Origin of the sequence: Bacteroides sp. D1 (assembly GCF_000157095.2) — a bacterium.
GTDB lineage: Bacteria > Bacteroidota > Bacteroidia > Bacteroidales > Bacteroidaceae > Bacteroides > Bacteroides xylanisolvens.
In genome coordinates this window covers 179,444-237,114 of record NZ_JH114339.1, presented here as the reverse complement: position 1 = coordinate 237,114, position 57,671 = coordinate 179,444, and the positions used below count along the sequence as shown (strand labels likewise).

Annotated in this window: 41 protein-coding genes and 2 tRNA genes (1 of these 43 cut by a window edge); 11 read left to right on the top strand and 32 right to left on the bottom strand. The window is 41.8% G+C overall.

All coding sequences use genetic code 11. The features are described 5' to 3' along the window. Both BSAG_RS13485 and BSAG_RS13490 read left to right on the top strand, forming a co-directional pair. A protein-coding gene (locus BSAG_RS13485; RefSeq protein ID WP_004312923.1) for a CapA family protein crosses the window boundary here: on the top strand, window positions 1–758 show its 3' portion. Its footprint begins 397 nt before the window's first position; 758 of the gene's 1,155 nt are visible here — the last part of the coding sequence; its start codon lies beyond the left edge, outside the window; it ends in the stop codon at window positions 756–758. A 64-nt stretch (window positions 759–822) separates the two neighbouring features. Continuing rightward, window positions 823–901: transfer RNA gene (locus BSAG_RS13490), tRNA-His, on the top strand. A gap of 824 nt (window positions 902–1,725) precedes the next feature. Here the strand turns inward: BSAG_RS13490 and BSAG_RS13495 are convergent. Next, on the bottom strand, window positions 1,726–2,907 hold the full coding sequence (locus BSAG_RS13495; protein ID WP_008771475.1) for an acyltransferase: 1,182 nt from the start codon (window positions 2,905–2,907) through the stop codon (window positions 1,726–1,728). Between the two features lie 65 nt (window positions 2,908–2,972). Then, the gene (locus BSAG_RS13500) at window positions 2,973–3,506 is read right to left on the bottom strand and encodes a Crp/Fnr family transcriptional regulator (protein WP_008645828.1); all 534 of its coding nucleotides are present in this window, start codon (window positions 3,504–3,506) and stop codon (window positions 2,973–2,975) included. Window positions 3,507–3,811: 305 nt separating this feature from the next. Between BSAG_RS13500 and BSAG_RS13505 the strand changes: the two genes are divergently transcribed. Next, on the top strand, window positions 3,812–4,045 hold the full coding sequence (locus BSAG_RS13505; RefSeq protein WP_004316218.1) for a PspC domain-containing protein: 234 nt from the start codon (window positions 3,812–3,814) through the stop codon (window positions 4,043–4,045). 92 nt (window positions 4,046–4,137) lie between these two features. Here BSAG_RS13505 and BSAG_RS13510 read toward each other — a convergent pair whose 3' ends face one another. Beyond that, window positions 4,138–6,003: a DNA polymerase III subunit gamma/tau gene (locus BSAG_RS13510; RefSeq protein WP_004316219.1), complete on the bottom strand. Its 1,866-nt coding sequence runs from the start codon at window positions 6,001–6,003 to the stop codon at window positions 4,138–4,140. Between the two features lie 234 nt (window positions 6,004–6,237). Between BSAG_RS13510 and BSAG_RS13515 the strand changes: the two genes are divergently transcribed. Next, the gene (locus BSAG_RS13515; RefSeq protein ID WP_004316220.1) at window positions 6,238–6,534 is read left to right on the top strand and encodes an FtsB family cell division protein; all 297 of its coding nucleotides are present in this window, start codon (window positions 6,238–6,240) and stop codon (window positions 6,532–6,534) included. Window positions 6,535–6,537: 3 nt separating this feature from the next. Then, on the top strand, window positions 6,538–6,879 hold the full coding sequence (locus tag BSAG_RS13520; RefSeq protein ID WP_004316221.1) for a hypothetical protein: 342 nt from the start codon (window positions 6,538–6,540) through the stop codon (window positions 6,877–6,879). A 109-nt stretch (window positions 6,880–6,988) separates the two neighbouring features. Here the strand turns inward: BSAG_RS13520 and BSAG_RS13525 are convergent, their stop codons facing one another. Next, the gene (locus BSAG_RS13525) at window positions 6,989–7,591 is read right to left on the bottom strand and encodes an OmpH family outer membrane protein (protein ID WP_008771479.1); all 603 of its coding nucleotides are present in this window, start codon (window positions 7,589–7,591) and stop codon (window positions 6,989–6,991) included. Window positions 7,592–7,618: 27 nt separating this feature from the next. After that, window positions 7,619–7,852 (bottom strand): hypothetical protein, encoded by a 234-nt coding sequence (locus BSAG_RS13530; protein ID WP_008026083.1) that lies wholly within the window; start codon window positions 7,850–7,852, stop codon window positions 7,619–7,621. Between the two features lie 133 nt (window positions 7,853–7,985). Here BSAG_RS13530 and BSAG_RS13535 point away from each other — a divergent pair, with 133 nt between their 5' ends. Together BSAG_RS13535 and BSAG_RS13540 are read left to right on the top strand one after the other, a co-directional pair. After that, the gene (locus BSAG_RS13535) at window positions 7,986–9,446 is read left to right on the top strand and encodes an aminoacyl-histidine dipeptidase (RefSeq protein ID WP_004316224.1); all 1,461 of its coding nucleotides are present in this window, start codon (window positions 7,986–7,988) and stop codon (window positions 9,444–9,446) included. After that, window positions 9,427–10,644 (top strand): endonuclease, encoded by a 1,218-nt coding sequence (locus BSAG_RS13540; RefSeq protein WP_008997465.1) that lies wholly within the window; start codon window positions 9,427–9,429, stop codon window positions 10,642–10,644. The genes BSAG_RS13535 and BSAG_RS13540 overlap by 20 nt, the downstream gene beginning before the upstream one ends. A 78-nt stretch (window positions 10,645–10,722) precedes the next feature. On the opposite strand, the gene BSAG_RS13545 is transcribed toward BSAG_RS13540, so the two are convergent. The 13 genes from BSAG_RS13545 to BSAG_RS13595 form a co-directional block, all read right to left on the bottom strand. Then, entirely contained in the window at window positions 10,723–12,333 is a 1,611-nt protein-coding gene (locus tag BSAG_RS13545) for an ATP-binding protein (protein WP_004316226.1), read from the bottom strand. Window positions 12,334–12,429: 96 nt separating this feature from the next. Continuing rightward, window positions 12,430–13,605, bottom strand: a complete 1,176-nt coding sequence (locus BSAG_RS13550) for a mechanosensitive ion channel family protein (protein WP_008017581.1) — start codon at window positions 13,603–13,605, stop codon at window positions 12,430–12,432. A gap of 140 nt (window positions 13,606–13,745) precedes the next feature. Further along, window positions 13,746–15,563 carry an alpha-L-fucosidase gene (locus BSAG_RS13555; RefSeq protein ID WP_004316228.1) on the bottom strand — a complete coding sequence of 606 codons (1,818 nt, stop codon included), beginning with the start codon at window positions 15,561–15,563 and terminating at the stop codon, window positions 13,746–13,748. Between the two features lie 144 nt (window positions 15,564–15,707). Beyond that, on the bottom strand, window positions 15,708–18,797 hold the full coding sequence (locus tag BSAG_RS13560) for a glycoside hydrolase family 2 TIM barrel-domain containing protein (protein WP_004316229.1): 3,090 nt from the start codon (window positions 18,795–18,797) through the stop codon (window positions 15,708–15,710). Between the two features lie 70 nt (window positions 18,798–18,867). After that, complete coding sequence (locus tag BSAG_RS13565) at window positions 18,868–21,192, bottom strand: glycoside hydrolase family 20 protein (protein WP_004316230.1); 2,325 nt, start codon at window positions 21,190–21,192, stop codon at window positions 18,868–18,870. Between the two features lie 18 nt (window positions 21,193–21,210). Continuing rightward, window positions 21,211–22,794 (bottom strand): sulfatase, encoded by a 1,584-nt coding sequence (locus BSAG_RS13570; protein ID WP_004316231.1) that lies wholly within the window; start codon window positions 22,792–22,794, stop codon window positions 21,211–21,213. A gap of 271 nt (window positions 22,795–23,065) precedes the next feature. Continuing rightward, complete coding sequence (locus tag BSAG_RS13575) at window positions 23,066–24,880, bottom strand: RagB/SusD family nutrient uptake outer membrane protein (protein ID WP_008026069.1); 1,815 nt, start codon at window positions 24,878–24,880, stop codon at window positions 23,066–23,068. A gap of 22 nt (window positions 24,881–24,902) precedes the next feature. Next, entirely contained in the window at window positions 24,903–28,109 is a 3,207-nt protein-coding gene (locus BSAG_RS13580; protein WP_008017577.1) for a SusC/RagA family TonB-linked outer membrane protein, read from the bottom strand. Between the two features lie 295 nt (window positions 28,110–28,404). Further along, complete coding sequence (locus tag BSAG_RS13585) at window positions 28,405–29,454, bottom strand: PD-(D/E)XK nuclease family transposase (protein WP_004316235.1); 1,050 nt, start codon at window positions 29,452–29,454, stop codon at window positions 28,405–28,407. 659 nt (window positions 29,455–30,113) lie between these two features. Then, window positions 30,114–31,865 carry a response regulator gene (locus BSAG_RS0223115; protein ID WP_004316236.1) on the bottom strand — a complete coding sequence of 584 codons (1,752 nt, stop codon included), beginning with the start codon at window positions 31,863–31,865 and terminating at the stop codon, window positions 30,114–30,116. 18 nt (window positions 31,866–31,883) lie between these two features. Then, a complete protein-coding gene (locus BSAG_RS26050) occupies window positions 31,884–32,096 on the bottom strand; it encodes a hypothetical protein (protein WP_004316237.1) in 213 nt (70 codons plus the stop codon). 108 nt (window positions 32,097–32,204) lie between these two features. Further along, window positions 32,205–32,954, bottom strand: a complete 750-nt coding sequence (locus tag BSAG_RS13590; RefSeq protein ID WP_004316238.1) for a nucleotidyltransferase family protein — start codon at window positions 32,952–32,954, stop codon at window positions 32,205–32,207. Between the two features lie 35 nt (window positions 32,955–32,989). After that, on the bottom strand, window positions 32,990–34,420 hold the full coding sequence (locus BSAG_RS13595; protein ID WP_008017572.1) for a phosphotransferase: 1,431 nt from the start codon (window positions 34,418–34,420) through the stop codon (window positions 32,990–32,992). A gap of 113 nt (window positions 34,421–34,533) precedes the next feature. Between BSAG_RS13595 and BSAG_RS13600 the strand changes: the two genes are divergently transcribed. After that, window positions 34,534–38,484 carry a two-component regulator propeller domain-containing protein gene (locus BSAG_RS13600; protein ID WP_008771483.1) on the top strand — a complete coding sequence of 1,317 codons (3,951 nt, stop codon included), beginning with the start codon at window positions 34,534–34,536 and terminating at the stop codon, window positions 38,482–38,484. A 153-nt stretch (window positions 38,485–38,637) separates the two neighbouring features. Here BSAG_RS13600 and fsa read toward each other — a convergent pair whose 3' ends face one another. The 3 genes from fsa to gpmA all read right to left on the bottom strand — a co-directional run bounded on the left by fsa (window position 38,638) and on the right by gpmA (window position 41,188). Continuing rightward, complete coding sequence (gene fsa / locus BSAG_RS13605) at window positions 38,638–39,294, bottom strand: fructose-6-phosphate aldolase (protein WP_004312675.1); 657 nt, start codon at window positions 39,292–39,294, stop codon at window positions 38,638–38,640. A 67-nt stretch (window positions 39,295–39,361) separates the two neighbouring features. Further along, a complete protein-coding gene (locus BSAG_RS13610) occupies window positions 39,362–40,414 on the bottom strand; it encodes a class I fructose-bisphosphate aldolase (protein WP_004312676.1) in 1,053 nt (350 codons plus the stop codon). Window positions 40,415–40,441: 27 nt separating this feature from the next. Beyond that, complete coding sequence (gpmA, locus tag BSAG_RS13615; RefSeq protein ID WP_004312677.1) at window positions 40,442–41,188, bottom strand: 2,3-diphosphoglycerate-dependent phosphoglycerate mutase; 747 nt, start codon at window positions 41,186–41,188, stop codon at window positions 40,442–40,444. 346 nt (window positions 41,189–41,534) lie between these two features. Here gpmA and BSAG_RS13620 point away from each other — a divergent pair, with 346 nt between their 5' ends. Beyond that, window positions 41,535–43,355, top strand: a complete 1,821-nt coding sequence (locus BSAG_RS13620) for a PAS domain-containing protein (protein ID WP_080552636.1) — start codon at window positions 41,535–41,537, stop codon at window positions 43,353–43,355. 48 nt (window positions 43,356–43,403) lie between these two features. On the opposite strand, the gene BSAG_RS13625 is transcribed toward BSAG_RS13620, so the two are convergent. The 9 genes from BSAG_RS13625 to BSAG_RS13660 form a co-directional block, all read right to left on the bottom strand. Beyond that, window positions 43,404–44,858, bottom strand: a complete 1,455-nt coding sequence (locus tag BSAG_RS13625) for an ATP-binding cassette domain-containing protein (protein WP_004312679.1) — start codon at window positions 44,856–44,858, stop codon at window positions 43,404–43,406. Between the two features lie 130 nt (window positions 44,859–44,988). Continuing rightward, complete coding sequence (locus BSAG_RS13630) at window positions 44,989–47,130, bottom strand: alpha-glucuronidase family glycosyl hydrolase (RefSeq protein ID WP_008016904.1); 2,142 nt, start codon at window positions 47,128–47,130, stop codon at window positions 44,989–44,991. A 203-nt stretch (window positions 47,131–47,333) separates the two neighbouring features. After that, entirely contained in the window at window positions 47,334–48,311 is a 978-nt protein-coding gene (locus BSAG_RS13635; protein WP_004312681.1) for a glycoside hydrolase family 43 protein, read from the bottom strand. Window positions 48,312–48,524: 213 nt separating this feature from the next. Further along, entirely contained in the window at window positions 48,525–49,661 is a 1,137-nt protein-coding gene (locus BSAG_RS13640; RefSeq protein ID WP_004312682.1) for an endo-1,4-beta-xylanase, read from the bottom strand. A gap of 29 nt (window positions 49,662–49,690) precedes the next feature. Beyond that, window positions 49,691–51,175: an MFS transporter gene (locus tag BSAG_RS13645; protein WP_004312683.1), complete on the bottom strand. Its 1,485-nt coding sequence runs from the start codon at window positions 51,173–51,175 to the stop codon at window positions 49,691–49,693. A 21-nt stretch (window positions 51,176–51,196) separates the two neighbouring features. Continuing rightward, entirely contained in the window at window positions 51,197–52,843 is a 1,647-nt protein-coding gene (locus tag BSAG_RS0223105) for a sialate O-acetylesterase (protein WP_004312684.1), read from the bottom strand. A gap of 446 nt (window positions 52,844–53,289) precedes the next feature. Then, complete coding sequence (gene pulA / locus BSAG_RS13650; RefSeq protein ID WP_004312685.1) at window positions 53,290–55,296, bottom strand: type I pullulanase; 2,007 nt, start codon at window positions 55,294–55,296, stop codon at window positions 53,290–53,292. Between the two features lie 56 nt (window positions 55,297–55,352). Further along, window positions 55,353–55,919 carry a crossover junction endodeoxyribonuclease RuvC gene (ruvC, locus tag BSAG_RS13655; protein WP_004312686.1) on the bottom strand — a complete coding sequence of 189 codons (567 nt, stop codon included), beginning with the start codon at window positions 55,917–55,919 and terminating at the stop codon, window positions 55,353–55,355. Beyond that, complete coding sequence (locus BSAG_RS13660; protein WP_004312687.1) at window positions 55,916–56,218, bottom strand: DUF4286 family protein; 303 nt, start codon at window positions 56,216–56,218, stop codon at window positions 55,916–55,918. Before BSAG_RS13660 ends, ruvC begins: the two co-directional genes overlap by 4 nt. 117 nt (window positions 56,219–56,335) lie before the next feature. On the opposite strand from BSAG_RS13660, the gene BSAG_RS13665 reads away from it, so the two are divergent. Both BSAG_RS13665 and BSAG_RS13670 read left to right on the top strand, forming a co-directional pair. Beyond that, window positions 56,336–56,409: transfer RNA gene (locus tag BSAG_RS13665), tRNA-Ala, on the top strand. A gap of 42 nt (window positions 56,410–56,451) precedes the next feature. After that, window positions 56,452–57,078: a hypothetical protein gene (locus BSAG_RS13670; RefSeq protein WP_008997464.1), complete on the top strand. Its 627-nt coding sequence runs from the start codon at window positions 56,452–56,454 to the stop codon at window positions 57,076–57,078. A gap of 20 nt (window positions 57,079–57,098) precedes the next feature. Here BSAG_RS13670 and BSAG_RS13675 read toward each other — a convergent pair whose 3' ends face one another. Together BSAG_RS13675 and BSAG_RS24195 are read right to left on the bottom strand one after the other, a co-directional pair. Beyond that, on the bottom strand, window positions 57,099–57,311 hold the full coding sequence (locus BSAG_RS13675; protein WP_004312688.1) for a hypothetical protein: 213 nt from the start codon (window positions 57,309–57,311) through the stop codon (window positions 57,099–57,101). Window positions 57,312–57,475: 164 nt separating this feature from the next. Then, on the bottom strand, window positions 57,476–57,671 hold a 196-nt coding region (locus BSAG_RS24195), incomplete at its 5' end, for a transposase domain-containing protein (protein ID WP_008997463.1).

Here is a 57,671-nt window from a genome sequence, read left to right as displayed (position 1 = left end):
ATAGTCTCGACCGTGGCAAATCCGGACTGGAGCGTACCATTCAACTTATCGACTCGTTGAAAATTCCACATGCAGGCACGTATATCAACACCGAAGAACGCGACAAGAAATACCCTCTTTTATTGGAAAAGAACGGGTTCCGCATCGCCCTGCTCAACTATACGTATGGCACAAACGGTATCCCCGTTACTCCTCCCAATATCGTGAACTATATTGATACAACAGTTATCGCCAAAGATATTGAAGAGAGCAAAGCAATGAAACCGGACGCAATCATAGCTTGTATGCATTGGGGAATCGAATACCAGTCGCTCCCGGACAAAGAGCAGAAATTCCTTGCTGACTGGCTGATTCAAAAAGGAGTAAATCATGTCATCGGCTCCCACCCTCACGTAGTTCAACCCATCGAAGTTCGCACAGACAGCGTGACAAACGACAAACATCTCGTAGTCTATTCACTGGGAAATTATATTTCCAATATGTCCGCCCGCCGCACCGATGGTGGACTGATGGTAAGAATGGAATTAGTAAAAGACAGCACAGTCCGTCTCAATAATTGCGAGTATAGTTTAGTCTGGACAGCCCGCCCCATTCAGTCCGGAAAAAAAAATCATCAATTACTCCCCGTCAACCTACCTGCTGATTCAATTCCTTTACAAGCACGTAACTCTCTGAAGATCTTCACAAATGATGCTCGAACCCTTTTCAACAAGCACAATCAGGGAATAAAAGAATATACTTTTTACAAAAAAAAGTAGTGAAATCTTTTGGAGATTAAAAGATAATATCTATCTTTGCACCGCGTTAGAGAAACGCAGACATGGTGGCTGTAGTTCAGTTGGTTAGAGCGTCAGATTGTGGTTCTGAATGTCGTGGGTTCGAGTCCCATCTGCCACCCCCAAAGAAACCCTTGTAAGTTAAGTACTTATGAGGGTTTTCTTTTTGTTGGTAGAATATCATTCAAGTGCTAAAGTTTTTCCTACTATAAAGTTGAAAAACATAAAAGCATCTGCCACCTGCAACGAAAAGCGTGTAATACACTAGTTAATAAATAGTTGGAACGTTGCAGATACCTGTGGCAGATAGGTTGCAGATAAAGTATCTGCAACACGTTATATAATCAAAGAAAAAGCCTTGATTCCTTGATGCAAAGCTATGGGATAATTGGGATCACTCTATGGAGAATTTGTGGTGTCTCTACGGGGAAACGACAGTATCCTTACGTAGAAACTGTAGTGTCCCGCCTTAGAAACTCTCGTTTCCTGCCGTGGAAACTGTAATTTCTAATGCAGGAAACGACAGTTCCCCGCCTGGAAACGGGAAGTCAATGTATACAATAAACTTTTGCACTCATGGAGAATTAGCTTATGTAAGGTTTATACTGTGTTGCAGATACTTTATCTGCAACCTATCTGCCGCAGGTATCTGCAACGCTCCAACTATTTATCAACTAGTACATTACACGCTTTTCGTTGCAGGTGGCAGATGTTTTCATGTTTTTTCAACTTTATGGTAGGAGGATTACGCATCAAAATTAGGGTCACAACCATAAGTCATAAAACAAATTCACCTCTGTGCCCTCCGTGTCCTCTGTGGTGAAAAGAATCAAAAACGTGCAAGAATGAATCTATTTTAAGAATGTGATTGCCCCAAATCACTCCCCTTAATTTTCGGACTGCTCCCTTTTTTCTTTTATCTGTTTTACATTTATGTAGCAAAACTAAACTATCCCATTATCCATTTCGCAGCCTTAGGCAGCACTTTGTAAAATAATGCAACTATACACCACGATACGATAAACACAAATAAAGCTGTCGCTGGAATACGCATGAATATAGGTAAATCAATTCTGTCAATCGCTAAATAACCTATTCCTACAGCAAAATAATGTACCATATAGATGCCCAGTCCACATTTTGTTATATTCTTTAAGGCTGATATAATTAAGGGAGACGTTACCTTTACTTTTTGAATTAATAAATACCAGGCAACCGTCATTAAAAAGACATTGGGCGAACAGTATAAAAAGAATAATTCCATTTGGCGCTCTGTAATATCAGGTTGTGAAGTCATATTCCTGAATCCATAATACGTTATGGCATAACCGACACTAAAAAGAATGAGAGATAAAACAACAGTCTTTTTCACTGACAACTTGTTTCTGTCTTTCAAATAATAGCCTAAAAGCAGATAACCGCTAAAACCTAAAAAATAATATAAAGTGCCATAGTCATTCCAAGCACAAGTACCTCCTATATAGCTGGATATATATTCTTGGCAATAAGGCAGAAATAATGTGATAAACCAAACGAATAAGAATATTTTCATTTGTTTCTCTGTTGCTTGTTTCAGCCATGCAGAAAAAAAAGGCATATACAAATATAATCCTATCAACATATATATGTACCATAAAGGAACTGTATATGTATTGAAGTTAAAAGGAATCATAAGAATATTATGCAAGCAACTATCCCAAGTTTGGCTTGGAGACTCTCCTGCATACGCAAACATTTCAGACAAAACAGAATTATTCAGCCCTAAAATACCCGTAAACCACGGAAACAAGTTATATAATAAAGACCATACAATAAAAGGGACTATTACACGAAGCATCCTTTTTTTATAAAATTGTCCGATTCCCTGTTCTACCGGTAATAATAACATTCCTGTCAGCATCACAAACAACGGTACGCACGGACGCAAGAAAGCTCCATAAATACTCCCCCATAAGTTATACTCCGGATTTAAACGAGCTTCAGGAGAAACATTGAAAGGGTCTGAACAATGGATACAGATGACCATTAAAATGGCTATCACACGAATTAAATCAGCCCATACTATATGATTCACATTTTTCATTTGGTATTCAATTTTTTCAATTGCAAAGTTAGGACAATGGTATGACATTTTTTTTAAACTACTTAAAAAAGCAGAATAAAGCAATGCGAAGGAAGGGAAACGAAACAACCCTATTATTTAATCTTGTTCCTCAAATGGCACAACGTAACTTGAGAGATGCCTAAAAAAGATGCAATATAACCCAAATTTACTCTTTGGAAGAGATCCGGACGTGTTTGCAACAATTCTATATATCGTTCTTCCGCTGACTTATACAGTCTTGAAATTAAACGCTTTTCATTCATTATAAAAGCCTCTTGATGCAAAATCCTTGACCAGTTCGCTATTTCTATATTAGTCTGATACAGCTTTTCCAAATCTTTTATCGGCACGGCATATAATACCGTATTTTCCAATAACTGAACAACTTCATATTCGTACCCTTGTTGGTTCCCATAAAAATTGTTCGTCGAAAAAACGATATCTCCTTCTGTACTAAACCATGAGGTGAGTTCTTTGTCGTTAATTACACAATATGAGCGTGCTATACCTTTTTCAATGAAATAAAAGTTTTTATCATTCTGGAAAGAGGACGTTAGGATATGTTTTTTGGGCAGTTCCAATAAAGAGCTATGAGCAAACAGTTCATTTATGGAACTATTGCTCATGTTTGACTTGGCTTTAAGTGAGTTTATCGTATTACGCATCATTTGACTTTCACAACGCTTATTTACTCTTTCCTGTTTTTTTATTAAGCGGCTACAAAAATACAAAAATGCTCCTATAATAAATAAACAAGCTGCATTTTTATATATCGCCCAGATTAACATTTATGGATTGCTCCCCTTGCCTTTCCGTTGTTGTTTCATGACTGGGTATCCATACTTTTCTGCCATAATCTGCCGATTTTATTCGATTATCCCAATGATATTCTTTATATTTGTATAGTATTCGCACTAAAACAAAGTACATCATGGAAAATGAAAAGAAATTAACCCGTTCTTCCAACCGAATGATCGCAGGCGTATGCGCCGGAATAGCCGAATATTTCGGATGGGATCCTACCTTATTAAGAATAGTGTATATACTGGCTACATTCTTCACTGCTTTCGCCGGAGTAATCATATATATAATCCTGTGGATTGTCATGCCGGGAAAAAGACCTTCAGACGGATACGAAGACCGTATGAATCAACGTTTACATTAAATTAAAAGTATAGACCATATTTTCATACCAGTATCCGATATAGATAAAAGCCTTCGTTCCTGGAAGATGGTAATCCGATAGAAATAAGTACATTAGTATAGCTCCAGTCCGAACTCATCTTTCAGCTGCATCAACGCTTGATTCTTTTGAGCCATCATCTGGAATTTCTCGACACGTCCCACAGGACGTATTGTTTCCGTTGCCTCACTTACCCGCACTGTCATCACCACTTTGCTGTTTTTCAGCCTACCACGAAGATAACTCTGCAATTCAGGAATCAAAGCTGTAAAATCCTTTGCAGCAAACTCATTATCAACCACCACTTCAAAAGTCGTTGAGTTATTAAGCAATACCGGACGGAGCATCTGCATACGTTTAGTAAGAGCATCCTGTTCTTTCGGCAACTGACCGGCATATTCCTGCCAGTAATAATTCAAATCCCGATCATTGAAAATAAAATCTTCTTCCGGTTGCTGTACTCTGGGAACATGAGTGGTAACTGTATTCTGCGTTGTCTGATCGCGCTGCGGATTCTTGATAGACACGCCCAAACTAGACATCTTCATCACCGGAATTTTCCGTTCTTCCTTGACAGTCGGGGCAACTCCCGCTCCTTGCGACGGAGCAGACGAAGCCGCACCAGAAGAAGCTGATGCTCCCGGTTGCACTGCTGCAGATGCTTGCGGATGCCGGGCAGTAGTGCCATTAACAGCCTGTGTTGTTACTGAAGACGGAGACGTATGAAGGGAAGCCTGCTGAACCTGGGTTGCAGAAGTGACCTGCGGCTGCTGAGCTGCGGCAGGCTGTGTGAATATGGGTTTTATGGTCTTCGTAGGGCCACGCCCACCACTCACGTCATCCCCCTCGGTGGTAAGCTGTGCAACCTGTATCAAGGTCAGTTCTACCAGCAAACGCTTATTTTTGCTGATGCGGTAATTCAAATCACACTCATTACAAAGCTTCATAGCCCGGTACAAGAAAGGTAACGGACATTTCTGCGCCTGTTCCTGATAGCGTTGACGTATGCTCGCTCCCACTTCCAGTAGAGGCAATGTCACCGGGTCTTTTCCAACCAACAGGTCACGGAAATGAGACGATAATCCGGTAATAAAATGACTTCCGTCAAAGCCTTTATTCAATATATCATTGAAAAGCAACAAAGCATCACTTACCTTGTTTTCGAGGAAACAATCCGTCAGGCGGAAATAATATTCATAATCAAGAACGTTCAGATTATCAATCACACTCTTATAGGTGATATTTCCTCCGGTGAAACTTACAACCTGATCGAAGATAGACAAAGCATCACGCATACCACCGTCTGCCTTCATAGCTATCACGTTCAGTGCTTCCGGCTCCGCCGTGATTCCTTCTTTCGAAGCAACATACGACAGATGATTCACCGTATCTTCCACGCTTATCCGGTTAAAGTCATAAATCTGACAACGGGAAAGAATGGTAGGGAGAATCTTATGCTTCTCCGTCGTAGCCAGGATAAAGATAGCATGACGGGGAGGTTCTTCCAGCGTTTTCAGGAACGCATTGAAAGCAGATGCCGAAAGCATGTGCACCTCGTCGATGATATATACCTTATATTTACCAATCTGCGGCGGGATGCGTACTTGCTCCACCAACTGGCGAATGTCATCTACCGAGTTGTTGGAAGCAGCATCGAGTTCGTGAATATTGTATGATCGCTGTTCGTTGAAAGCTACACATGACTCACACTGATTACAAGCCTCTCCGTCGGCAGTAGGCGTCATACAATTGATGGTTTTGGCAAAGATACGCGCACAAGTGGTCTTTCCTACCCCACGTGGTCCGCAAAACAAATAAGCATGAGCCAGCTTTTGGGTAGCAATTGCATTTTTCAGCGTAGTAGTCAACGCCCGCTGTCCTACCACCGATTCGAACGTGGACGGACGGTACTTACGGGCTGAAACAATATAGTTTTCCATATCCGGGATTCTCTCTGTTTTTTTTGAATTTTCGCTTACTCTGCAAAAACAGTGCAAATGAGAGCAGAGTCAAGCTAGCTTGAACTATGCCGAGTGAAGCCTGTTTTCGCTTACTCTGCAAATGTACACAAAAAAAGTGAGATGTAATAAGGGATAAAGAGAGAAGTTTTGAAGCTAAAGCGATAAGTTTTTAAGTTATTAGTTTTATCTTTGCGGATATTAAAAGGAGAAATTATGGGTAAACTAATCAGTATCTGGAGTTTCATACGCAGACGAAAGTATCTCATTACGGTCGTTGCGTTTGCTGTTATCATTGGCTTTCTGGACGAGAACAGCCTGGTTCGTCGTTTCGGATATGAACGGGAGATTAGCCAGTTGAAAGAAGAGATAGAAAAGTACCGGGCAGATTACGAAGAGAATACCAAGCGTCTCAACGAAATAACGACCAATCCGGACGCCATCGAGCAAATCGCCCGTGAAAAGTATCTGATGAAGAAACCCAACGAAGATATTTACGTTTTTGAAGATTAAAGAATGAAACAATTAGTACCCGCCCTTTTCGTCGTAGGCGCTATCATGGCTCTCACCGGAGCTGCTGTATTTATCACCGGATGGATCTATGCTCCTTACATATATACTATCGGAGCCGGACTTTTCGCTTTGGCACAAGTGAACACGCCTGTCAAAGGAAAAGGAAAAACACTGAAACGCCTACGCGTTCAGCAGATATTCGGAGCATTGGCGCTGATCCTGACTGGAGCCTTTATGTTTACCACCCGAGGCAATGAATGGATTGCCTGCCTCACGATTGCTGCTATCCTCGAACTTTACACTGCTTTCCGTATTCCGCAGGAAGAAGAAAAAGAAAGGGCATAAAAAAACCTGCCCATAGCTTCGCAGTCTTGAACAGGTGGAAAATTAAACAAAAAATATATTATGGCGTTCCGTCCTTTTTATTAAAAAACGAAACGCTTTCTATTCATTATTATTTCTTCACTGGTGAATATCTTGCATTCAACCCATCAACAATTTCTTTTGTGATATTAAAAGCGCTGTCAGCATAAAGCAGGTTATCAAACCCAGTGTTGCTGAAAATCAGGCTATATCCGTGAGTCTTATTATATTCTTTCAGGAAAGCGTTGATAGAATCGCGGAACTGCAAGCTGTTCTTGTTGTTCTCTTCCATCAAACCATTCTGAAGTTTGTTGCTCAACTCTTGCAAATCTTGTTCCAACTTCACCAGACGGTTGTATTCTTGCTGCGCTCTATCTTGTGACAGGAAAGCATTGTTTTCTACTTTCTTCTGGAAATCTTGTTTTTCCTTGTTCAAAGAGGTAGCCTTCTGATTCAATGTCATGCGAACGTTCTCGCTCTTCTTTACCATCGCCTCATTCAAGTCAATACAGAAATTGTATTTGGCAAGCAGCGTATCTATTTCAACATAGGCAATTTTCATTCCTGACAGTTCGGCATTAGCCTGTGCCGGAGTACTTGTAGTTTGATTGTCAGTTTTGCCAGCACATTGTGAAAATAAAACGATAAACGCAAGAGCAGCCAAACCGTTCATGAGGTAGTTCATTCTATTCATAATTAATAAGTATTGTTTTTAATAAATTTAATTCATACTATCGTTCAAGGCTTTTTCCAACTCATCAATAGAAAAACGTGGTTTCTTTTGTGCTTCGCGATCCTGCGACTGTGCGCATCCGATTCCTTTCTGACGCAACGTTTTATTCCCGCTCACATGACCATTTGGGAATTTTCCACCCTTCGTAAAGAATACTTTCACCCCTAATAATACCAGGGAAATAGCAACTATTAACAAAGTTATCAGTATAGTCTCAACCATTTCTATTAATTTTGTGAGTGCAAAGATAGGCTTTAATGAGATATGAGTTCAGATAAGTCAATCAAATTAACCATATTTAGCAATAGAAGAAGCGAAAACAGCCCTTCTATTCCTATTATAAAATAAAAACAGCATGGAAAAAAAAGACTTAAAGCCGGCTGGCGTATTCAAGTATTTCGAAGAAATCTGCCAAGTGCCACGCCCTTCAAAGAAGGAAGAGAAAATGATTGTCTACCTAAAGGCATTCGGAGCAAAACATAACCTGGAAACCAAGGTGGACGAAGCTGGCAACGTATTGATTAAAAAACCCGCTACTCCGGGAAAGGAAAATCTTCAAACCGTCGTATTGCAATCACATATCGACATGGTGTGCGAAAAGAACAATGACGTTCAACATGACTTCCTCACCGATCCCATCGAAACGGAAATTGACGGTGAATGGCTGAAAGCCAAAGGCACTACCCTCGGAGCCGACAACGGTATCGGTGTAGCTACCGAACTGGCTATTCTGGCTGACGACAGCATTGAACATGGTCCGTTGGAATGTCTGTTTACCGTAGACGAAGAAACGGGGCTTACCGGAGCTTTCGCCCTGCAGGAAGGTTTTATGAGCGGTGATATTCTTCTGAACCTCGATTCGGAAGATGAAGGGGAAATCTTTATCGGCTGTGCCGGAGGCATTGACTCCGTTGCAGAATTTACTTATAAGGAGGTAGAAATTCCTGCCGGATATTTTTTCTTCAAAGTGGAAGTGAAAGGTTTGAAAGGCGGTCACTCCGGTGGTGATATTCATTTGGGACGAGGAAATGCCAACAAAATACTGAACCGTTTCCTTTCCCGCATGGCTGCCAGACACGATCTGTACCTCTGTGAAATCAACGGTGGTAATCTGCGCAACGCTATTCCCCGCGAGGCATACACTATCTGTGCTGTTCCCGAAGATGCCAAACATGATGTCCGCACCGAACTGAATATCTTCACCAGCGAAATGGAAGACGAATTATCCGTTGTAGAGCCCGACTTAAAGTTGGTTCTCGAATCGGAAACTCCCCGCAAGACGGCTATCGACCAGGATACCACTACCCGTTTATTAAAAGCTCTGTATGCAGCTCCTCACGGTGTATACGCCATGAGCCAGGATATTCCCGGACTGGTGGAAACTTCTACCAACCTGGCATCTGTCAAGATGAAGCCGAATCATGTCATCCGCATTGAAACTAGTCAGCGGAGCTCGATACTATCCGCACGCAACGATATGGCGAACACGGTTCGTGCTGTATTCCAACTGGCGGGAGCCAATGTTACGTTTGGCGAGGGTTATCCGGGATGGAAACCGAATCCCCACTCGGCTATCCTCGAAGTGGCTGTTGAATCTTACAAGCGTCTGTTTGGTGTAGACGCGAAAGTTAAAGCCATCCATGCAGGATTGGAATGTGGTCTGTTCCTTGATAAATATCCAACGCTGGATATGATTTCTTTCGGACCGACACTGACAGGTGTTCACTCTCCTGACGAACGAATGCTTATTCCTACCGTTGAGAAATTCTGGAAACATCTATTGGATATCTTGGCACATGTTCCTGCCAAGAAATAACAGACAGATAAGTCAACATAAAGAAGAGTATGGTAACAGTGAAAAGAGAGTAGCTGTTGCCATGCTCTTTTTTGCAATGAATTTAATAGCTGTAAGTTTCTTTGCTCCTTCTTATGCTATCGCACAAGATTCTCACGAAGGACAAGGCTATCACGACACACAAGTCCCCTCTCAACAAGAAAGAATCCCTTTCCGCGTTGTAAGTTGGAACATAGAAAACCTGTTCGACACTCGTCATGATAGTTTAAAAAACGATCACGAATTTCTTCCCAACGCGATGCGTCATTGGAATTATAGCAGATATAAGAAAAAGCTGGTTGACGTTGCCCGTGTAATTACGGCGATTGGTGAATGGAGTCCGCCTGCATTAGTCGGATTATGTGAAGTAGAAAATGATACAGTGCTTCGTGACCTGACCCGCCGTTCTCCTTTAAAAGAGCTTAGTTATCGTTATGTAATGACCAACTCCCCTGATTTAAGAGGAATTGACGTAGCCTTGCTTTATCAACGGGATTTATTCAAACTATTATCTTCCCGTTCCATTTCCATCCCTCCGTTGAAGCAATACCGCCCGACAAGAGATTTGCTACACGTCAGCGGACTTCTACTGACGGGAGATACGCTCGACGTATTTGTCTGCCACCTCCCCAGCCGTTCGGGTGGAGCCAAAGAATCGGAACCCTATCGCTTATATGCAGCTCACATTCTACGTATGGAAGTTGATAGCATTATGAACATTCGTTCTCTTCCGCAAGTCATTATTATGGGAGATTTCAACGATTACCCGACCAATCAATCTATTCAGAAAATATTGGAAGCTGAAGCACCTCCTGTTACTACCAATAATCTAGCCTCAACAACCGGCTCCACCAACTTCTCAACAGTTGCCCCCTCCTCATTAAAACTATATCACCTACTCGCCCGGAAAGCTAAATCAAAAGACTTCGGTTCTTACAAATATCGTGGTGAATGGGGATTACTCGATCACTTGATTGTATCAGGCACTCTATTAAATCAATCAAATCACTTTTTCACCAGCGAAGAAAAAGCAAATGTATGCCTTCTCCCCTTTTTACTGAAAGATGACGAAAAATATGGTGATAAAGAACCTTTCCGCACTTATAAGGGGATGAAGTATCAAGGCGGTGTCAGCGACCATTTACCTATTTATGCAGACTTCGAGCTGATTTTATATTAATAAAGTACCGTCTCGTTAGTTCTTTCTATAATAATGAATGAACAACAAATATATCTTGGAAAATAATTATGATATTTCTCATACGATAGAAACTTCTTCCCAGTCTTCTACTGTCCGTGTGACAGATGAGAAGTTCACTCCGATGCAAATCACTTTTCGTTTGTCTGCCAAATAAGGCTTGGCGTAGCCAGTCTTCTCTATTTGTTCCAGAGCTTCCTGTGCTGTTCCATCCATTTTGAATTCAAAGATATAGACGTAATCCTCCATCTCCAGCGTACAATCCACCCGTCCGTAGCTTTGGCGGTCCTCGCAATGGATGGCGGTGCAATATACGCCTATCAGTCGAAGCAATAGATAAAAAGTGTATTGAAAATGCTTTTCTGTTATATCTATATCTTTCAACGAGCCGTGGGAGTCATAGGGAATACTTGCCAAAAAAGAGGTGAGGGAACGGCGGAACGCATCTGTATCACCGCGTTCAAGGTCCATCACGGCATCTGTTATCCAACTCGTCACTTCTTTACTCTTCGGCTTCATATAATTGGCTGCTAATACAGACAAGAATCCCTTCCGTACTTCGTTGTTTGGGAAATCGAGCAGATAGGTTCCCATTTTTTTATTATATTCCTTGATTGTGAGGTATCCGCTTTGAAAAATCATTGGTAGGGGCTGTTCCACATCCGCTTTGTAGTCTATAAACATAGTTGGGTCGTAGAATTTTCCTGTTAGTTCATTCATCTGTTCGCGACTGTGTTGTAGCAGACGTATCAAATAAGTCGGGGTACCGGTGGCGAACCAGTAGTCACGGATTTCATTCATATCAAAGGCATTAAGTATGCTAAACGGATTATAGATGGCGGCCATGTTCGTACTAAAATGATAGCCATCGTACTGCCGTTTCAACCAGTCCTTCATTTCCTCCACCGTACATTCGTATTTAGTTGCCAATCGCGAGATGGGTTCTGCGAAGTATTTCTCCAATTCTTCCTGAGTGATTCCGCATAGTGATTCGTAGCGTTCATCCATACTAATGTCTTTTGGTTGGTTGAAGCCACTGAACACACTTACTTGCGAAAATTTCGTAACTCCCGTCAACAGTACGAATTTCAAGTATTCGTCAGCTCCTTTGAAGGTGGAATAAAAAGATTTCAGAATTTCCCTGTGATGGTCTTCAAGCAAAAGTTTCTCTCCTACATGGTTGCAGGTGTAAGTTCCGGTATCCAACACATCGAGAATTGGTTTGTCATATTCATCAATCAGTACTACCGCACGCTGCCCTGTCCGTTCATAAGCACGGCGGAGCAGTTCCTTGAAGCGGTCACCTGTGGTAGTATAGTTCAGATTTTTGCCATAGATGTCTTCCCAATTGCCTAAATACCCTTCGATAGTTGCTTCGAGCACTCCCGGTTGGGTGTATGGCCCACCGTTAAAGTCAATGCGGAAAATAGGATATTGCAACCAGTCTTTTTCAAGGTCAGCAATTGCCAGTCCGTCGAAAAGTTCTTTCCGCCCCTGAAAATAACAGGCAAGTGTACTCACCAACAGACTCTTCCCAAAACGACGGGGACGACTCAAGAAATAGATTGAACCCGTTTGCACAAGGTTGTAAACTAAGGCAGTCTTGTCTACATAAACAAAACCGTCTTCACGAAGGCGGTCAAAGCTCTGTATTCCAATAGGATATTTCATCTTTTTATCGGCTTTTTATGAATCACTAGACGAAGATACGTGAAAACAGGCATAAATACAAACGATTCCGGACATTATAAAACGAATTTTGTTATATTAATCCGAATACTGATAAACCTTCAAGTCAAACTTGGGAACCATTGCCAGCAAATGGTCGAAGATGTCCGACTGGATACGTTCGTATTCTTTCCAAACTTTGTTTCGGGAGAAGAAGTAAACTTGAATAGGTACTCCATACATCGTGGCTTCTTTCTGGCTGATAATCAAGTCCAAATCTTGATTCACCACAGGCAAGCTGCACAAATAACGCTCGATATATACACGATAAACCTGGGAATTGGTAGGTACTACACCTTCTTCAGGCTGATAATCCGCCATCAAAGGGATTTCCTTCCGATAACGGTCGAGCATTTCGGGCGTACAGAATTGGAGCGTAGTCAAATCCAGGGTTATATTCTTCATTACCCTTCGTCCTCCTGATTGCACCATTCCCCGCCAGTTCTGGAAAGGGCTGCTGACCAAGGTATAAGGGGGAACGGTAGAAATCGTATTATCGAAATTCTGAATCTTGACTGTATTCAGAGTAATCTCCTGCACTGTGCCATTGGCAGCACCGGAAGGAAGCGTTATCCAGTCGCCCGGACGAACCATATCATTGGCGGAAAGCTGGATCCCCGCCACAAATCCTAGTATGGAATCCTTGAATACCAGCATCAGTATGGCGGCCGAAGCCCCTAATCCCGCAAACAAACTGGCTGGGGACTTATTCACAATAATGGCAATGATAATGATTCCACCGACAAAGAACAGAAGCACCTGCAACACCTGAATGAATCCTTTCATCGGACGGTTCTTCATTGACTCCTTCCCGTCGTAGATATCCATTATCATCAATAGAATCCCATTAATGGCCAACAGCAAAGAAAAGATTATGTAAACGGCACAAGCTTTCTGGGAAATAAGCAATAAGTCCTTGCCACGAATAAAAGCCATTGGCAGTAAAGAATAAACCAGAAAAGCCGGAACCGTATGAATCAGGTTGTGAAACACTTTGCGCTTCATCAGCAACGTATTCCAAAGGTGCGGTTTCCGACGGGTGTACCGCTTCATTCCTCCTATAAGAATCGCCTGGCAGAGATAATTCAGACCGATAGCAATTGCTATCATCAGCACAGCAATAATAGTCTCATCAAAACGGTCGGCAACTGTCGGGTCTATTCCCCAATCTATCAGGATTTTGTTCATCCATTTTCCTAAATCTAGTACAAGCATAACTTCTGTCCTTTTTTATTAATAACAGCAAAAGATTCATTTGGTTTAGAAAAAAAGACTGGCGTCCGATTCACAAGAAATCGGGACTGCCAGTCTTCACTGCTATTCTCTAAGCATATCTTTCAGCGATAACAATCCCATCAGGGAGTTGTTATCACTCCTATTTCATCCATTCCTACTTTCGCGGTTGTTGCGGTAGGTGTAGTAGCCTCCAACTTAATATAACGCGCCTGTACTTTCTGGCCGAAAGTGACCGTTTGCGGCAGCGGGTTGTGCATGATATTACTGAACTCACCATTGGCAGGAACTTCCTTCCAGTGCTTTCCGTCCATGCTCACAAAGAATTTATAACGGAAAGCCATCGTCGGTTTCGCTTCCGCTTTCGAAGGGGCATAAGTAAAGCTGGCTAATGTCACCGATTTGCCCAAGTCAATCGTCAACGGAGAATCAGCGACTTGTTTCCAGCCGGCACGAGGCAGATTATTCCAATCTTCACCCTGAACCACTTCCTGCAAAGGAGCTGCATAATAAGCGGCCACTTGGTTAATATGAGCAGTCAGACGACATTCGTCAATCTTCACCCGTAACTGACTGGCTTTCACGACCGGGAAACGCAGCATACGTTTATATCCGATTGTCGTACCCTTGCCTACTTCTTTCCAACCGTTATCAGTCAAAGCCTCTACAACGAAAGACTCCACTCTCTGTCCTTTTGTGATATCTTCCTGAAGCATCACTAAGTTAATTTCCGAACCCGGTTCCAAAGAATAAACGGCTTCACTGCCCGAAATGGCATTCCAGTAGTTTCTCCCTTTCTTCACCCGGTTATCGGCAAATATCTGTTCACGGTAAGCTGCAAATTCCTCCAGACGATTCACGTCCGCTTCATTAATCAAGCCTTTGCGGTCGGGCGGTATATTCAATAAAAGCACGGAGTTATATCCTACCGACTGGAAATAAATATCCGACAGATGTTTCAAGGATTTCACTTTCGCGTCTTCTTCCGCATGATAGAACCATCCCGGACGGATGGACACATCCACTTCCGAAGGATACCAGAATAATTCCGTAGCTTTCTCCAGCATTTTGCGGCTTCCTAAATCTTCCGCTTTGCTAAAGACACCCAGACGTTTGTTGTTTTCTGTCGAGCGGGCATAAATTCCCGGAGTCAGTACGGTGGCATTCCATTCCGTCTCGCGTCCCAGCCCTCTTTCATTTCCTACCCAACGGACATCGTCTCCCATAATCGCCATCACAGCTTTCGGTTGCAGGCGTTGAATGGTTTTATAGAAAGCGTCCCAGTCATATATTTGTTTCTTTCCGTTCGGGCCTTCCCCATTCGCTCCGTCGAACCATACTTCGTGCACTTCACCGTAATTGGTAAGCAATTCCGTCAATTGGCGGATAAAGAATTCATTGTAACGGGGAGAGTCTCCATAACATTCCGCATTGCGATCCCACGGAGAAAGATAGACGCCGAACTTCATATCATATTTATCGCAGGCTTTCCGAAGTTCTTTTACGACATCCCCCTGTCCGTTCTTCCAAGGAGAAGAGGCTACGGAATGTTTAGTGGTGGCTGTTGGCCAAAGGCAGAAACCGTCGTGATGCTTTGCGGTCAGAATAACCATTTTGAAACCTGCATTTTTCAAACTCTTCACCCATTGTCCAGCATCGAGTTCTGAAGGATTAAAGAGTGCGGGATCTTCTTTTCCGTCTCCCCATTCACGTCCGGTAAAAGTGTTGATGCCAAAATGAAGGAAAGCGGTCAGTTCCATTTGTTGCCAGGCATATTGTTGCGGAGTGGGTACCAACCGCGCTGCCATATCGACTTTCTGTTCGAGCGTTGCATCTTGAGGAAATTCAACATGCTTCACGTAGTAGTTTTCTTTTTTCTGTGCCTGCACTCCACCGATGAGGGTAGAAGACAATAAGAGAGAGATTAGTAGTTTATTCATAGCCTATAAATTATTGCAGTTTTACAAAAATAAAATAAAGGCACGGATTTCACGATTCTCATGGAATACTTTCTTACGATATTCCATTCAATCAGTGTAACCCCCACCTTTATATATAATCTAAATAACCTATTGATTTAGTATCTATTTTACCGGATAAAGGGTAAATTCAAAACTCTGTTTCTTTAATGGAACCAAGTATTGCGGTAACACTCCGGGACCACAAGTAGCCGTCCCCACGCCTGCCTGTTCGGCATCCAGATGCACTGTCAGCAATCCATCACGTTCCAGTTCATTGATATGGCGGACCTTCTCTAATAATACATCCGAGAAAGGAATCATACTAAACTGGAAAGCACGATTTGATTCTACAAAGAGGCCTTCGCCGGAAGTATTTGCCAACTTCGCCCAACGTACATCGGTGCGGTTGCCCGTAGATTGCGGAGCAACATAATAATGAAACATCCGTTCCGGTGTGGTCTGATATACACCGATTTTGCCGGACTGATTGCGGTCAATGTATGTTTCATTCTCTCCACGTCCGAGGTAAGAAACCTGATCGTAGGTGTTCGATACACGGAATGTCAGTCCCAGGCGTGCCATTGATTTCACGATGGTCGTGTCGGGCTGGAAAGTAGTAAGAACTTTCAGCGCACCGTTTTTATCCAATGAATAAACAAAGTCGGCAGTTCCTATCTTTTGCGCTTTCGCATTTAGAATTTCCACCCGGGCAGTGGTCGAAGTCTTGCCCTCTTTCAGTGAAACGACCTTTTGGGTCAGATTATCCAATCCTGCATTACGCCACAGACGTGCACCGTTCTTATCCCGGTTGTCATTATCCGTTGCCGGGCGGAAAAGGCTCAATGTCAGCGGAGCAGCTAATAATTCTTTGCCATTCAGGTTCAATGAAGTCAGCGCCCCTGTTTGCTTGTCAACAGTGAAAGTCGTTTCACCTGCTTTTTGCGGACGGTAACCTGTATAATTCTTATTACCGGCAAGCACGAACTGATCGTATGCCACTTCCCAGTCCTTATCGATCATTGAAGATGCTTCACGACGCGTCCAGCTGATATTCAGATAAGCCTCACGAATTGTATTCGGAAGTTTGACAGCGCCTAAAGCTACATCTACGGTAGCGTGCGGTGCACAATCAATCGTTTTCGTACCTTCTGCCAAGATCTTGCCATTGTCTGCCGTCACATTCCAGTTCAGTACATACTCATTCAGATTAGAGAAGTCATACCAGTTCTTGACACGGATAGTCAGATTCTTTTGATCCGCCAAAGTCGCTTTTATATTCTGATATACTTTCTTTACTTCAAGCAAATGCGGATGCGGTTCACGATTGGCGCCTACCAAACCGTTACAGCAGAAGTTACCGAAACTCGGGATTCCTTCCGGCCCGTAATCACCGCCATACGTCCAATACCATTTACCATTTTTATCTATTTCGCGGAATGACTGGTCTACCCAGTCCCAAACGCAGCCACCTTGTGCCATCGGATTGTTTTCAAATACATCCCAGTATTCTTTCAATCCGCCGCAACTGTTACCCATCGCATGAAGATATTCGCAAAGAATGAAAGGACGATAGATGTCTTTCTTCGCAAGATATGCTTTGATGTCGTCCACACTGCGGTACATACGGCAGTAAATATCCGTATTATAGTTCAATTCGGCACGTTCGTATTGCACGGGACGAGTGTTTTCTACCGATTTCAGCCAGTCGTAGGTACGCTCGAAGTTGATTCCGTTGCCGGCTTCATTTCCCAACGACCAGATAACGATAGCGGGATGATTCTTGGAACGTTCGTACATCCGGTGGGTGCGGTCCATGTGCGCGGTCAGCCAGGTAGTGTCTTTGGCAAGAGAAGCAGACCCATATCCCATGCCGTGAGATTCGATATTTGCCTCATCAATCATGTACAATCCGTAGCGGTCGCAAAGCTGATACCAGTAAGGGTGAGTCGGATAATGCGAGTTACGCACCATGTTGATATTGTGCTGTTTCATCAGTTTGATGTCCAGTTCCATCAGTTCCTTGCTCACGGTACGTCCCAGCTGGGAGTGTTCGTGACGGTTAGTTCCTTTCACCAATACCGGAACACCGTTGATGCAGAAACGTCCGTCTTTGATTTCCGATGTACGGAAGCCGACTTCGCAACCCGTCAGTTCGGTGACCTTGCCTTGTTCATCTTTCAGTTCGAGTATCAATGTGTAAAGATGAGGATGCTCTGCACTCCAAGCCTTTACATCAGGTAGATTCTTTTCATCAAACGTGATAAGATTGCTCAATCCACGGGATTTTATCCGGATGGCATCCTGCAAGACAGCTTTGCCTTCGGCGTCTTTCAGGGTGTAAGCAATAGAAGTGGCTCCAAGTGTAATAGAAGGTCCCTCTACGGTCACTTCAAGTCCGAAAATTCCATCTTTGTATTTCTCTTTGTCCAAAGATGCATTCAGTTTGTAGTCGGCAATGTACTGTTTAGGAGTGCTGTAAAGATACACATCACGTTCGATACCACTCAAACGCCACATATCCTGACATTCCAGATAAGCACCCGCACTCCATCGGTACACTTCCAAAGCAACCACATTTTCGCCTTCATTGAGGACGTCAGTAATATCCCATTCGGCAGCTGTCTTTGATCCCTGATTGTATCCAAGCAATTTTCCATTCACCCATACATAATAGAAAGAGATGACCCCTTCACAACAAAGTACTATCCGGCGTCCTTTCCAGTCGGCAGGCACTTTGAAGGTACGGCGGTATGAGCCGACTTCATTTTCCGCATGCGGTACCAGCGGCGGATTCTTCTTGAAGTTGAACATTTTATCGTCAAATTCATACGTTTCGTTGACATAGATAGCTGTGCCATAACCCTGACATTCCCAGTTGCCGGGCACATTGATGTCCGCCCATCCTCCTGTGTAATAAGAAGGTTGGTAAAAGTCCTTCGGACGGTTATCGGGATTCTTCACCCAATGGAATTTCCACTTTCCGTTCAGGCTCATATAAAAAGGAGACTGTTCATACCCTCCCGGCTTTTCAATGTCGGAAGCGTTGGCATAAGGCCATACGTATGTGTGAGGAGCGAGTTTGTTCAGTCCCACCGCATACTGGCTTTGCCATTCGGGCAACGGTTGTTGCTGCGCTAGCGTGAAAGTAGTGGCAGCCAGTACTGCTGATAAGATTAAAGAAGTTCGTTTCTTAAAGCTAATGTTCATAAGCATGTCATCATTATTAGTTTATACAAGATTGTTTTACAAAGCACCTAATTGCTATTTTTTAACTACTTGATTACTATTCTATAATCACTTCATCAAAATAGACTCTCGCTTCCTGACCGGGGCGGACATGCTCGTCGGGACATATCCCCGCACCTTCTGCCGTCACCCGGACATAACGAGCAGATACTCCGCCCATGTCTATCGAATAGTCATTTCTGAAAGTTCCTTCCTGATAGATTTCTTCCGGAGAAAAGTTCAATTCTCCTATGGCATGGTAGGTACGATTATCATCAGAAACTTCTACGCGAATCATTTTCGGTTTGTGCGCTCCCATTCCATAATTCGTAATGCAACCAATAGCTAATTTATTCAGTTTTTCCTGACTCTGTAAATCTATTGTGAAAGAGATAGAATCATTCCGGCTCCAGTTACACCATTCAGAATCCGTATATTTCAGGCTTCCCCGCAATCCATTGACTAATAACATTTCGTTCTTCTTATTGTCAAGCAAAGGTTTTGCCGTAGCTTTGTTCCATGTGAGTGGCAACTCTAAGGTTTCTCCCATTTGCTTGCCGTTCATAAAGGTAGCGGCTTTCACCATTTGCGTCTTCGTCACACAGATAGGTCCGTCGTAACGATGAGAAGACATTGCCGGATTACTCCCATTCAGTGTATAATAAATTTCCACATCCGGACGGATACATTCCAAACTCACTTCCAGATGTCCGTCCACTGGTGTCACCGTCTGTTGTATGTTATACATTGAGCGGGCATAAACAATTCCTTTTTCTGCAATATGCGAATTGTATACATCCATTCGTTTCAAAAATCCAGTCCAGTCCTTCGTTCCTGCAGCTGTCCAAGCCACTTCTGCCAAGGCAGCCAGACGAGGGAACAAAAGATAATCCACGTCTTCCGGTTTATTACAGAATTCCGTCCACATACAGGCCTGTATACCCATTAGCAATGATTCGTATTCCGGTTTCCAGTCTTTTTGTACAGGTTCGTAATCAAAAACATCTTTTAGGGTATTGTTACCGAAATACGTTACCGGTTCAAACCATTGCGGTCCCTGATAGCGAATCAGGTACATGATACGCGCCGGAGTCATGATAAAACGATGTCCTTTTTCAGCAGCTTTCAGGGCAGCCGTTCCCATTCCCTGCCAACCGAGAATAATGGATTCTTCGGGAAGAAAAGAACTGTTTGTCAACTCATCCCAGCCAATCACCTCGCGTCCTTTCTTACGCAGGTAATCACTGATACGCTTCATGAAATAACCTTGCAAGTCTTCCTCATTGGCTAAATGCTGCTTTCTCATCCGTTTCTGACAAAGCGGACATTTTTCCCAGTTCGTCTTTCGCGCTTCATCTCCTCCGACATGAATATAGCGGGAAGGGAAAAGTGCCAGAATTTCGTCAAAGACATCCTGCAAGAATGTAAATACGCTATCATTTCCCGCACAGTAGATAATCTCGGAATTTCGTCCTCCCAAGCCGGGAAGTACACCGATAAAGTCTTTCACAACCGGACAAGCAAACTGGGGATAAGCAGCCAAAGCAGCGTTACTGTGTGCCGGTACATCTATTTCCGGAATGACTTCTATTTGTCTGTCGGCAGCATAAGCTACAATTTCCCGAATCTCCTCCTGTGTATAGAAACCACCTATTGGAGTAAGCTCTCCACGCTCCGGGTTACGGCGTGAGTGAAAAGGTACATCCGTACGGTCTACTCTCCACGCTCCTACTTCCGTCAAACGAGGATATTTCTTTATTTCAATCCGCCAGCCGTTATCGTCCGTCAGATGAAAATGAAGTTTGTTTATTTTCAACATCGCCATACAGTCGATGATTCGCAGTACGTTCTCTTTGGGAATAAAGCAACGTACCGGGTCCAAAAGTAATCCTCTGAAACCAAAACGGGGCTCATCCTGAACTGTCATTGCGGGAACGCTCCAAGCGATATTCTGTACCGGTTGCTCTGATTCTATGGCAGCAGGCAGGAGTTGGCGAATAGATTGCAGGGCATAAAAGAAACCCTTTGTATCCGAAGCTTTAATAAGTATCTGTTGCGGTGTAATCTCCAACAGATATGCTTCGGGTTTAAAAGAAGAATCCGTCACAAAACGAATTTGTCCTTCTTTGCTGCCGACATTCAAAGCCGGAGTTATTCCGGCAGCACGGGTAAACAAGTCGATAAAATTGCGGGCAATCACGGCTTGTTCCTGATTTTCTACCGCAAAGGCCGTTTTTGCAGAAAAGGTGAAATTACCACTACCCGGCACAATCTGTGTCGGGCGTGGTACTATTGAAATTAAAGGGGATGTTAAGTTATCAGCCTGCAAGAACACTGTCAGTGGCGAAAGCAGTATGAGAATGATTAAGATGTATCTTTTCATGGTGTATATACGTTGGTGTTATTCCTTGTCTCTTTCCGGTGAGAAGCGGACAGGGTCATTGTATTGCTCCTGAAGTTTCAGCATTTCTTCTTTCAGTTCTTTCACTACCGATTCGTATTCAGGTTGCCCGTAGAGGTTGTGCATTTCCGACGGGTCTGCCTGCAAGTCGTAGAGTTCCCACCAGTTGATATCATTATAGAAATGAATCAATTTATAGCGGTCTGTACGTACCCCGTAATGACGTTTCACCATGTGTTCAGCGGGATATTCATAGAAATGATAGTAGAGAGCTTTCCGCCAGTCTTTCGGATGTTCGCCTTTCAGTAAAGGAACGAGGGATATCCCTTGGATATCAGAAGGGATTTCTGCTCCTGCCAATTCGAGGAAGGTGGGTGCATAGTCGATGTTCTGTACCATTTCTGTGATATCACCCCTGCGGTCGAATCCTTTCGGCAAACGCATGATAAGCGGTGTACGCATGGATTCTTCGTACATGAAGCGTTTATCAAACCAACCGTGTTCACCCATGTAGAATCCTTGGTCGGAAGTATAGACGACAAGTGTGTTATCCAGCAAGCCTTTCTCTTTCAGATAGTCGAGTACACGACCAACATTGTCGTCCAGTGATTTTACGGTCTTCATATAGTCACGCATGTAACGCTGGAATTTCCAATTGGCAAGTTCCTTGCCTTGCAGGTTCTGCCTGTAGAAATCATCTATAACCGGCGTGTAGAATTTGTCCCATGCAGCACGTTGACCTTCGTCCATACGTCCGACATACTTCTCATATAAGGATTTCAGACGGGTGTTTTTATCAGGACGAAGCATTTTGAGGTCATAAATCATGTCCATGTCCTTCACAATATTCATCTCTTGCGCGGCAGCGGCGGGACGTCCTTCATAATCGTCAAAGAAATTATCCGGTAGCGGGAAGGTTTTATCTTCGTACAAAGCCAGGTTGCAAGTATCCGCCAACCAGTTACGGTGAATTGCCTTGTGGTGAATCAAAAGGCAGAAAGGTTTTTCCGGATTGCGTTTGTTTTCTATCCAGTCAATGGCGTCATCGGTAATAAGATTCGTGATGTATCCATGTTTTTGAATAGTGTCATTGTTTTGTGTGATGAAATCCGGGTTGTAGTAGTCTCCTTGTCCGGGAACAATCTGCCAGTAATCAAAGCCGGAAGGCAAGCTTTCAAGATGCCATTTACCCACCAATGCTGTCTGATAACCGATTTTCTGCAACAGTTTCGGAAAAGTTTGTTGCGAACTGTCGAATACGCAAGTGGTATTATCATAGAATTTATTGGCACAACTATGTTTGCCCGTTATCATGCAGGCACGGCTGGGGCCGCTTAAAGAATTGGCAACAAAGCTTTGAGTAAAACGTACACCGTCAGCAGCAATGCGGTCGAGGTTGGGGGTTTCCATGTAGCGTGTGTCGTAACAGCTCATCATTTGAGCTGTGTGGTCGTCTGTCATAATGTAGACGATATTCAAAGGGAGTTGCTCCGCAGGCCTTTGCTTGTTTGAGCAGGAAGCAAGGGAAGCTACGGCAGCTATTCCTGCTAAAGGAAAGAATAAGTTTGATTGCAGTTTTTCCATAAAACAACTTTATATTAGATTGTAGTGACAAAGGTAGAGACCTGTCAACAAAATCCATGTTCACAAATAACCAATTAATTTCCAATATTCTCCATTTTTGTCTGTTTCAGAAGGAAAAATGGCAAAAACACTATTTACAACTCATTTCCAATCCAGCAAATCCAAGAAAATATATACAATGATTTCTATTTATATAAAGAAAACCCGAATGAAAAGCAGAAACACTCCTCCTCTGCATTCGGGAAAAAACAACTTGTTATAACTACTATTTTTAATAGCCGAAGTTATTTTTTGTAATAGCTATATTAGTATTCATTTCATCACGCGGAATAGGGAACAACAAATTCTTTTTCAAGAAAGTCTCATCATTCAAATTTCCATTATTGTAAATACGTTCACCCCAGACTCCCGTTGCATTGGGATTATTCTCCTGCCACTTTTTAGTTATTGAGTGATTATTATTCACAGTAAGTGCTTTTTTCAAATATTCAGTTCCACGCAAGCGCATCATTTGATACATTTCAGTTTCACCGGCACCTTCAAAAAGTCTTTCAAAGAATATCTTTTCACGTACTTGATCTTTTGTTAATGTTGACTCCCATTTGGCTGGTTGTGTCGAAACCTTAGCTCCCGACTTACGTGCACGCGCCAACACGAGATCTACTGTATTAATTGCATCGTCTTTTCTATCCAATTCATTATAGACATCAGCCAACATCAATAATAAATCTGCATAACGATATAAAATTAGATTTTTATGACTGGCAATACCTGCCATATTCATATCAAAAGCTTTTGCAAAATGAGGCCATGCCGCTCTTTCTCCTGTCCTACCCGCCGCAGTACATACATTCAAAAAATCTTTCAATCCTTTACGATATTTCTCATCAAATTTGGTTTCATCATTCGTGATAGCCAAAATTTCATCCGCGCTCGGATTCTCTTTATTAGTCAATAACTCATAAGGAATTCTACCAACTAACAACTTGTTATTTTTCCAACCGGCAGGTTTTATACCGCTATCATAAGTGAAATAAGGATATTCATAGGTAGAGTCACGGGCAGACGGCACAGGCTCTACTTGAGCTACAGGTCCGATATTGTTTGTACATTTTCTCCATTTTGCCATAAATGTAGTCTCAATACGAGGATCTCCCCAATAGGTTCCCGCAAAGAAATCATAAAAAGCTTTCGTACACTTCACTCTATGGAAACTCTTACCATACGATGATGCAGCAGGATTAAAAACCCAAGATCCCCTATTAAAAGAAGACAACTCACCATTCACCTGAAATCCCAGTTGAAATATAGATTCTTTAGAACCTTTAATCTTATCAACAAATAAATTAGAAAATTTCGATTCCAAATCATATTTACCTTTCACTCCTTCAAAATAGGTCTTTGCTTTTTCCCAAGCTGTAGCATCACCCAAACAACCTAAAGTATGATACAACTTACCTAAATATGCTTCTGCAGTCCATTTCGTTGGAAATCCATCAGAATTCGTTTCCGGCAAATATTTTGAAGCAAATTCCAAGTCACTTCGTACAACATCCAACACCTCTAAACGCGAGGAACGAGGTACAGCTACGCCGTCATGAGAAGAAGGAGTTGTCTTCAAGGGTACATCTCCCCAACATATTGCAAGGTTATAATAAGACAAGGCACGCAAGAAATGAGCCTCTGCAGCCATTTCGTCTTTATCCTCCAAAGAAGTACTTTCTACGTTGGCTATAAATGCATTCGTTTCATTAATTACTTTATACATTACATACCATGCATTTGTCAACAGATCATCTGTATAGTCACATTGCAGCCATCCACACATATCATTTGTACCCCCATTAGTCTGTGCCCATCCGAAACCACTATATCGTACCGGAATTTCTTGCCAATGCTGACCATATCCTCCACTAGTCAATGCAAAATAACCATAGCATCCATATAATGCTGCACGTGCCTTTTCAGAAGTAGAAAACTGAATTTGTGTATTCAAAGTATATTGCGGGTCTTCATCTAACCACGATTCACAAGAAGCCAATAATAAGCAGCTTGCTAATAAAAATATATAGGTAAATTTCTTCATTTTCATAATCATTTATTGTAAATTAAAAGGTTACATTCAAGCCAAACACAAAAGAACGCATATTTGGAAAAGCATTCATATCAATACCTCGACGCAGGCCATCAAATGCAAAGCTATTTACCTCCGGATCATATCCACTATAATTGGTTATAACAAATGCATTCTTTACTGAAGCAAAAATACTGGTATTCTGGAACCCAATCTTAGTCATCCACGCTTTAGGCAAAATATAATTCAGCGTAATATCTGAACAACGCAAATAACTTCCATCTTCTACATAACGATCATAAACAACACCTTTTACATTTGAAGTAGACGACGGATATAAATTAGAACGATTCTCCGGAGTCCAGGCATTATAATAAGCATCTTTTCTCAAGTTTCCAGCCTGTCTGGAAGGAGTCTGTTCGTAACGGATATTTGTATTCAGAATATCATTACCATAAACACCTGTAAAAGAAGCAGAGAGAGAGAGATTCTTCCATTCCAAACGTGTCTGGAAACCATAGGTGAAATCAGGATTCGGATCACCTATCACAACCATGTCATTAGGATCTACTATACCATCTTCATTCACATCCACACATTTAATATTACCAGCTGCCATATCATTTCCAACAGATGAAGTGTAATATTTGGTAGAACCATCTGATGAGATATATCCTACTTTGCCATCAACAACATCTTCTTCCTGAATAATTCCCTGTGTCTTATAACCGAAAAATAGTCCCGGAGCCTCACCCTCAATAAAAACATTTGCAGGTCCAAAATGATCGCCAATCGTCTTACCTAAATAACCACGTACTCCTTTCAAGGAACCTATATCAGAAACTTCCAAACCTAAATTCTCAATCGTAGTCTTGTTGAAACCAATATTTCCGCCTACATTCCACTTCCACCCGTTACTGCGAATAATATCAGCATTTAAACTAAACTCAAAACCTTTATTCAACAACGAGCCTTCATTTATCATCACTGTTGCAAATCCACTGGAATATGGCAGAGCACGCTCAACCAACAAATCTTTTGTGTTTTTACGGTAATAATCAAATGCACCATTCAGGCGACCATTAAAGAAACCAAAGTCAAGACCAACATTCCACGAAGAAGTACGTTCCCACTTCAAACCCTCATTTTGCAGACTTTTGATTTGCATAGACGTCAGTTTATTCCCATCTCCATCAGCATAGTCCACCTTATTTTCATAAATAGATAGAGACTGATATGGATCAATACCCTGATTACCTGTCTCACCATAACCAACACGTACCTTCAACTGACTTAGCCAATCAATGCTCTTCATATAAGCTTCCTGTTCCATACGCCATGCTAATGAGAAAGACGGGAAATATGCCCAACGATTACCCTTTTTAAATTTACTGGATCCGTCAGCACGCAATGAAGCCGTCAACAAGTACTTATCATAAGCAGATAAATTAACACGTCCTAAATATGAAAGTAATTGATAATCTTTTTGTATAGGCTGTTTTACATCCACTTTTCCTGCATTAGACAATCCTTTAGTACGTAAGTCATAGATAGAAAAAGTATTGCCTGAAACATTCTCTGTCAGAAAATGATATTCATCATAAGTGATACCCGCTGTTGCCGACAGACGAAAATCCTTAGTCAAGTCCATATTAAAGTTTAACAGGTTTTCCACTGTATAATTAGACTTATTGACATTACTGATTGCCAGTAAACCCTTCACATTTTCTCCCGGAGGTAACTGAATCCCATACCAACGTTTACGGTCATTGACAATTATATTCCCCCCTGCACGCAGACTATACGAGAAATATTTATTAATGTTCCAATTCAGATTCAAGCTTCCATTAAATGTCTTATTATTAGTAATATCATCATAATCATTTACCCAACTAAATACATTCATTTTTGATTCCAAAGCACCCGGATCATCATCAGGAACAATATAAGGAGCTGTATCAAGAACCGTACGAGCCAAAGATCCGGCAACGCCTCCGGTTGTATTACCGCCCGTCATCATATCATTCTGCTTTAATGAACCGCTCAATATCAAATTTAAAGTTACTTTTTTAGATAATTCAGCAGTTAAATTAGCACGCAAGTCACCCTGTTTTATTCCTGTATTTTCTACGATACCATTAATATCCTTAAAGTTACCGGAGATATAATATTTCATACCGGCAGTTCCTCCACTGACAGAAGCCGAGTAGACCTGTGAGAAAGCTGATGTATATGCTTCTTTTTGCCAGTTGCGATAGGTAATAACCTTATATAATTCCGGATTATTCGGATCTGCCTGATAAGCGGATTCATTACCACTAAATACGTAACGCATTTCACCATTAGGTTGCAGATAATATCGCGGTTGGTCTAATTTAGAATTAGTGTAATCGGCATACTCTTCCAAATTTAACATATCGTGCAAGTTACGTGCATTAGCTATCGTAAAGTTCGCTGTGACATTTACTTTTGCCTTTCCGGCCTTTCCCTTTTTAGTTGTAATAAGAATTACGCCATTGGCACCACGAGAACCATAAATCGCAGTAGCAGAAGCATCTTTCAAGACGGTAATATCCTCAATATCATTAGGATTTATTGCACTCAACGGATCTTGAGCTATTTGGAAGTCACCACCTCCCACAGCAGACTCGGCAAACTCACCAGTAGATGCTTGCGGCACATTATCAATCACATATAACGGCTGATTATCTCCACGTAATGAGTTAGCACCACGAATAGTGACAGAAGAAGCAGCACCCGGAGTAGACATTGAAGCTGTTACATTTAAACCTGCAATCTTACCTTGCAATAGCCCGTCAATAGATACAGCTTTTGAAGCATCATTCGCATCAGGACGAAGACTGGCTGTAGCGCCTGTTAAATCGCTCTTTTTAGCCGTTCCATAACCAACAACAACTACTTCATCCAAATTTTGTGCATCCTCTTTTAATTGAACGTTAATTTTAGTCTGATTTCCAACCACTATTTCTTGTTTGGAATAACCGATAAAAGTAAAGACCAACACTGATTTTGAGTTTGGAACGGAAATGGAGAATTTTCCATCAATGTTGGTAATTGTCCCATTAGTAGTACCTTTTACTTGTACATTGACACCAGGCATACTTTCATTTAGAGCATCCACTACCTGACCGGTAATGTTTTTACCTTGTCCCATAGATTGCGCTACAAACGCAAACAATGTGATGAAACATAGCAGAAAAACTTTTGATAGGTTCTTCATAGAAGTCATTTTTATAAATTATTAAATTTAAAGATTAAAAAGCTTATTCCAGATTTTTTGCTGAAATCCATACGCAAATATAGACGTGGTTACTGAATATGCATGTTCTATTTTAGCTACTATTTTTCCAATTTTGTCTAAAATCATCCATTTCATCGATATATCTAACCATCATAGACATTGTTGGACATCTTACGAATCAAAAAAAGAAAGCGGAAGTATCCATTCTTGAATATTCCCGCCTCCTTTATATTTTATCCTAATATAACTACAACAATTTTCCTATGAAGATATATTATAGGTTTTCTATATCAGAAGATTGAAGACCCGTATATTTGATAATTATATCAATGGATATTCCGTCCTCTCTCATCTTCCGAGCAATTTCAATTTGCTTCTTTTGCTCTCCTTTCTCCAACCCTTTCTCCAACCCTTCCTTCATCCCTTCTTTCATCCCTTCTTTCATCCCTTCTTTTATTCCCTCTAGCCTTCCTTTTTTCACTCCTTTTTCCAACCCGGCCTTCATCCCTTCCTTTAACCCTTCTTCAGCCGCTTTTCTCCGCATCTCTTCGTTTTTACGCCGTTCATCCTCCTCTACAATTTGGTTGACCCTATACCGATCTAATGCCTTATCATAAGCGATACGGTTTTCTTCCGAAAGATCGGCAACTGCTGCCAATCTCGCCAGATGTTCAAACACTTGTTCTTTCAAAGCATCCGGCATTCTATTCCAATTGCTCATATTCTTCAGTGCATAAATTAATTTATCATATAATGTATGGCAGTCCGACAAATCCTTTGTAAAATAAGGAAATTGCAAATAAATCTGCCGGAGATGCGGATTAACAATCTTCCCTGTATCACGGTCGGAAAGAACCGTATCCGTACGGAATTTAGCCTCTAAATTTTCCTCTTTGAAATTCGTCAGGAAAATTCCATATATAGTAGGTAGTCTATACTGCTTTCCATAAGAGACAAGTGGTTCTCTTGCAGTCATCGGATCCTCAGGGACAGGGACTTCTTTTGAAGAAGGAGATTCTATCTGCCGACTCACAGCACGACAAACATAATAAAGTGTACGATCTAAAAAATTACTGTGCCAACGATTCTGCATCTCCACGATAATATACTCACCACTTGCTGTACGGCAATAAAGATCATAAATGATACCTTTATCACTCACATTGTCCGCATGATCTTCCTTATCCAGAAAAGTAAGTTCTGTAATATGATGTTCACCTGCAAGTAGTTCGTTCAACAAAGTGATGAGCAAATTCTTACTGGCCGGTTGACCAAAAATAATTTTAAATCCTATATCAGTAAAAGGATTGACGTATTTGGACATGATATTCTATTTTTAGCAAAGGTAACTATTTAAATCCATAAACATAAAAAACAATCCCAAACTTTACGGATTTATAGCCTTTTATAGTAAGCTGTCTCCCTTTCAATTCCTCCAAACAAACAAGAGAAATGTTCTATTTTTCAGATTAAGAAAGAAAACAAAACTATTGAAGATGGTAATCCGGAATTAAAAGCATCCATATTACCACATATATATGCATATTACCACCACAATACAGCATATATTTTCAGATGATATGCGTTTTCTTTAAAGAAATAAATGATTTTCCTCGGTGAGCAATAAGCCATTCCTCGGTGAGGAACACATCCTTCCTCACCGAGAAAGCCTTCCATACTCACCGACCAAGTTATAAAAGCCCTCGGAAAAGCCCGTTTATAGGCTAGTTCATCATCACAAGCGCACAAAAGAAAAATGATAAAGCAAACTACATACGGGCAAATAGTAAGCATATAGATAGCAATACAGAGAAATTATTTATTTTTAGACAGGAATTATCCAGGATAACAAACAACCCTACATTCTTTCATCCAAAATGCAGAGCGTTTTTTCCTTCACCACAAACAAGTGACCGATATATTAAAAACAGAAAGAATAGAATATACCCTTTTTCAGATCAGCACATTTTTAATCCCCTCCTTTCAACAACCATACTCTTTCAGAGTCTGCATCAACTTCGCACCATTGATCGGCTTCACCAGATAATCATCACAACCGGCTTTCAACGCAGCTACCCGGTCGGCATCAAAGGCATGAGCAGTCAGGGCGATAATTGGAATTTCAGCATTAAACTTCCGGATCTCCGAGGTTGCAGTACGCCCGTCCATAACAGGCATCTTCATATCCATCAGTACCAAATCCACCGGTTGGGTACGAACAATCTCAACTGCCTCCAGTCCATTCGGTGCGTGTAACAACTGGCATTTGTTTTTCAAAATAGAAGATACCAAAAAGAAGTTACTTTGAATATCTTCAACGACCAGCACTCTTTTAGGTACTTTCTTTGTTTCTTCGGAGTCAAGAATGCTTTCATTATCTGCATCCTTCTCATTATTCCGACGTGAAGAAGTCGGCTCGCTGTCAACCGAATCAAACTGGCATGGCAAAACCGCCCAAAATAAAGACCCTTTATCAAATTCCGACTCAAAGCCTATCTCTCCCCTGCAAGCCTCAACGATGGCTTTACAAATAGACAGTCCCAGTCCGGTTCCCTGTGCAAATTCATCCAGTTTCTCAAAACGATGGAACACCTTGTCTTTTTTATCTTCCGGTATACCAATACCTGTATCACGAACGTAAAGACGAATATCTCCGTCTATCTTTTCATACCCCATTTCAATAGTTCCTTTGGAGGTATATTTGATAGCATTAGTTACAAAGTTAGTGAGAATCTGCGCTAACCGGTTTTTATCCAAACGAACGGTACAGGTTTCATAAGGATTCACGGGAACTAACCGAACCTGCGGATTTACTACACGACGATGCATCGAAGCAGCTAATTCGTTGAAATAAACAGCCAAATCAAAATCTTCGTATTTCAGTTCTACCGAGCCGGCTTCTATTTTCGAAAGATCCAGTATGTCGTTAATCAGTTTCAAAAGCAACTCATTGTTGGCATTGATAATCTGAATAAATTCTTCTTTTTCTTCTTGATCTTCCGTCACCATCAATAAGTCGGAAAAACCAACGATAGCATTTAACGGTGTACGAATTTCATGGCTCATATTTGCCAGAAAGGCGGATTTCAACTTATCGGATTGTTCAGCGCGGCTCCTTGCCTTTTCAAGTTCACCAATCATGTGCTGCCGCTCGGTAACATCATCTACGCGAATCACGACACCGTCAACATCTCCCTGTTCATTAAATATGGGAGTAGCAAAGACTTCTATGACATGCTTGTTATCCAGATTAAACAAGATAGACTCTACCTGACCGGATCTCCGGGCACGTTGCATCACACAGTTCTCACAAGGAGTGGTGCGATTATGGGCCGTCAGATAGCAAAGCTCCCCTTTTTTGTAAGCCTCATAAGAAAGGCTTTTACTACAAAGCGAGATATTCTCCCATTGTACGATATAGTCGTTCGCAATATATGCCAATCCCGAATTAATATTGTTCAATACCAACTCATTCTGACGAATCAATTGGATCATTCTTTGTTCGCTCTCAAGGAGTTCTTTTTTTGAGCGCACCGCTTCTTCGTAAAGATTATCATATTTGTTTTGCCACAGAACACGTTCGGTGACATCCTGACTAATCACCATATAATTCGTAATTTCCGACTTTTCATTATGTACGAAAGAAACGGTAATCTCGAAGAATTTTATACCGGACAGATTAGTAGGAAAAAGATGACGCACGTCATCAAAATTATATTTTGCCATGAAACGCACTGTTTCTCCTTTTCTGACCTATTCTTTGATTTCATCAGAGAAACTAGTGTAATTAAATAGATTATAGCCCAGAATATCCTTCTTGTCTTTTATCCCCATTGATCTCAACCGCGAATAATTGACATCTATCATGAGACCGTCCTTATCATACAACTCCAAGCCTACAGACAGGTCATTAAAGATGTTGTGCAATAAGTTGTCAGCTATCCCATTTTCCAAAGTCTGTTCCATGCAGCAAAATTTGTATAGTATTACAATATTGATTGTTTATCCAAGCAAAGTTACTTAAATATTTTATTACATAACAAGAAAGAGGCTAAAAAGCCTCTTTCAGTATCTTTATTTCGCATTTTGGTATAAGAAGTCTGTTGCTTTCGCTAATGTTTCCGGTTTGCCTATATCAATCAGGTGCAACTTTTCTGTCAAGTAACCACTATAGTTTACTTGCCGGCAAGTGGCAAGATAGAAATCCATAATAGAGAATTTACCCTCCCAACAGGGAGAAGTCATCCATTGAAAAATGGCGGGCGAAAGTACATGGATACCACTGAATGCATATTCTTGATAAAGAGAAGGGTCATACTGAAAACCTTCCGGTTTCACTTGTCCTGTGTCCTTGTTTATCCATCCGCAAAGTCTCTTGCCTGTATCAAAAAGAAGATAGCGGGAGGTTTTACGTTGGCTAGCCAGCAAAGTGGCAACAGCACCGCTTTGTAGATGGTAGTCATATAAATCTTTCAAATTCACGTCTGAAAGAATATCTACATTGTGTATCAGGAAAGGTTCATCGGAATTTTCAAAGAAAGAACGGGCTTTCTTAACTCCCCCACCGGTGTCGAGCAACAGGTCGCGTTCGTCGGAAATATGTATGATGAGTCCAAAATTCTCATTGGCTTTCAGGAAGTCAAGTATCTGTTCGCCAAAATGGTGGATGTTAATCACTATTTCTGTGAATCCGGCAGCTTTCAGTTTTAAAATCACATGTTCCAACATTGGACGTCCGGCTATGGGAACCAAAGCCTTCGGCATGGTATCGGTGAGTGGTTTTAGCCGGCTACCCAAACCGGCTGCAAATATCATTGCTTTCATTCTTTCGGTTACTTTCTTCTTTACATTTACTCTTCTTAGATTGTTGCCTCAAACATATGTTCGATATTCTGTTCCCGATGCACCAGTTCGACTTTCACACCAAATTTCTGATTCAGGTGCTCTGCCAGGTGCTGGGCTGAATAAACAGAACGATGTTGTCCGCCGGTGCAACCGAAGCAGACGGACAAATTGCTGAATCCGCGTTCCATATAACGTTTCACGGAGGCATCTACCAAAGCATAGACATGATCGAGGAAACGAAGTATTTCGCCATCTTCTTCCAAGAAAGTGATTACAGGTTCATCCAGTCCGGTGAAAGGTTTGTAACGCTCATACTTGCCGGGATTATTCACGGCACGGCAGTCGAATACATAACCTCCTCCATTGCCGGTAGAGTCATCAGGAATTCCTTTCTTATAGGCAAAGCTCATTACTTTGACGGTTAGCTGCCGCTTTTTCAGGTCGTCCGTAAATTGTTTCAGTCCGGTAAGCTCCCGCAAAACGTTACAGAGATACGGATATTCCGGATATTCTTCTTTTAACAATTCACGCAGGTTTTCGATGGCATAAGGAACGCTTTGGATAAAATGCGGTTTCTTTTCAAAGTAACCACGGAAACCGTAGGCTCCCAGCACTTGCAGCGTACGGAAAAGGACAAAGTGGCGAAGCTGGCTATAAAAATAGGATTCGTCAATCGGTTGGTATTTGCGAAGAGCTTCCATATATTCTTGCAGCAGTTCTTTGCGGAGGCTGTCAGGATATTTCGCTTTCGCCTGCCACAGGAAAGAGGCTATGTCATAATAGAACGGGCCTTTGCGTCCGCCCTGAAAGTCGATAAACCACGGTTCCCCGTCTTTTATCATCACATTACGACTTTGAAAATCACGATACATGAAAGTAGCGGAAGAACTGCGGAGCAAGACATCGCTCATTTTCTGGAAATCATCTTCCAGTTTGTCTTCCTGAAACTCCATACCGGTAGCTTTCAGGAAGCAATATTTGAAGTAATTCAAATCCCACAGAATAGAGCGTTGGTTGAACTCCGGTTGAGGATAACAGCGGGAAAAATCAAATCCATCCGCCCCGGCAAATTGAATAGCAGGAAGCAGACGAATCGTTTTGCGAAGCAACTCTTTTTCCTCTTCGGAAAAGACACTGGTAGCACGTCCTTTCTCTATGGCATGGAACAACAGAGTATCGCCCAAATCTTCCTGCAAATAATAGGTTTTATCTTCCGAGGCAATGCGCACTTCGGGAACAGGCAGTCCACATTTGCGGAAGTGTCCTGCCATATAAAGAAATGCCTCATTCTCATCAATAGAAGCCCCGTAGACTCCAATCAATGTTTCTATACCCGTCAGCCGAAAATAACGGCGGTTGGAACCGGAAGACGGTAATTCTGTTATGTTTTCAGCGGGAACGCCCGTATATGACTGATAAAGTTTCTGTAGTTCTTCGGTAATCATAGTCGTATATTTTCGAGCAAAGATAAGCATAAAAACTAAAAAATAAGAGAGGGGATTTAACTAATATTCATCCGAATACACTATCTTTGTTTCAGTTTAACTGACCTGATCTCATGAGAACAAAAACCTTTTTACTACTATGCATTGCATTTATCACACTGTTTATCGGCGTTTCCACTCTTCAAGCCGGTCATTATTACTATAAGCAAATCTCCCTAAAAGATGGTCTTCCCTCTACCGTGAGATGTATTTTAACGGACAAACAAGGATTTGTATGGATAGGAACCCGTTCCGGATTAGGGAGATATGACGGACACGAACTTAAAAAATATATTCATCAGGCAAATAACCCTCATTCCATTCCTCACAATTTAATCTACCAGATGATAGAAGACGAACAAAACAATATCTGGATTCTGACAGACAAAGGAGTGACACGTTATCAGAGGCAAAGCGATGACTTTTTTATACCGACTGATGAGACAGGAAATAATATCATCGCCTATTCCGCCTGCCTGACTGATAACGGAGTGTTATTCGGTTCGAAAAATAAAATCTTTTTCTATAATTATCAGGATACCTCTTTACGCCTCCTACAAACATTTGACTTAGAACCCAATTATAATGTGACTCTACTAAATCTATGGGATAAACACACATTACTCTGTTGCAGCCGGTGGCAAGGACTACTCCTGCTCGACCTGAATACCGGAAAATGCCGACGTCCTCCTTTCGATTGCGGAAAAGAAATCATGAATGTACTCATAGACTCACAAAAAAGAATCTGGGTAGCTCCCTACAATGGAGGGCTGAACTGTCTGACACGCGACGGTAAACTACTGGCTACATATACTACCCACAACTCCTCTTTAAGCAACAATGTCATACTAAGTCTCGCCGAACGGGAAGGAGAAATCTGGATTGGAACAGACGGAGGAGGCATTAATATTCTCGACCCGGAAACAAGACGTATTTCGCTGTTGGAGCATATGCCCGGAAGTGACCACTACTCACTCCCCGCTAACTCTATTTTATGTCTGTACAACGACTGCAACAATAATATGTGGGCAGGTAGCATCCGTAACGGACTAATCAGCATCCGGGAAGTTTCCATGAAAACGTATACAGATGTACCTCCCGGCAACGACCGCGGACTAAGCAACAATACCGTTCTAAGTCTTTTCCAAGAATCCCAAGACCAAATTTGGGTCGGTACAGACGGAGGAGGCATCAACAGCTTTAACCCACTCACAGAGAAATTTATCCATTACCCTTCCACCTGGGAAGACAAAGTAGCCTCTATCTGCCAGTTTACTCCCGGCAAATTATTAATTTCTCTTTTCTCACAGGGAGTATTTATTTTCAACCCGGCAACAGGAGAAAAACAGCCTTTCACCATTGTTGACGCTAAAACGACAGCACTCTTGTGCAATCGAGGCAAGGCTGTAAATCTACTTCGGAACACTCATCACAATATTCTGTTCCTTGGAGAACATATCTATATCTATGATTTGAATACACGTACTTTCAGTACCGTTATAGAACAAGAAGAGCAGGAAATTATCGGTGCTCTCTTACCGATCGACAATTATAAGAATATCACTTATCTAAATGATACGAAGCACATATATGAACTGGACAACCATACCAACCGGCTGAAAGCCCTGTACAGATGTTGGAAAGATACAACGATCAACTCTGTTGCACGAGACGAAGAGGGAAATTTCTGGATTGGAAACAACTACGGATTGGTACACTACAATCCTGCCACCAAAATACAGACACCAATCCCGACCTCTCTATTTAGTGAAATCACATTGATCGCATGCGACCAGCAAGGAAAAGTATGGATAGGAGCCGACAGTATGCTTTTCGCCTGGCTCATCAAAGAGAAAAAATTCGTTCTATTCGGTGAATCAGACGGTGTAATCCAAAACGAATATCTTTCCAAACCTCGTCTATTAAGTATGCGGGGAGACATCTACATGGGTGGAGTGAAAGGGTTACTGCATATTAACAGCAAAATACCATTAACCACTTCCGAACTTCCCCAACTCCAATTATCAGATGTCATCATTAATGGAGAGTCAGTAAATAACGAATTAACGAATCATCCAGCAGGGATTTCTGCTCCCTGGAATTGTAATATCACTATTCGAATCATGTCGAAAGAGAAAGATATTTTTCGACAGAAAGTGTACAGATACCAAATAGAGGGGCTGAATGACCAGCAAATCGAATCATACAATCCCGAACTGGCCATACGTTCACTTCCTCCGGGAAGTTATAAAATCATGGCGTCCTGTACCGCCAAGGATGGTAATTGGATTCCCAGTCAGGAAGTACTGGAATTGACCATCCTTCCTCCCTGGTATCGGACATGGTGGTTTATTCTTTGTTGCGCCGTTTTTATTGCTGCCGCTATTATCGAAGCTTTCCGAAGAGCATGGAAACGTAAAGAAGAGAAGTTAAAGTGGGCAATGAAAGAACATGAGCAACAGGTATATGAAGAAAAAGTACGTTTTCTTATTAATATCAGTCATGAGTTGCGTACACCTTTAACGTTAATATACGCACCACTTAACCGGATGTTGAAATCCCTTTCTACCGAAGATACACAGTATTTGCCAATAAAAGCGATCTACCGTCAAGCGCAGCGAATGAAAAACCTTATTAATATGGTACTCGATGTACGCAAGATGGAGGTTGGCGAAAGCAAATTACTGATACAACCGTATGCTCTCAATCAATGGATTGAACATGTATCCCAAGATTTTATCAGCGAAGGGGAAGCAAAGAACGTCCATATCCGTTATCAGCTTGATCCACATATCGATACTGTAAGTTTTGATAAAGATAAGTGTGAGATTATTCTAAGTAATCTGCTTATCAATGCCTTGAAACACAGTCCGCAGGATGCAGAAATAACAATTATGTCGGAGTTGCTTTCCGAAAAGAATCGTGTACGTATCTCCATCATTGACCGGGGAAACGGATTGAAACAAGTAAATACACAGAAACTCTTCACCCGTTTCTATCAGGGTACAGGAGAGCAGAGCGGTACAGGGATCGGATTGTCTTATTCCAAGATTCTGGTAGAACTACACGGAGGTTCCATTGGTGCGCAAGATAATCAGGATGCCGGTGCGACATTCTTCTTTGAACTGCCCTTGAGACAACAATCGGAAGAGATTATCTGCCAACCAAAAGCATATTTGAACGAATTGATGAGTGACGATAGTAAAGAACAACAACCGGAGGAAGATAATTTCGACACGAGTCCTTACAGTGTTTTAGTAGTGGATGATAATCCGGACTTGACGGACTTCCTGAAAAAGTCACTGGGAGAATATTTCAAACGGGTAGTGATTGCTTCGGATGGTGTGGAAGCCCTTCAACTGACCAAAAGCCATGCCCCGGATATTATCATCAGCGACGTGATGATGCCGAGAATGAATGGATATGAACTATGCAAAAATATAAAGGAAGATATTACGATCAGTCACATTCCTATCGTTCTGCTGACAGCAAGAGATGATAAACAAAGCCAGTTGAGTGGTTACAAGAACGGGGCGGATGCTTATCTGACTAAACCTTTTGAGATAGAAATGCTGATGGAAATCATTCGCAACCGGTTGAAGAACCGCGAATCTATCAAGAAGAGATATTTGAATACAGGACTAGTCCCTGCGCCGGAAGAAAGCACCTTTAGCCAGGCAGATGAAACATTCCTGTTGAAACTGAATAAAATTATCCTGGAGCATTTGGATAGCAGTCATCTGGATGTCACTTTTATCTGCAAAGAGATAGGTATGAGCAGAGCCTCCCTTTACAATAAGCTGAAAGCTCTAACCGATATGGGAGCCAATGATTACATTAATAAATTCCGGATGGAAAAAGCAATCACGTTAATCACCAGTACGGACCTATCGTTCACGGAAATTGCCGAGAAGGTCGGTTTTACTACTTCACGCTATTTCAGTACGGCTTTCAAACAATATACTGGAGAAACGCCGACTCAATACAAAGAAAAGCAGAAACAGGAAAGGAAAAAAGAGCAATAAGAAGCTACCCGGAAAATAAATATTTTTTAGGCACGGATTACACAGGTTTCACGCTTTTTTATAGTTGTTTTATGATAACTACCATTTTTAAAACCGTGAAATCCGTGTAATTCGTGCCTAATATTTTAATATATTGCAAGTTTCATTGCTTACTCAACCATTGACTTTTTTATAGTCTTCCAGGAACTTCTTCAATCCCGAGTCAGTCAGCGGATGATTGAGCAATCCTTTAATAGCGCTCAACGGGCAAGTAGCAACGTCGGCTCCTACTTCTACACATTCGATAATGTGTTTCGTATTACGGATGGAAGCAGCCAATACCTGTGTTTTATAGTCATACGTACGATACATACGTACGATATCTCCCACAAGCCTTACTCCATCTTCACAAATATCGTCCAGACGGCCGACAAAAGGTGAAACATACGTAGCTCCGGCTTTAGCTGCCAGCAATGCCTGCCCTACTGAAAAGACTAATGTACAGTTCGTGCGGATTCCCTTTTCCGTAAAATGCTTGATAGCTTTAATGCCATCGGCAATACAGGGAACTTTTACTACGATATGCGGATTGAGCGCGGCAAGTTCTTCGCCTTCACGAATCATTCCTTCATAATCGGTTGCTATCACTTCGGCACTTACATCTCCGTTGACGATCTCGCATATTTTAATATAATGCTCACGCTGATTCTGCGTTCCTTTGATACCTTCTTTCGCCATCAGCGAAGGGTTGGTAGTCACTCCGTCAAGTACTCCGAGGTCATAAGCCTCCTGGATTTGCTCCAGATTAGCTGTGTCAATAAAAAACTTCATACTCTTAATTTTTAATGGTTAACGGTCTAATAGTCAAAGATAAGAATTTATTTTTATTCATCCCTGATTAAGCAATCGTAATTGACGAATCAAGATATACATCCTGAATGGTATTCAATAATTCCACCCCTTCGTTCATTGGTTTCTGGAACGCTTTACGTCCGCTAATCAATCCCATACCACCGGCACGTTTGTTGACAACGGCTGTAATGACAGCATCACGCAAATCTGATTCTCCGTGAGATTCTCCACCGGAGTTAATCAAACCAACGCGTCCCATATAGCCATTGGCAACCTGATAACGGCAAAGGTCAATCGGGTGTTCGGAAGCCAGTTCGGTATACATACGTTCGTCTACCTTGCCGAAGCCGATGGCTTTAAAACCACCATTGTTAGTAGGAAGTTTCTGTTTTACGATATCAGCTTTAATAGTCACTCCCAGACGGTCGGCCTGTCCTGTTAAATCGGCAGCCGCATGATAATCGACAGCACCTTTCTTGAAATCATTATTACGCAGGTAACACCAAAGAATGGTTGCCATCCCCAGTTCGTGAGCATATTCAAAAGCATTGGCAATCTCCACGAGCTGACGGCGGCTCTGTTCCGAACCAAAATAGATGGTGGCTCCTACCGCTACTGCTCCCATATTCCAGGCCTCTTTGACTGTACCAAACAGTACTTGGTCGAAAGTGTTGGGATAAGAAAGTAGTTCATTGTGATTTAACTTGACGATGAAAGGTATTTTATGGGCATATTTACGTGCTACGGAACCAAGGATACCAAAGGTAGAAGCGACTCCATTACAACCTCCTTCAATAGCCAGTTTCACGATATTCTCCGGATCGAAATAGATCGGATTGGGAGCAAATGATGCTCCGGCAGTATGTTCGATGTCCTGATCGACAGGAAGTATGGATACATAACCGGTATTTGCCAGGCGACCATGTCCCAACAACGTTTGCAGACTGTTCAATACTCTGATATTCCGGTCCGAATCAATCCATACTTTATCTATTGTATCGGGAGACGGAACGTGAATCAGTGATTTATCAATGGTTTCGCAAGTGTGGTCCAGGTAATAACAGGCCTTATCTCTTAATAATTCTACTACTTTACTCATAACTTCATTTTTTAATGTGTAACTTTTCTATTTTTTCTTTCCCTGATTGGCTACTGCTTCCATCAGTTTTTTGATCTCTTCCGGGTTTCCCAGGAAATAGTCGTTGGCCACGTTCAGGTTTTCATCAAACTCAAAAACGTAAGGCACAGCAGTAGGCAGATTCAGTTTTATGATATCTTCATCGGAGATATTTTTCAAATGTTTTATGATACCCCGCAGGCTATTACCATGAGCCACAACCAATAAAGTATGGGCCGTTTTCAGACTGGGGAATATATCACTTTCCCAGTAAGGCATGATACGTTCAATGGTATCTTTCAATGATTCGGTACGAGGTAACTCGGCGTCGGGCACTTCATGATAACGGTAATCAAAACGCGGGTTTCTCAAATCACTCTCCGAAAGCGGATTGGGAGCTATATCATAGCTACGACGCCACACGAGCACTTGTTCTTCTCCATATTTCTCGGCAGTCTCGGCTTTATTCAATCCCTGCAATTCACCATAATGCTTTTCATTCAGGCGCCAGTTTTTCTCTACAGGTATCCAGTCCAGATTCATCTTATCGAGAACACAGTTCAAGGTTTTCACCGCACGCTTCAAATAGGAAGTATAAGCCTTATCGAAATTGAAACCATATTCTTTCAATGTCTCTCCGGCTTTTTCAGCTTCGACAACTCCCTTTTCTGTCAGATCGACATCTGTCCAGCCCGTGAAGCGGTTTTCTTTATTCCATGCACTCTCTCCGTGACGAAGTAATACTATCTTTTTCATTTCTAAAATTCTCCTTTCTTCTTTTTATATATACAACAGATTGTTTCTTCACAAAGTTCACTAGAAAACAAATAGTTATCAATACCTAGAAATAATGATTCTTTCTGCAAAAAGAATCCACTCGATAATCATTGAAAGAATATATGCAAAGAATAACTTGCTCATATAGGTAAACACTTTGTTTCCTAACTTTCTTTAGGATGAAGCAATACTATCTTTTTCCTTTTTAAAGCAAAATTCAACAAAAATGATTATTTTTACGAGCTAATTATTGTCTAACTATCAATAATACAAATTCATTTTGAAAATAAGCGAACAAAACAAAGGTGCATTCCTGCATAAGTTGATGAGCAAAGCGAATATAGGCTGGTGGGAGGCTGACTTAAAAACAGAGACGTATAAATGTTCTGAATTGATCTCCGAGTTGCTCGGATTAGAGGAAGACGGCGTAATCAGTTTTGAAGATTTCAATCAACGTATCCTTAGGGAAGATCAAAGCTACACCACTTTTCCTTCTTTTGACGAACTACAACAGACAACTGAAGAAGTCTATTTATTTGACACCCCTAAAGGTAGCATATGGATTCGCAGTAAAGTGTGTTTTGAAGAAACAGACGAAGACGGCAATACCAAAGTATATGGCATAGCCGAAACACAAGAGGGAATTCGTATAGCATCTGCTCATCAGGCTCTACAAAATAGCGAGCGTATCCTACATAATATTTATAAGAATCTTCCGGTAGGCATTGAACTATATGACAGAGAAGGCCGCCTGATTGATCTGAATAAGAAGGAACTGGAAATGTTCCACATACGTACCAAAGAAGATATTCTAGGAATCAATCTTTTCGATAATCCTGTATTACCGGATGAAATAAAGCAGAAACTTAGAGATTATGAAAATGTAGATTTCACATTCCGGTATGACTTTTCCAAGGTTGACAGCTATTATTCACCGGAGAAATCGACAGGATTCCTCGATTTAGTAACCAAAGCAACTACTCTATACGATCACAATCACGAGCCTATCAATTATCTTTTGATTAATGTAGACAAGACCGAAGATACAATTGCCTATAATAAAATTCAGGAATTCGAGAGTTTCTTCGATTTGGTGGGAGATTATGCCAAAGTAGGTTATGCCCACTTCGATGCTTTGAGCCGGGATGGGTATGCCTTGCGAAGCTGGTATAGAAATGTTGGTGAAGAAGAAGGTACTCCATTACCGGAAATCATTGGCATTCATTCTCATTTCCATCCGGAAGATCAAGCGGTCATGATTGACTTTCTGGATAAAGTAGTGAAAGGGGAAAGTTCCAAATTATGCCGGGATGTCCGCATCCGCAGGGCAAATGGTAACTATACCTGGACACGGGTGAATGTATTAGTCAGAAATTATCAGCCGCAGGACAACATTATCGAAATGTTATGCATCAATTTTGATATTACTCAATTGAAGGAAACTGAACGGATGCTGATCGGCGCCAAAGAGAAAGCCGAAGAAGCCGACCGGTTAAAATCTGCTTTTCTTGCAAATATGAGCCACGAAATACGTACTCCGCTTAATGCAATAGTAGGTTTTTCTAGTCTGCTTGAAGAAGCGGAGGATGCAGAAGAGAAACACCAGTATGTTACCATCATTGAAGAAAATAATAAGTTACTGCTACAACTCATATCAGATATCCTCGACTTGTCAAAAATCGAAGCCGGGACTTTCGATGTTATCCCGGAACAAGTGAATGCACAGCAGCTCTGCAACGAACTGTTTCAGGCTATGCAAATGAAAGCGACACCACAAGTAAAAATTCTTCTGGCTCCGGAATTACCGGAACTTATTTTCACAAGTAACAAAAACAGATTATATCAGGTATTGCTAAATTTCGTAACCAATGCTTTGAAGTTTACTTCTGAAGGCAGTATCATTATTGATTACCGGATTAATGGGAATGAAGTACGATTCTCCGTCAAGGACACAGGAATAGGCATTGCTCCGGAAAAACAAGAAGCTATCTTCACCCGGTTTGTGAAACTGAATAGTTTCATTCCCGGTACCGGTCTGGGACTTCCTATCTGTCAAAGTATCATCACACAATTGGGAGGTAAGATCGGAGTAGAATCGGAACCGGGAAAAGGTTCTTGTTTTTGGTTTACACATCCGCTTCATTAGAAGCGAATTTCAACCGATGCTCACTACATATAACCAGCCAAAAAATAGTTATCGATTTCTCTTTAAGAAAATACGGTCTGTTATAGTGTTCGGAAGTTCCGATTCATAGTGCGTCACCATAATCATCGTCTTATCCCTACGCTGGCAGAAAGCTTCGATAACTTTCTTTACCCGGCGACGATTATAGGTATCCAATCCATGAAGCGGCTCATCCAGAATGAGCAGTTCGGGGTCTTTGACGAAAGCTCTTGCCAGCAAAGCCAAACGCTGCTCTCCGCTGGAAAGTTGCAGGAAAGGTTTATCTTTCAAGTCTGCAATGCCGAATATATCCATCCACCATTCACAGATAGCCATCTGCTCCGGTTGAGGACGTTTGTACAGACCGATACTATCATGCAGACCGCTGGCTACGATTTCAATAGCCGGCAAGTTTTTGAGATAAGCACGGTGCATCTCCGGACTTACATAACCGATGTGTTTCTTGATTTCCCAAATACTTTCTCCTGTTCCGCGTTTACGTCCGAAAAGACTGATGTCGCAAGCGTACGATTGCGGATTATCCGCACAAACCAAACTCAATAATGTAGACTTTCCTGCACCGTTCTCGCCACTCAATGCCCATTTTTCGCCACGAGACACCGTCCAGTCCAGTTCTTTCAGAATGGTTCGGTCACCATAACGGATGCTGACTTTATTCAGTTTTACTACTTCATCCGAGTCGTAATTGTTGCCGTCATAAGGCAAATCAATAATCCGCTTCTGCAAGTCATCGAAAGAGGTAGTCACATCTCTGCTACGAAAAGCGTTCAGATAGGCTTCACGTTCCATTTTAGGAAAGACTTCCATCTTATCCACAGGAATAACATGAGTGATAAATGAAGGGATATCATCCAACATGGAAAGTACCAGAATGATCTGCACGGACGACATTTTCGTCAGGCGTTCAAGTAAAGAGAATAACAATTCGCGTGTAGGAGCATCCAGTCCGATGAACGGATTATCCATTATTAAGACACGGGGAGCTGTTAATAAAGTTTTGGTAAGTTGGAATTTACGCAATTCACCACTGGAAAGAAGAATGATTTTCTTATCAAGTAACGGCTCGATACGGAAGAGTTCAAACAGTTCATGTTGCAGTTGTTCGTCTTTGATTTCTCCCAGCATTTCACGAACATCGGGAGCCTCATCCTGATCGTGAGCGTTCCAACGCTGCTGATAGTAGTAATTGGCATCGGCCGCTCCGTAAGTATCGCGAAAGGCAATGTATTTCACATTATCATAAATAGTCTGGGTGGCAGAAGGGGAGAAATCATATTGTACAGTTCCTTCACGCAATGGATATTTTCCGATGAGAGTGTCTACAAAAAGACTTTTACCACCACCGTTGGGACCTACAATAGCTATGTGTTCATTCGCTCCGATAGTTGCCGTGATAGGTTTGGCTAAACGCACAAGCGGGTTGCGTGCTACGCCCCCCGCCATGCAGAATGTATTTTGACTCATATTCTTTTATTCTGTTTCGTTATTGCCCGCAAAGGTAACAATTTTATCACAAAAGCCGTCTATATACAAACATATTCTTATCATTTCTATTGATTGGATAGCTTTAGTTCATGGAAAAACAAAGCTTCCTTTATTTAGTAAATCCGTAAGGAGGACATTCAAAATTGGTTATATCGAGTTGATATTCCATCATGTCTTTCAATTCGTGTACCGGACGTTCAAGTTCATAGGGTATCGGTTGCTTATTGAACTGCCCGAAGTAAAGCAAACAGGCATCCCGCCACCAGACTGCATCACGTGCCTGAATCTTCAAGCGATGTTGCACTTCCTGAAAACGTTCGGAATCGATATACGGCTTCATACTATCCCACACTTTCTGAAAGTTTCTCACTTCTTTTACGCCACGGTCATACGCATAACACATTTCTGCCCAAAGCGTACGTCCACTCTTCATCTGATGGTTCCAGGAAACATGGTGAAACCAGAGAAGCAGGTTTTCCGGGCAAGTATCCACGTTGTCCAATTCTTCACACAGCGGGGAATGATATTGTCCGGTAGCATTACTTCCCGTACTGCTACGGTCGAAACCGATTCCTAAACTGTCAGCACGGTGATAATAGGAAGGCATCCAGTCGGGACGGGCACCGGGAATATCGCACCAGGGTTCCGGTCCGTAATGATGCCCCCAAGCAAAAATATGATGTAAGCCGAGCGGCATCATGTAGTCTACCACTGCTTCTCTCGACTCTTGGAGAAGTTGAGAGTTGAGAAGGGAGAGTTGAGAGTGAAGTTGTTGTCTCTCTTTTGGAGATATTTCATTGACGGAATCGTTGTACGGCTGTAAGGCAACCGGAAGAAAAGTCTGCCTCAACCATTCTTCACCGATCTGCTCGGAAGAAAGTGAATGTTTCCATGCCAAACGACCGAAAGCATACCAGTTGGCTTGGGCAAAAGGATGTCCGCACCAATTGATGTCATCACCGATATTGGTGACACCGGCAATAGCCGTCAATGAATGGGGGAACAAGGAGCCGTCCGTCACACGGGCAATGGTGGAGCCTTCACCTTGCATATATGTATCGCTATCCAGACATTCTTTCCACATAGGTGCAAGAAAAGCAAGATGGTTAGAAAAACCGAGATATTCCTGTGTTATCTGGAATTCGGGCATCACCGCTGTTTTCTTCATCGCTCCGAACAACGGACTGAATGGTTCGCGAGGTTGGAAATCAATCGGGCCGTTCTTTATCTGCACAATGACATTATCGCGGAATTTTCCGTCCAAAGGCTCAAATTCAAGAAAGGCTTGCTTGGCACGATCGCTGTCGGTAGGCGAGTAAACGAAAGCACGCCACATCACGATACCATGATAAGGTTTCAATACATCGGCAAGCATATTGGCTCCTTCGGCATGAGTACGCCCGTAGTCACACGGTCCGGGTTGTCCTTCGGAGTTTGCTTTCACCAAAAAGCCTCCGAAATCGGGTATCAGAGAATAGATATCTTTGGCTTTCTTCTTCCACCAGGCAATCACCTCTTTATCCAACGGATCGGAGGTGGATAAACCACCTAAAGCTGCTGGGGAAGAAAAGTTAATTGAAAGATATATTTTCAAACCGTAAGGACGGAAGATGTCTGCCAGAACCTTGACTTTCTGCAAATAATCATCAGATAGTATCTTAGGACTTGCATTGACATTGTTTATCACAGTAGCATTAATACCGATGGAAGCATTGGCGCGTGCATAAGCTTCATAACGGGGAGAAACAACCGACGGGAGTTCGTCCCATTTCCAAAGCGAATGTCCGGCATAGCCACGTTCGATTGTACCGTCTAGATTGTCCCAATGATTCAAGATACGAATCCGGTAATCCGGTTTCTCGGAGATATTTAAAGACTTCAATGTTGATTCGGATAATTGTCCGGTGGCTTGCAGACGAAGCAGATGATAAGTTCCGTAAAGTATTCCTTGCTCACCGAAAGAAGTGATTGTCAAATGGTTACCGTCTTTAGAAGCGCGGATGATGTATCCGTCATTTCCTAATGCACGCAGTTCCTTATTTTTCTGTATTTCCAGCGTTATGGGGATTCCTCCCTGCCAGAAGTTCCGCAATTCGGAAACGGCGATATTTAATGTGGGAGACTGTTTCTTATTCATTATTATTGCTTTTGCTCCCGTTGAATAACGAAGCCACAAAGCGCTCCCATCTTCTGCATAAACAGAGAAAAAGCTGAAAAACAGGACAAATGTCAATATAGATATAATCCTCATAAGTAATAGTTCAAAATTCGTTTCATGAATGGGTATTTATATTTCACCACAGAGGACACAGAGGTTTACTATTTTTTTACTCACTATAGAGTAACACAAAGTCTCACGTATTGAGAATCGTATTTATCGCTCTGTTTTACTTGCGGAAAGAGAGAGAAGAACTCTGTGTCCTCTGTGGTGAACTCTAAATGATCATTTGTCGACTATTCATCCAGTCCTTCAATCGTGATGATTTTTCCATCAACATCGTATTGCAGTTCACAGACTTTTAAGCTGCGAAGCCAGGTTTTCCCTTCGGAAGGTACGCAATCGTGATGGAACAGATACCATTTTCCTTTGAACTCAACAATAGCATGATGAGTAGTCCATCCCACTACCGGAGTCAGGATAACTCCCTGATAAGTAAATGGTCCGTATGGGTTGTCACCTATTGCGTAACAAAGTAGATGGGTATCGCCTGTAGAGTAAGAGAAATAATATTTCCCATTATACTTATGTACCCAGGAAGCTTCGAAGAAACGACGTTCTGTATCTCCTGCTGTCAGAGGTTTACCGTTTTCATCCAGAATGACTAACGGACGCGGTTCTTCCGCAAACTCCATCATATCATCACTCAAACGAACGACACGGGATGGCAAGGCCTCTTCCTTTCCTTCGGGTAAAATGGCTGATTCCAATGCTTTATTATTCCGGTAACGTTGAAGCTGTCCACCCCACAGTCCGCCAAAATACATATAATAATTACCATCTCCATCATTCCAAACAGCCGGATCAATGCTATAACTTCCTTTCATCGGGTTTGCTTCCGGAACAAAAGGTCCGTATGGTTTATCGCTCACAGCTACTCCGATACGGAATATGTCATTTTGGTCTTTCAATGGAAAATACATATAGTATTTGCCGTCTTTAAAAGCAACATCACAGTCCCAAAGCTGACGGCCTGCCCAAGGAATATCTCCCGTAGAAAGTACAACCCCATGGTCAGTAATCTCTCCATTCATTACATCATCCATAGAATACACATGGTAATCTTTCATATTGAAATGATCTCCATTATCATTTTCGGCAATACCACTCTCCCAATCATGCGAGGGATAAATGTAAAGTTTGCCATCAAACACGTGTACGGCAGGATCAGCCATATAATCACCGGGAACTAAATATCTTTTTTCTGTTTTCATGGTTTTATTCTTATTGCAACAGTTCTAAATTAATTTTATAAATGGGAATTTCTATTTCACCACAGAGGACACGGAGGACACAGAGGTTTAATCTTTCTATTCACTATAGAGTAACACAGAGTCTCACGTAATCGTATATTTATCGCTCTGTTTTACTTACAGAAAGAGAGAGAAGAACTCTGTGTCCTCTGTGGTGAAGTGAACTCCAAATGATCATTTCTGCATAGCCTCTTTTATAATCAAATCAACTACCGGTTTCGGCTGATGATTGCGGTCGAAAAGCAATGGATAATCCGTACGTCCTCTCATCGGCCAGTCGTTACGCCACGAATCCTGATCGGCTACTCCCCAAACTGTAACTCTTGTTATGATATCCTGATGTTTCAGGAACAGACGGAAGAAATCATTCATTCTCTCTGTCCATGCTTTTGATACTTCTTCCGGTAATCCGTCCGAATAAGGATTCATCTCTTTTTTATATTCAAAAGATGCCGAGACTTCCGCACCAACCTTGGGGTCGGGTGATGGCAATACAGTCAGATCCAATTCTGTTATCATTACCTTCACTCCCGCTCCGGCAAAGGCAAGCATACTTTCTTCAAACTCGCTGATTTTCGGATAGTCCATGCCGATGTGTCCTTGCATCCCCACCGCATCAATACGGATACCACGTTTCTTCAAGTCTTTCACTATCTTCACAACTGCAGCTCTTCTGCCCGGTTGAGCCATTGAATAATCGTTATAATAAAGCTCTGCATCCGGATCGGCCTCGTGTGCATATTGAAAAGCCAATGGGATATATTCTTCACCTAGAATTTCATAAAACTTAGTCTTACGATATGCACCATTATCTTCAATCGCTTCATTCACCACATCCCAACCTTTAATACGGCCTTTGTAACGCTTCACAATAGTGGTGATATGATCTTTCATCCGTTTCTTCAATACTTCCGGAGACACATTTTTGCCATTCTCATCCACGCAGAACCAGGGAGAAAGCTGCGAATGCCAAATCAACGTATGTCCTGTGATTGCCAAATGATTTTTCTCTCCAAAAGCAACAAATTCATCTGCCTGTGTGAAATTATAACGGTTCTCCTTCGGATGCATTTCCTGACTTTTCATACAATTCTCTGCTACAATAGCATTAAATTGTTCCTGAATTACGCGCACTCCTGCCTTATCCTGACCGGATGCTTGTCGTGTATTCACTGCTGTTCCTATCAGGAATTTATCCTTCAAAGCTTCTTTCAAAGTCTTTGTTTCTTGTGCAAAAGCTATCGAAGTACTAGTTATCAGGGCTACAGCAGCCAACAAAGAAACTACGGTTGTTCTTGTCGAAGTCTTCATATAGTCTATCTATTAGTTATAGTTATTAATCAATTGTTTTCCAGACGGCGTTTTGCCAAATCGTCCTGAATATGCTCATTCAACTTCTTAGAAATAGGATAAAAGAACAAAGCAATTACTCCTACAAAGAAAGTGATGGCAGGAATCACGCTGGATGTCAAACGGATACCGAAAATAGCGCTTTCCGTCTGCACTGTATTAGATACAAAACCGAACGAATCGACAATCGCACCGCAAATAGCTCCCCCTATACCTAGTCCGGCTTTCAGGGCAAAGACTACACCTGCAAATACAAACCCTGTCGCACGACGATGGTTCACCCATTCTGAATGATCGGCAACATCTCCCATCATTGCCCAAAGCAATGGAATAGTAGGTGCGTATGCCAAACTCTTCAAACAGTTAATAATAAAGATCATACTTATGTTTGTCGAATCTACCACAAAAAACAGGGCTGTAAAAAAGGCTGTCAGTGCCAGGCAGATCAAAAACACATTCCGCTTGCCAAAGATATTAGAAAGAAATCCGGAAAGCAATATTACACCCGCCAAAGTGATAACCTGCCCAATCATATTGAACAAACTGAAACCTACAGCAAACACATTACTATGATCGGGCTGCGCAATCAGTCCGAAAGCATCAAGGAAAGTGTGCCACATTCCATAAGTTTCTCCTTCTATCCGTACTAATCCGAAGTTCTGCAAGAAATCAAAAAGGGCTGTTTTATCTACGAAGTAATTAAAGTAGTAAGACATACTGCTGCCCCACATAGCCAATGTCGTAAACAAAAAGAGGGTTAGGATAAACATCGCTTTCCATGGACGGCTGCTTACGATATCTTTAAAATCCTGTTTCACGGAAGTTTTCTGACCTACGGGAGGCGTGATACGCTCTTTGGCAGAGAAGAATGTGATTACTAAAAGAACAACTCCGATGATGGCAAACAGGGTAATTGTCAGGAACCATCCACGTTGATCGTCGCCTTGCCCGAACTTGGAGACTAATGGCAAAGTAAGCCCCTGCACAACAAAAGTGGCGATTGTAGCTGTCACAAAACGGACGGACGAGATACTGGTACGTTCTTTGATGTCACTTGTCATCACCCCCCCCAAAGAGGCATACGGAGTATTATTGAAGGAGTAAATAGACATTAATAAGGTATAAGTGATACCTGCATAAATAATCTTCCCACGCTCACTCAAATCGGGTGTCGTAAATGCCAGAATGAAGAATACGGCAAAAGGAATAGCTGTCCACAACAACCAGGGACGATATTTACCCCAGCGGGTATTGGTTCTGTCGGACAGGATACCTACCACCGGATCGACAAACGCATCGAAAATACGTGCAACCAGCAATATCATACCTGCTGCTGTTGCTTTGATTCCAAACACATCTGTATAGAAGAAGAGTTGGAACATCATCATCATCTGGAAAATCAGGTTCGCCGAACCGTCACCCAAGCTATAACCGATTTTCTCGGCCATCGACACTTTTTGAGTCTGTGTTTTCATGGTACTAATCTCTTTTTTAATTTATTTGACTCTTTGTTGAAAGACTGCTTGGGAAACACGCTGTCCCAACGTCTTTTTATCCAATGGATGGATATCATTCCATTCTCCTAAATCACCGTTTTTAATTAGAGTGACATTTTTATTTGTATTGGCTACTTCTGCCTGCACTTTCCGGAATTCTGCCCAAGCAGCACGCCCTCCTTTATCTTCGGGTGAGAGGAAATCCGCCAGTTCAATCACATAGAAAGGCATATCAGGTCGATTCCAATGCTGTCTCCAATCCGCAATCATCGCCGTCAACAGGTCTTTATACTCATTTCTGCGAGACACATTCGATTCACCCTGATACCAGATAATACCAGATACCGTATAATTCAGCAATGGGGCAATCATAGCATTATAAAGTCCTACGGGTTTATAATGGAAAGCAGTCTGTCCCGGAGCAGCAGGCATGGGAGCGCCGAGGCGATATTTCCAATTACCTTCGAGACTAATCTCCGATTCTCCTTTTTCCGGCTGACCTTTTCCGAAAAATATCTTATAAGGTTTCTCCTTTACAAAATGAGGGAAACCGCCATAACTGAAAAGACGTATGGTTATCGTGTTTTTTCCAGCTTTCAACAATCCGGCGGGAATGGTATAGATACGTGGTGGATATTGATAAGAAACAGTTCCCACAAACGTACCATTTACATAGACGGAGTCTGCATCTACGATGCATCCCAGGCGAAGAGTTGCCTTCTCTCCCGCTTGTTGCCCGGACACCTGAAAATCTTTACGGAACCAATGGGAACCATTGATTGTATTCAATCCGTTAGTAGCCCAACCGGAAGCAAACAAATCGGTCGGTGTCCAATCACTGTCATCATAGCCGGCAGCATACCAAGGGATGGTTTCATGCATTCCTTTATCTCCCTGATACAGTGCTACATTCCAGGCACGGCTTTTCTTGCTCTCTTCTTTTTTCATTGATTCTACCAAGTCATCTGATTCGTAGATACGTTTTTCGTTCAGATAATAAGGAAAAGGTTTCAAACCTTCCTCACTGATCCACGCTTCTACCGGTGACCCTCCGACACTGGAGTTTATGATTCCTACCGGAACCTTTGTTTTCTGAAAGTAATCTTTAGTAAAGAAATAAACCAAAGCAGAGAAAGACATCACATTTTCAGGAGTCATAGCCTTCCAGAAGATTCCCGGAATATCTGTCTGCGGGGCATGAAAGTTATACAATAGAGGAGTTTTTATATAACGTACCATCGGATAATCACTGTCCGCAGATATCTCATCCCGAAAACGGTCTGTAACCCGTGAAACGGGTAATTCCATATTCGACTGACCGGAACATACCCAAACGTCACCCACAAGAATATCCTTCAACTCTATATCATTAATAATCATTGTGTAAGGACCACCAGCTTTTAAGGCAGGCAAGATCACTTTCCAGTTGCCTTGCGCATCGGCAACGGTCTTATATTTCTTTTTTTGAAAAGTTATACTAACAGTTTCATCAGGATCAGCCGTCCCCCAAATATTGACAGGCTCCCCGCGTTGAAGCACCATTCCGTCGGAAACAAGAGTGGGAAGTTTAACCTTTGCTTCACCCAACAGAGCGAAGCAAAGGAACACAACTACTAACCCAACCTTATAAAACCAATACTTATTCATTATCTATCTTTTCTTTTATGTCTTTATTTCATAGTAATCCGGAAAGAGAAACAATCCGTTCTGAATTCCACTTTGCAAACTTAGGAAGTTTCTCTCCGCTGACCCAGAATTTTTGATTCAAATCATTACTCGCTTGTTACATCATCGTTTACGTATGTTACAAATACCTGTTGTAATGTTACATCCAAATTGAGATTGCCGATGAATAGGAGGAAAATGAAGGATTTAGAAAGAACGGATTACAGTAGTTATTGTTATTCATTCTATCTATTTAAAGATGATAGAAATGCCGGCAACCAACGTTGAGTTGTTATATATGCCATAAATAAAAAGTGCCGACTAACCAGCCGGCACATGATTTCATTTGTTCCATCAGACTGAAACAGGCAGCCAGTCTACTGCATGAAAAAACTTGAGTATCTCGGAATTGTAGTAAACAGAAAAAACTACTTGTACATAATCAACGCAGACTGACCGGGAACAATCACCTCCGGTCCGGTTTGCGTACCCAATCCACGCACATCTATCACTCCATCTTTACATACTACCGTATATTTACCAACAGGAATTTCCAATCGTGCAGGAGTCGTACGGGAATTAAAGGCTACGATAATATCTTCCCAGCTATCTCCATTCGCATGCTCTTTGAGGCGAAACGCAATCAGGTTTTGCCCTTCAACCGGAAGGAACTCCAGATGCTTCCGGACCATTTCTGCATTTCCCATACGGAAAGCCGGATGAGACTTACGAAGATCAATGAGTCGTTTATAGTACGTGAAAATATCTCCGTTTGTCGTTTTGCGTCTCCAGTCAATGGCATTGATGGCATCCGGACTCTTATAACTATTGTCTATCCCTTGTTTATCACGCATCACTTCTTCACCTGCATGGATAAAAGGAATTCCCTGTGAAGTTAAGACTACCGTTTGTGCCAGCTTATCAAGTCGAACCAACTGTTCGGGAGTAGCTCCCGGCATGCTTGCCTTCAATCGGTCTACAAGACACAAACCATCATGACAGGAAACATAGCTAACCATCTGGGTAGGCTGTTCCGCCCACGGCTTCTGACTATAATTTACGGAATCACAGCGTACTTGCGGATGCTTAATAGCTCCAACAATTCCGAATTTTACGCTCATTTCTCCCCCCGGCACTCCGGCAAGGAAAGCTCCTTTGTCCTTCTCCCATACTGGCCCGCAAAGCCCGTCGCGCAATTCATCCGAGAATACAGCAATTCCGGGCATGTGGGAAATATTTCCTTTCATCGCCAATGAATCTGCCGGATATTGAGGAGCTTCAGCCGCCCAACCTTCTCCATAGATACAAATAGTAGGATCGACTTTGTTGACAGCCTTTCGAATCTCGTTCATTGTTTCAATATCATGCACCCCCATCAAGTCAAAGCGGAAGCCGTCAATATGATATTCTTTTATCCAATAAAGAACAGACTCTATCATGAACTTACGCATCATAGGCCGTTCACTTGCTGTTTCATTGCCACACCCTGAACCATTTGCCAATGTGCCATCCTCTTTCTGACGGTAAAAATAGCCGGGAACGGTACGTTCAAAATTACTTTCAAGTGTATTAAAAGTGTGATTGTAAACCACATCCATTATCACGCGTATTCCAGCTCTATGCAACGCTTGTACCATCTGTTTGAACTCTTTCACGCGAACGGCAGGCTGATAAGGATCGGTTGAATAAGAACCATCCGGTACATTATAATTCGCCGGATCATATCCCCAGTTATAGTGATTTTCATCTAATTTTGTTTCGTCGATAGAAGCATAATCAGAAGAAGGAAGAAGATGCACGTGTGTCACTCCCAGTTCTACCAAATGATCGATACCTGTTGGTTGATTGCCGGAATTCACCGTCCCATGTTCAGTCAGTGCAAGGTATTTGCCCTTATTTTTTATTCCCGAAGTAGAGTCAACAGAGAAGTCACGATGATGCATTTCATAGATAATCATATCAGCAGGAGATTTCAGAGAAGGACGTCGGTCACTCTCCCACCCCTCCGGATTGGTAGTCTTCCAGTCGATGATAGCTGCACGCTTTCCGTTCACTCCTACAGCGTGAGCATTAATCCCCGGCGTGTCACCCTGCCATTTATCGTTGATTTTTACATTGAAAGCATAGTATTTGCCGAGCAGATCCTTATCTACGGATGTCGTCCAGGTTCCATTCTCACCGAGTTCCATCTTTACTGTTTCGTAAGCATGTCCGCCTTCTCCGGCATCATAAAGCATCAGGCGCACCTCTTCTGCTGTTGGTGACCAAAGGAAAAATTTGGTTGCCAACGGCGTATATTCCATCTCTGTAAGGCTTCCCGTACGAACCGGATATAATTCAAAAGAAGTATATTCCTTCTTCGTTGGGGAACAACTCATCACTGTTGTCACTGTAGTCACACCCAATATCGCTAAATAATTATTTCCTATCTTCATTCTAAACCTCCCCCTATGCTACACACCATATCTATCCCCCCATAAAATTAAATGCTTTATTTCACCTTATCCGGATTCTTCGCTATAAAATCCTTCCAACTACTATACCCTTTTTCCATTGCCGGTCGCCCCATTTGCAGGAAATGACAATAAGCCGCTGCCAAACCATCTGTTGCATCCATAAAAGTAGGCATATCATCTTTTGAGAACCGTAGCATCCTTTGCAGCATATCCGCCACTTGTTCTTTTGATGCCTGCCCGTTTCCGGTGATAGCCATTTTTATCTTCAAAGGGGCATATTCGGTGATTGGAATATCCCGGCTCAACGCTACTGCCATTGCTACCCCTTGTGCACGACCTAACTTCAACATCGATTGCACATTTTTTCCGAAGAAAGGTGCTTCGATAGCCAACTCATCCGGTAGATAACTTTCAATAATGCTCAATACCCGTTCATGGATATGACGAAGTTTCAGATAGTGATTGGCAAATTTACGTAAGTCGATAATCCCCATCGCAATCATTTCTGGTTTGGTTCCTCTCACTCTTAGAACCCCGTATCCCATGATTGTCGTACCAGGGTCAATCCCCAGGATTATCTTTTCTTTTACCGGTTGAATCACTCTATCACCTCCATCAAGGTCGGAAATCCGATCACTTTATCTTTAAATATTTTTACCAGTTCGTCATTCAGTCGCACCCCCTGTTCCAAATGCCAGCGATGTAATAACCCACTACTTTCTACCTCCCATTGCAAAGAATACGCACTTCCTTCTTCCCGATGACTCAATATCCGGCAAATACGCGGTGCCTTCAACGCACCGTGTTTCTGTACTTCAGGGATATAACTCTCTTTTATCCAAATCATGAAATTGTCGTGAACGTCATCGTCCACTTGAAAAGTTGTATTATAAATCAGCATATCTTAATTTCATACTATTATTTACCGCAAACATAGCAATTATTTCAGAATAATGCATTATATTTGCGGCAACAAAAAAAAGATTCGTTTACAAACGTTATCATATAAGACAAAAAAGGGGCGTTAGCTCATCTGGCTAGAGCGTAACACTGGCAGTGTTAAGGTGATCGGTTCGAGTCCGATACGCTCCACTTTTTTCTCTCCCAACTTTGAACTTTAATAGTGTACTGGACATGAAAATCACAAAATTTGTCACTATTCTTCTAATCATCCCATGCTTAATTTCCTGCTACGGGAACAAGTCTTCAAAAACAACACAATCAAACAATGCAGACTATGATATACGCCTCAATGATAGCATAGCAGCAGTAAACGCAATGCTAGAAGAAGGGAACGCTGATGGAGAAAAAATAAATGCTTTTTTAGACGCATATATGTCTAAACATCCTAATTGTTTCAACAATGACATCCAAAGAAAAAAAACAGGAAAAGAATTGCGTTCTTTGTTAGAAAAGGAACTTGAGAATAGCCCTGATTTCCTTTCTGATATAGCAGTCAAATTCGCTTCTATGGATAAAGTTAAAAGCACCGATAATAAAGGATATAAATATCTTATATCCTTTACCTGTAGCAGCCTTCAAAAAACCGGAAAGTATAATATTTCTTTCAGAATTATAACGGCTTTAGATGAGGAAGAAGCCTCCAATCTTATTGATAATCAGAAGTATTATATTCAAGGAAAATTCATAAGTCTTTCCGAAAAGGAATCGATAAATATTAGACTAGATGTATTTGATGACAAAACAATTGAGATAGGGAGTATTTTTATCAAAGAACCTATCGTTACTCCGGCAAACTAAAGAAAAAAAGAAAAGGACCTTTACTCAAGGTCCTTTTTTATCACTTCGTCCATTTCTTTTATACGTTTCTCGCGGTCTTTAATAGGACCGTCTTTCTTGTCATTCTTGAATACGTCATCCGCACGGTCGGCAACCTCACCGCTCCATTCTTCAAACTGGTCCTTGGCCGGACGGCCATTCGGTTCGATATTTTCTTCGGCTATCGAATCATGCCTGTTAATCATATCATCCATAAGTTCTCGTTTTAAAAGTTTATGGCTATAAGACAATACAAACGAAGAAAAGTTTTCTGTTTTAATGATTTTTGAAGAAATCAATCATGTGTAAGCACTCATTGTATGGCTGTCCCTTTTTCTATACTCTGTAGTGGAGTATATAGCATCTCTTTATCCAATAATTAGTATTCTTTATTATTGTTGATAGGTAATAGTGACATGTAATTTGTTTCTCCTGCCGTTAATTTAGTTAAAATTTCCGCTATATATTTCACCGGCCTTAATCCATTCATCTTACATGTTTCAATAATTGAGTATAACATAGAAGCATTCTTTGCCCCTAGTTCCGATCCGCAAAACAGATAATTCTTTCTTCCC

Excerpts from the sequence above, each read along its gene's own strand:
- BSAG_RS13565 (WP_004316230.1), bottom strand. The coding sequence starts at position 21,192 with ATGAAAAGATACATCTTAATCATTCTCATACTGCTTTCGCCACTGACA.
- BSAG_RS13500 (WP_008645828.1), bottom strand. The coding sequence starts at position 3,506 with ATGAGCAATAGTTCCATAAATGAACTGTTTGCTCATAGCTCTTTATTG.
- BSAG_RS13580 (WP_008017577.1), bottom strand. The coding sequence starts at position 28,109 with ATGAAGAACCTATCAAAAGTTTTTCTGCTATGTTTCATCACATTGTTT.
- BSAG_RS13675 (WP_004312688.1), bottom strand. The coding sequence starts at position 57,311 with ATGGATGATATGATTAACAGGCATGATTCGATAGCCGAAGAAAATATC.
- BSAG_RS13625 (WP_004312679.1), bottom strand. The coding sequence starts at position 44,858 with ATGAGTCAAAATACATTCTGCATGGCGGGGGGCGTAGCACGCAACCCG.
- BSAG_RS13610 (WP_004312676.1), bottom strand. The coding sequence starts at position 40,414 with ATGAGTAAAGTAGTAGAATTATTAAGAGATAAGGCCTGTTATTACCTG.
- BSAG_RS26050 (WP_004316237.1), bottom strand. The coding sequence starts at position 32,096 with ATGGAACAGACTTTGGAAAATGGGATAGCTGACAACTTATTGCACAAC.
- BSAG_RS13535 (WP_004316224.1), top strand. The coding sequence starts at position 7,986 with ATGGAAAAAAAAGACTTAAAGCCGGCTGGCGTATTCAAGTATTTCGAA.
- BSAG_RS13640 (WP_004312682.1), bottom strand. The coding sequence starts at position 49,661 with ATGAAGACTTCGACAAGAACAACCGTAGTTTCTTTGTTGGCTGCTGTA.
- BSAG_RS13515 (WP_004316220.1), top strand. The coding sequence starts at position 6,238 with ATGGGTAAACTAATCAGTATCTGGAGTTTCATACGCAGACGAAAGTAT.
- gpmA (WP_004312677.1), bottom strand. The coding sequence starts at position 41,188 with ATGAAAAAGATAGTATTACTTCGTCACGGAGAGAGTGCATGGAATAAA.
- BSAG_RS13595 (WP_008017572.1), bottom strand. The coding sequence starts at position 34,420 with ATGATTACCGAAGAACTACAGAAACTTTATCAGTCATATACGGGCGTT.
- BSAG_RS13560 (WP_004316229.1), bottom strand. The coding sequence starts at position 18,797 with ATGCTTATGAACATTAGCTTTAAGAAACGAACTTCTTTAATCTTATCA.
- BSAG_RS13585 (WP_004316235.1), bottom strand. The coding sequence starts at position 29,454 with ATGTCCAAATACGTCAATCCTTTTACTGATATAGGATTTAAAATTATT.
- BSAG_RS13540 (WP_008997465.1), top strand. The coding sequence starts at position 9,427 with ATGTTCCTGCCAAGAAATAACAGACAGATAAGTCAACATAAAGAAGAG.
- fsa (WP_004312675.1), bottom strand. The coding sequence starts at position 39,294 with ATGAAGTTTTTTATTGACACAGCTAATCTGGAGCAAATCCAGGAGGCT.
- BSAG_RS13510 (WP_004316219.1), bottom strand. The coding sequence starts at position 6,003 with ATGGAAAACTATATTGTTTCAGCCCGTAAGTACCGTCCGTCCACGTTC.
- BSAG_RS13620 (WP_080552636.1), top strand. The coding sequence starts at position 41,535 with ATGAGCAAAGCGAATATAGGCTGGTGGGAGGCTGACTTAAAAACAGAG.
- BSAG_RS0223105 (WP_004312684.1), bottom strand. The coding sequence starts at position 52,843 with ATGAATAAGTATTGGTTTTATAAGGTTGGGTTAGTAGTTGTGTTCCTT.
- BSAG_RS13530 (WP_008026083.1), bottom strand. The coding sequence starts at position 7,852 with ATGGTTGAGACTATACTGATAACTTTGTTAATAGTTGCTATTTCCCTG.
- BSAG_RS13570 (WP_004316231.1), bottom strand. The coding sequence starts at position 22,794 with ATGGAAAAACTGCAATCAAACTTATTCTTTCCTTTAGCAGGAATAGCT.
- BSAG_RS13555 (WP_004316228.1), bottom strand. The coding sequence starts at position 15,563 with ATGAATAAACTACTAATCTCTCTCTTATTGTCTTCTACCCTCATCGGT.
- BSAG_RS13630 (WP_008016904.1), bottom strand. The coding sequence starts at position 47,130 with ATGAGGATTATATCTATATTGACATTTGTCCTGTTTTTCAGCTTTTTC.
- BSAG_RS13505 (WP_004316218.1), top strand. The coding sequence starts at position 3,812 with ATGGAAAATGAAAAGAAATTAACCCGTTCTTCCAACCGAATGATCGCA.
- BSAG_RS13670 (WP_008997464.1), top strand. The coding sequence starts at position 56,452 with ATGAAAATCACAAAATTTGTCACTATTCTTCTAATCATCCCATGCTTA.
- BSAG_RS13550 (WP_008017581.1), bottom strand. The coding sequence starts at position 13,605 with ATGCTTGTACTAGATTTAGGAAAATGGATGAACAAAATCCTGATAGAT.
- BSAG_RS13575 (WP_008026069.1), bottom strand. The coding sequence starts at position 24,880 with ATGAAGAAATTTACCTATATATTTTTATTAGCAAGCTGCTTATTATTG.
- BSAG_RS13645 (WP_004312683.1), bottom strand. The coding sequence starts at position 51,175 with ATGAAAACACAGACTCAAAAAGTGTCGATGGCCGAGAAAATCGGTTAT.
- BSAG_RS13520 (WP_004316221.1), top strand. The coding sequence starts at position 6,538 with ATGAAACAATTAGTACCCGCCCTTTTCGTCGTAGGCGCTATCATGGCT.
- BSAG_RS13660 (WP_004312687.1), bottom strand. The coding sequence starts at position 56,218 with ATGCTGATTTATAATACAACTTTTCAAGTGGACGATGACGTTCACGAC.
- BSAG_RS13525 (WP_008771479.1), bottom strand. The coding sequence starts at position 7,591 with ATGAATAGAATGAACTACCTCATGAACGGTTTGGCTGCTCTTGCGTTT.
- pulA (WP_004312685.1), bottom strand. The coding sequence starts at position 55,296 with ATGAAGATAGGAAATAATTATTTAGCGATATTGGGTGTGACTACAGTG.
- BSAG_RS13635 (WP_004312681.1), bottom strand. The coding sequence starts at position 48,311 with ATGAAAACAGAAAAAAGATATTTAGTTCCCGGTGATTATATGGCTGAT.
- BSAG_RS13495 (WP_008771475.1), bottom strand. The coding sequence starts at position 2,907 with ATGTCATACCATTGTCCTAACTTTGCAATTGAAAAAATTGAATACCAA.
- BSAG_RS13545 (WP_004316226.1), bottom strand. The coding sequence starts at position 12,333 with ATGAAATATCCTATTGGAATACAGAGCTTTGACCGCCTTCGTGAAGAC.
- BSAG_RS13590 (WP_004316238.1), bottom strand. The coding sequence starts at position 32,954 with ATGAAAGCAATGATATTTGCAGCCGGTTTGGGTAGCCGGCTAAAACCA.
- BSAG_RS13600 (WP_008771483.1), top strand. The coding sequence starts at position 34,534 with ATGAGAACAAAAACCTTTTTACTACTATGCATTGCATTTATCACACTG.